Annotated in this window: 50 protein-coding genes, 2 rRNA genes and 1 riboswitch (2 of these 53 running past the window's edge); of the genes, 26 read left to right on the plus strand and 26 right to left on the minus strand. The window is 65.3% G+C overall.

From position 1 onward, the window contains the following. Window positions 1-1,635: ribosomal RNA gene (locus ASC78_RS25860) — 23S ribosomal RNA — on the plus strand (it extends 1,239 nt beyond the left edge of the window). 145 nt (window positions 1,636-1,780) lie between these two features. Further along, window positions 1,781-1,893 (plus strand): 5S ribosomal RNA (rrf, locus tag ASC78_RS25865). Window positions 1,894-1,995: 102 nt separating this feature from the next. Here rrf and ASC78_RS25870 read toward each other — a convergent pair. The 5 genes from ASC78_RS25870 to hppD all read right to left on the minus strand — a co-directional run bounded on the left by ASC78_RS25870 (window position 1,996) and on the right by hppD (window position 7,619). Next, window positions 1,996-2,925, minus strand: coding sequence for an MBL fold metallo-hydrolase (locus ASC78_RS25870; protein ID WP_055808171.1), 930 nt, complete (start codon window positions 2,923-2,925; stop codon window positions 1,996-1,998). Continuing rightward, window positions 2,926-4,617, minus strand: coding sequence for an AMP-binding protein (locus ASC78_RS25875; protein ID WP_055808173.1), 1,692 nt, complete (start codon window positions 4,615-4,617; stop codon window positions 2,926-2,928). Window positions 4,618-4,761: 144 nt separating this feature from the next. Further along, window positions 4,762-5,646: a phenylalanine 4-monooxygenase gene (phhA, locus tag ASC78_RS25880; protein WP_055808175.1), complete on the minus strand. Its 885-nt coding sequence runs from the start codon at window positions 5,644-5,646 to the stop codon at window positions 4,762-4,764. A gap of 19 nt (window positions 5,647-5,665) precedes the next feature. Then, window positions 5,666-6,463: a transporter substrate-binding domain-containing protein gene (locus ASC78_RS25885; protein WP_055808178.1), complete on the minus strand. Its 798-nt coding sequence runs from the start codon at window positions 6,461-6,463 to the stop codon at window positions 5,666-5,668. A gap of 28 nt (window positions 6,464-6,491) precedes the next feature. Next, a complete protein-coding gene (gene hppD, locus ASC78_RS25890; protein WP_055808179.1) occupies window positions 6,492-7,619 on the minus strand; it encodes a 4-hydroxyphenylpyruvate dioxygenase in 1,128 nt (375 codons plus the stop codon). A gap of 157 nt (window positions 7,620-7,776) precedes the next feature. On the opposite strand from hppD, the gene ASC78_RS25895 reads away from it, so the two are divergent. The 4 genes from ASC78_RS25895 to lnt all read left to right on the plus strand — a co-directional run bounded on the left by ASC78_RS25895 (window position 7,777) and on the right by lnt (window position 11,645). Continuing rightward, on the plus strand, window positions 7,777-8,250 hold the full coding sequence (locus ASC78_RS25895; protein ID WP_028254383.1) for an Lrp/AsnC family transcriptional regulator: 474 nt from the start codon (window positions 7,777-7,779) through the stop codon (window positions 8,248-8,250). A gap of 109 nt (window positions 8,251-8,359) precedes the next feature. Beyond that, entirely contained in the window at window positions 8,360-9,088 is a 729-nt protein-coding gene (locus ASC78_RS25900; RefSeq protein WP_055808181.1) for a GNAT family N-acetyltransferase, read from the plus strand. Window positions 9,089-9,177: 89 nt separating this feature from the next. Continuing rightward, window positions 9,178-10,056, plus strand: coding sequence for an HlyC/CorC family transporter (locus tag ASC78_RS25905; RefSeq protein ID WP_055808183.1), 879 nt, complete (start codon window positions 9,178-9,180; stop codon window positions 10,054-10,056). After that, a complete protein-coding gene (gene lnt, locus ASC78_RS25910; RefSeq protein WP_055808185.1) occupies window positions 10,056-11,645 on the plus strand; it encodes an apolipoprotein N-acyltransferase in 1,590 nt (529 codons plus the stop codon). The genes ASC78_RS25905 and lnt overlap by 1 nt, the downstream gene beginning before the upstream one ends. A gap of 15 nt (window positions 11,646-11,660) precedes the next feature. Here the strand turns inward: lnt and ASC78_RS25915 are convergent, their stop codons facing one another. The 7 genes from ASC78_RS25915 to ASC78_RS25945 form a co-directional block, all read right to left on the minus strand. Continuing rightward, window positions 11,661-13,034 carry an FAD-binding oxidoreductase gene (locus tag ASC78_RS25915; RefSeq protein ID WP_055808187.1) on the minus strand — a complete coding sequence of 458 codons (1,374 nt, stop codon included), beginning with the start codon at window positions 13,032-13,034 and terminating at the stop codon, window positions 11,661-11,663. 11 nt (window positions 13,035-13,045) lie between these two features. Continuing rightward, window positions 13,046-13,852: an ABC transporter permease gene (locus ASC78_RS25920; RefSeq protein ID WP_055808189.1), complete on the minus strand. Its 807-nt coding sequence runs from the start codon at window positions 13,850-13,852 to the stop codon at window positions 13,046-13,048. Then, entirely contained in the window at window positions 13,849-14,679 is an 831-nt protein-coding gene (locus ASC78_RS25925; RefSeq protein ID WP_055808191.1) for an ABC transporter ATP-binding protein, read from the minus strand. The genes ASC78_RS25920 and ASC78_RS25925 overlap by 4 nt, the downstream gene beginning before the upstream one ends. A gap of 10 nt (window positions 14,680-14,689) precedes the next feature. Then, window positions 14,690-15,676, minus strand: coding sequence for an ABC transporter substrate-binding protein (locus ASC78_RS25930; protein WP_055808192.1), 987 nt, complete (start codon window positions 15,674-15,676; stop codon window positions 14,690-14,692). A 70-nt stretch (window positions 15,677-15,746) separates the two neighbouring features. Further along, window positions 15,747-16,610 (minus strand): creatininase family protein, encoded by an 864-nt coding sequence (locus tag ASC78_RS25935; protein WP_055808194.1) that lies wholly within the window; start codon window positions 16,608-16,610, stop codon window positions 15,747-15,749. A gap of 16 nt (window positions 16,611-16,626) precedes the next feature. Beyond that, window positions 16,627-17,904, minus strand: a complete 1,278-nt coding sequence (locus tag ASC78_RS25940; RefSeq protein WP_055808196.1) for an amidohydrolase family protein — start codon at window positions 17,902-17,904, stop codon at window positions 16,627-16,629. Next, window positions 17,901-18,488, minus strand: coding sequence for an NAD(P)H-dependent oxidoreductase (locus ASC78_RS25945; protein ID WP_055808198.1), 588 nt, complete (start codon window positions 18,486-18,488; stop codon window positions 17,901-17,903). The genes ASC78_RS25940 and ASC78_RS25945 overlap by 4 nt, the downstream gene beginning before the upstream one ends. 233 nt (window positions 18,489-18,721) lie before the next feature. Between ASC78_RS25945 and ASC78_RS25950 the strand changes: the two genes are divergently transcribed. Continuing rightward, window positions 18,722-19,723 carry a TauD/TfdA dioxygenase family protein gene (locus ASC78_RS25950; protein ID WP_055808201.1) on the plus strand — a complete coding sequence of 334 codons (1,002 nt, stop codon included), beginning with the start codon at window positions 18,722-18,724 and terminating at the stop codon, window positions 19,721-19,723. Window positions 19,724-19,753: 30 nt separating this feature from the next. On the opposite strand, the gene ASC78_RS25955 is transcribed toward ASC78_RS25950, so the two are convergent. Beyond that, on the minus strand, window positions 19,754-20,434 hold the full coding sequence (locus tag ASC78_RS25955; protein ID WP_200934368.1) for a TetR family transcriptional regulator C-terminal domain-containing protein: 681 nt from the start codon (window positions 20,432-20,434) through the stop codon (window positions 19,754-19,756). Between the two features lie 151 nt (window positions 20,435-20,585). Between ASC78_RS25955 and ASC78_RS25960 the strand changes: the two genes are divergently transcribed. Continuing rightward, window positions 20,586-21,656 carry an asparaginase gene (locus ASC78_RS25960; protein ID WP_055808205.1) on the plus strand — a complete coding sequence of 357 codons (1,071 nt, stop codon included), beginning with the start codon at window positions 20,586-20,588 and terminating at the stop codon, window positions 21,654-21,656. Between the two features lie 118 nt (window positions 21,657-21,774). Here ASC78_RS25960 and ASC78_RS25965 read toward each other — a convergent pair whose 3' ends face one another. From ASC78_RS25965 to ASC78_RS25975, 3 genes are read right to left on the minus strand one after another with little or no spacing between them, the layout of a single operon-like run. Beyond that, on the minus strand, window positions 21,775-22,596 hold the full coding sequence (locus ASC78_RS25965) for a phosphatase PAP2 family protein (RefSeq protein ID WP_055808464.1): 822 nt from the start codon (window positions 22,594-22,596) through the stop codon (window positions 21,775-21,777). 10 nt (window positions 22,597-22,606) lie between these two features. Then, window positions 22,607-23,431, minus strand: a complete 825-nt coding sequence (locus ASC78_RS25970) for a metallophosphoesterase family protein (protein WP_055808207.1) — start codon at window positions 23,429-23,431, stop codon at window positions 22,607-22,609. Further along, window positions 23,428-24,393 (minus strand): diacylglycerol/lipid kinase family protein, encoded by a 966-nt coding sequence (locus tag ASC78_RS25975; RefSeq protein ID WP_055808209.1) that lies wholly within the window; start codon window positions 24,391-24,393, stop codon window positions 23,428-23,430. Before ASC78_RS25975 ends, ASC78_RS25970 begins: the two co-directional genes overlap by 4 nt. Before the next feature lie 257 nt (window positions 24,394-24,650). Between ASC78_RS25975 and glyQ the strand changes: the two genes are divergently transcribed. Genes glyQ through ASC78_RS26000 form a run of 5 tightly spaced genes read left to right on the plus strand, consistent with a single transcriptional unit; the run spans window position 24,651 to window position 30,077 of the window. Continuing rightward, a complete protein-coding gene (gene glyQ / locus ASC78_RS25980; RefSeq protein WP_055808465.1) occupies window positions 24,651-25,556 on the plus strand; it encodes a glycine--tRNA ligase subunit alpha in 906 nt (301 codons plus the stop codon). Window positions 25,557-25,559: 3 nt separating this feature from the next. Beyond that, window positions 25,560-27,698, plus strand: coding sequence for a glycine--tRNA ligase subunit beta (gene glyS, locus ASC78_RS25985; RefSeq protein ID WP_055808211.1), 2,139 nt, complete (start codon window positions 25,560-25,562; stop codon window positions 27,696-27,698). A gap of 29 nt (window positions 27,699-27,727) precedes the next feature. Next, window positions 27,728-28,306, plus strand: a complete 579-nt coding sequence (gene gmhB, locus ASC78_RS25990) for a D-glycero-beta-D-manno-heptose 1,7-bisphosphate 7-phosphatase (protein ID WP_055808213.1) — start codon at window positions 27,728-27,730, stop codon at window positions 28,304-28,306. Continuing rightward, window positions 28,306-29,076, plus strand: a complete 771-nt coding sequence (locus tag ASC78_RS25995; RefSeq protein WP_055808215.1) for a lysophospholipid acyltransferase family protein — start codon at window positions 28,306-28,308, stop codon at window positions 29,074-29,076. Before gmhB ends, ASC78_RS25995 begins: the two co-directional genes overlap by 1 nt. A 20-nt stretch (window positions 29,077-29,096) precedes the next feature. Next, window positions 29,097-30,077 (plus strand): M48 family metallopeptidase, encoded by a 981-nt coding sequence (locus ASC78_RS26000; protein WP_443082745.1) that lies wholly within the window; start codon window positions 29,097-29,099, stop codon window positions 30,075-30,077. An 890-nt stretch (window positions 30,078-30,967) separates the two neighbouring features. Here ASC78_RS26000 and thiC read toward each other — a convergent pair. Next, window positions 30,968-32,854: a phosphomethylpyrimidine synthase ThiC gene (thiC, locus tag ASC78_RS26005; protein ID WP_055808218.1), complete on the minus strand. Its 1,887-nt coding sequence runs from the start codon at window positions 32,852-32,854 to the stop codon at window positions 30,968-30,970. An 87-nt stretch (window positions 32,855-32,941) separates the two neighbouring features. After that, window positions 32,942-33,045, minus strand: a riboswitch (TPP riboswitch). A gap of 26 nt (window positions 33,046-33,071) precedes the next feature. After that, on the minus strand, window positions 33,072-33,500 hold the full coding sequence (locus tag ASC78_RS26010) for a YchJ family protein (protein ID WP_055808220.1): 429 nt from the start codon (window positions 33,498-33,500) through the stop codon (window positions 33,072-33,074). Between the two features lie 136 nt (window positions 33,501-33,636). On the opposite strand from ASC78_RS26010, the gene ASC78_RS26015 reads away from it, so the two are divergent. Beyond that, complete coding sequence (locus ASC78_RS26015; RefSeq protein ID WP_055808222.1) at window positions 33,637-34,371, plus strand: helix-turn-helix transcriptional regulator; 735 nt, start codon at window positions 33,637-33,639, stop codon at window positions 34,369-34,371. Between the two features lie 15 nt (window positions 34,372-34,386). Here ASC78_RS26015 and iaaH read toward each other — a convergent pair whose 3' ends face one another. The 7 genes from iaaH to ASC78_RS26050 form a co-directional block, all read right to left on the minus strand. Next, window positions 34,387-35,904, minus strand: coding sequence for an indoleacetamide hydrolase (iaaH, locus tag ASC78_RS26020; RefSeq protein ID WP_157634524.1), 1,518 nt, complete (start codon window positions 35,902-35,904; stop codon window positions 34,387-34,389). A 103-nt stretch (window positions 35,905-36,007) separates the two neighbouring features. Then, window positions 36,008-37,138 carry an acyl-CoA dehydrogenase family protein gene (locus tag ASC78_RS26025; RefSeq protein WP_055808224.1) on the minus strand — a complete coding sequence of 377 codons (1,131 nt, stop codon included), beginning with the start codon at window positions 37,136-37,138 and terminating at the stop codon, window positions 36,008-36,010. Between the two features lie 26 nt (window positions 37,139-37,164). Next, window positions 37,165-38,415: a glutamate carboxypeptidase gene (locus ASC78_RS26030; RefSeq protein WP_055808226.1), complete on the minus strand. Its 1,251-nt coding sequence runs from the start codon at window positions 38,413-38,415 to the stop codon at window positions 37,165-37,167. Between the two features lie 80 nt (window positions 38,416-38,495). Further along, entirely contained in the window at window positions 38,496-39,680 is a 1,185-nt protein-coding gene (locus ASC78_RS26035) for an acetyl-CoA C-acyltransferase (protein WP_055808228.1), read from the minus strand. Window positions 39,681-39,737: 57 nt separating this feature from the next. Then, the gene (aceK, locus tag ASC78_RS26040) at window positions 39,738-41,558 is read right to left on the minus strand and encodes a bifunctional isocitrate dehydrogenase kinase/phosphatase (protein WP_055808229.1); all 1,821 of its coding nucleotides are present in this window, start codon (window positions 41,556-41,558) and stop codon (window positions 39,738-39,740) included. A 5-nt stretch (window positions 41,559-41,563) separates the two neighbouring features. Beyond that, window positions 41,564-42,340 carry a carbonate dehydratase gene (can, locus tag ASC78_RS26045; protein WP_055808231.1) on the minus strand — a complete coding sequence of 259 codons (777 nt, stop codon included), beginning with the start codon at window positions 42,338-42,340 and terminating at the stop codon, window positions 41,564-41,566. A gap of 39 nt (window positions 42,341-42,379) precedes the next feature. Further along, entirely contained in the window at window positions 42,380-42,778 is a 399-nt protein-coding gene (locus ASC78_RS26050; RefSeq protein WP_055808233.1) for a MerR family transcriptional regulator, read from the minus strand. 120 nt (window positions 42,779-42,898) lie between these two features. Between ASC78_RS26050 and ASC78_RS26055 the strand changes: the two genes are divergently transcribed. The 6 genes from ASC78_RS26055 (at window position 42,899) to ASC78_RS26080 (ending at window position 48,303) form a co-directional block, all read left to right on the plus strand. Continuing rightward, window positions 42,899-43,978: an MBL fold metallo-hydrolase gene (locus ASC78_RS26055; protein WP_055808234.1), complete on the plus strand. Its 1,080-nt coding sequence runs from the start codon at window positions 42,899-42,901 to the stop codon at window positions 43,976-43,978. Between the two features lie 9 nt (window positions 43,979-43,987). Then, window positions 43,988-45,298, plus strand: coding sequence for a leucine-rich repeat-containing protein kinase family protein (locus ASC78_RS26060; protein WP_055808236.1), 1,311 nt, complete (start codon window positions 43,988-43,990; stop codon window positions 45,296-45,298). After that, on the plus strand, window positions 45,295-46,206 hold the full coding sequence (locus ASC78_RS26065) for a pseudouridine synthase (protein ID WP_055808238.1): 912 nt from the start codon (window positions 45,295-45,297) through the stop codon (window positions 46,204-46,206). Before ASC78_RS26060 ends, ASC78_RS26065 begins: the two co-directional genes overlap by 4 nt. Window positions 46,207-46,284: 78 nt before the next feature. Continuing rightward, window positions 46,285-47,055 carry an SDR family oxidoreductase gene (locus tag ASC78_RS26070; protein WP_055808239.1) on the plus strand — a complete coding sequence of 257 codons (771 nt, stop codon included), beginning with the start codon at window positions 46,285-46,287 and terminating at the stop codon, window positions 47,053-47,055. A gap of 128 nt (window positions 47,056-47,183) precedes the next feature. Next, complete coding sequence (locus tag ASC78_RS26075; RefSeq protein ID WP_055808241.1) at window positions 47,184-47,876, plus strand: HAD family hydrolase; 693 nt, start codon at window positions 47,184-47,186, stop codon at window positions 47,874-47,876. 97 nt (window positions 47,877-47,973) lie between these two features. Next, a complete protein-coding gene (locus ASC78_RS26080; protein WP_055808468.1) occupies window positions 47,974-48,303 on the plus strand; it encodes a thioredoxin family protein in 330 nt (109 codons plus the stop codon). 3 nt (window positions 48,304-48,306) lie between these two features. Here the strand turns inward: ASC78_RS26080 and ASC78_RS26085 are convergent, their stop codons facing one another. Continuing rightward, window positions 48,307-49,335 (minus strand): AraC family transcriptional regulator, encoded by a 1,029-nt coding sequence (locus tag ASC78_RS26085; RefSeq protein WP_055808243.1) that lies wholly within the window; start codon window positions 49,333-49,335, stop codon window positions 48,307-48,309. A gap of 141 nt (window positions 49,336-49,476) precedes the next feature. On the opposite strand from ASC78_RS26085, the gene ASC78_RS26090 reads away from it, so the two are divergent. The 6 genes from ASC78_RS26090 to ASC78_RS26115 form a co-directional block, all read left to right on the plus strand. Continuing rightward, window positions 49,477-50,649, plus strand: coding sequence for an isovaleryl-CoA dehydrogenase (locus ASC78_RS26090; RefSeq protein ID WP_055808246.1), 1,173 nt, complete (start codon window positions 49,477-49,479; stop codon window positions 50,647-50,649). 160 nt (window positions 50,650-50,809) lie between these two features. Next, window positions 50,810-52,480, plus strand: coding sequence for an AMP-binding protein (locus tag ASC78_RS26095; RefSeq protein WP_055808248.1), 1,671 nt, complete (start codon window positions 50,810-50,812; stop codon window positions 52,478-52,480). Next, on the plus strand, window positions 52,477-54,099 hold the full coding sequence (locus ASC78_RS26100) for a carboxyl transferase domain-containing protein (RefSeq protein ID WP_055808250.1): 1,623 nt from the start codon (window positions 52,477-52,479) through the stop codon (window positions 54,097-54,099). Before ASC78_RS26095 ends, ASC78_RS26100 begins: the two co-directional genes overlap by 4 nt. Window positions 54,100-54,112: 13 nt before the next feature. After that, window positions 54,113-54,904, plus strand: coding sequence for an enoyl-CoA hydratase/isomerase family protein (locus ASC78_RS26105; protein ID WP_055808251.1), 792 nt, complete (start codon window positions 54,113-54,115; stop codon window positions 54,902-54,904). 9 nt (window positions 54,905-54,913) lie between these two features. After that, entirely contained in the window at window positions 54,914-55,585 is a 672-nt protein-coding gene (locus ASC78_RS26110) for a DUF4126 domain-containing protein (RefSeq protein WP_055808470.1), read from the plus strand. Between the two features lie 110 nt (window positions 55,586-55,695). Further along, on the plus strand, window positions 55,696-56,531 hold the 5' portion of the coding sequence (locus ASC78_RS26115; RefSeq protein WP_055808253.1) for an acetyl-CoA carboxylase biotin carboxylase subunit. 1,165 nt of this gene lie beyond the right edge of the window; only the first 836 of its 2,001 coding nucleotides appear in the window; its start codon is at window positions 55,696-55,698; its stop codon lies beyond the right edge, outside the window.

Raw genomic sequence — 56,531 nt, forward strand, 5'->3', positions numbered from 1 at the left:
AATGCTGACATGAGTAGCGTTAAAGGGGGTGAAAAGCCCCCTCGCCGTAAGCGCAAGGTTTTCTACGCAACGTTCATCGGCGTAGAGTGAGTCGGCCCCTAAGGCGAGGCAGAGATGCGTAGCTGATGGGAAACAGGTCAATATTCCTGTACCGATATATAGTGCGATGTGGGGACGGATCTTAATAGGTCATCCAGTTATTGGATTATTCTGGTTTAGTTGGATGTAGGCGTGCATTAGGCAAATCCGGTGCACATATACCGAGGCCAACGATCGAGCGGACTTGTCCGTGAAGTGACTGAACGAGGTTCCAGGAAAAGCCACTAAGCTTCAGCTATATACGACCGTACCGCAAACCGACACTGGTGCGCGAGATGAGTATTCTAAGGCGCTTGAGAGAACTCAGGAGAAGGAACTCGGCAAATTGACACCGTAACTTCGGAAGAAGGTGTGCCCTATTAGTGTGTAGTGAACAACGAAGCATGAATGGGTTGCAAAAAATCGGTGGCTGCGACTGTTTATTAAAAACACAGCACTCTGCAAACACGAAAGTGGACGTATAGGGTGTGACGCCTGCCCGGTGCTGGAAGATTAAATGATGGGGTGCAAGCTCTTGATTGAAGTCCCAGTAAACGGCGGCCGTAACTATAACGGTCCTAAGGTAGCGAAATTCCTTGTCGGGTAAGTTCCGACCTGCACGAATGGCGTAACGATGGCCACACTGTCTCCTCCTGAGACTCAGCGAAGTTGAAATGTTTGTGATGATGCAATCTCCCCGCGGAAAGACGGAAAGACCCCATGAACCTTTACTGTAGCTTTGTATTGGACTTTGAACAGATCTGTGTAGGATAGGTGGGAGGCTTTGAAGCAGGGTCGCTAGATCTTGTGGAGCCAACGTTGAAATACCACCCTGGTGTGTTTGAGGTTCTAACCTAGGTCCATTATCTGGATCGGGGACAGTGCATGGTAGGCAGTTTGACTGGGGCGGTCTCCTCCCAAAGCGTAACGGAGGAGTTCGAAGGTACGCTAGTTACGGTCGGACATCGTGACGATAGTGCAATGGCATAAGCGTGCTTAACTGCGAGACTGACAAGTCGAGCAGATGCGAAAGCAGGACATAGTGATCCGGTGGTTCTGTATGGAAGGGCCATCGCTCAACGGATAAAAGGTACTCTGGGGATAACAGGCTGATACCGCCCAAGAGTTCATATCGACGGCGGTGTTTGGCACCTCGATGTCGGCTCATCTCATCCTGGGGCTGTAGCCGGTCCCAAGGGTATGGCTGTTCGCCATTTAAAGAGGTACGTGAGCTGGGTTTAAAACGTCGTGAGACAGTTTGGTCCCTATCTTCCGTGGGCGCTGCAGATTTGAGGAAGCCTGCTCCTAGTACGAGAGGACCGGAGTGGACACACCTCTGGTGTATCGGTTGTCACGCCAGTGGCATTGCCGAGTAGCTAAGTGTGGAAGAGATAACCGCTGAAAGCATCTAAGCGGGAAACTCGTTTCAAGATGAGATCTGCCGGGGCCTTGAGCCCCCTAAAGAGTCGTTCAAGACCAGGACGTTGATAGGTCAGGTGTGGAAGCGCAGTAATGCGTTAAGCTAACTGATACTAATTGCTCGTGCGGCTTGACCCTATAACTTTGATCAGTCTGATCAAGGTGTTATGCCAAGTTGACGCATTCAAAATACATTCAAGCAAGCGCAAGACAATTGCGCGCTGATTCCAAACTCTATGAATTCGTTTGATTGATCGTGTGATCAGTCAGACAACAAGTTATGCCTGATGACCATAGCGACGTGGTACCACTCCTTCCCATCCCGAACAGGACAGTGAAACGCGTCAGCGCCGATGATAGTGCGGGTTCCCGTGTGAAAGTAGGTCATCGTCAGGCTCTTACAGCCTGGAAAAGCCCAACACAGCGTGTTGGGCTTTGGTGCTTTGAAAAAGCGCGTCATCATTTGGTGACGCGCTTTTTTATTGCCGAAGAGCAGAGCTAGATATTGCGGATGCCCGACGCATCGACTGCAGCTGCACCAGCCATAACCAATTCAGCCAGGATGTCGTCGGCCAATTGACGCAATTCCTGATCTGAAAAGAAGCGCGAGCGAACCACCTCCAGGTACGATGCGCCCCGAAGCCATGCTTCCCAATCGTCCACCGCAATGGACTGCACTTCCAACAGCTTGAACTTCATCAAGACCTTGATCGCATGCCGCGCATGCTTCACAGGGTCGCGCTGAAGGCCGTCGAGCCGACGTCGCGCTGTGGCCAAGGCGTTGCCGACGTCATTGAAGACCCGGCCATGCCCCGGAATCACCTGCAGCGGTGCCAACGCCTCGATCCGATCCAGCGTGGCCGCCACGTCCTCGAACGATGGTTCGCCCGCAAGCTCCGGAAAGGCGATGCCAAACCCGTTCTCCCACAAGGCGTCTGCCGAGATCAGCGTCCGCGAAACGGGCTCGAACAGAATGATCGAATGAGGATCGTGGCCTGGCGCGCTGTGCACCTGCCATGACTTGTCTCCAAGCACGCATTCCGTCCCCGGCTGCAGCAGACCGGTGAATTGAAACTGTGGGCAGATTTGCCCCGTCGCTAGAAAGCTCAAGCCCCGTTCATCCCACCGTTCCACCAACGCCGCCTCGCCTGGTGGAATGTTCGTTTGGAGCGCCGGGTAGCGCTGTTGCAAGGCAGCGTTGCCGCCGCAGTGGTCGCTGTGCAGATGCGTGTTCAGTATCCGATCGAGCGGCCGTGCTCCCAGGGCCGATTTGACCAGCGCCAGAGTCTGCTCAGCATGCGTGGCATATCCCGTGTCGACCAGTGCGGTTTCGTCGGCGCCGACAAACAGGATGTTGTTCGAGGAGAGCCAGCCGCGTTCGAAGACGATGAGATTCGTCGGCAGCCCGGCCGCGGCTTGCTGGCTCATTCAGGCGCTCGTGCTCGTGCGCAATTCGCGTCGAAGGATTTTCCCGACATTTGTCTTCGGCAACGAATCGCGAAACTCGATGTGCTTCGGCCGCTTGTAGCCTGTGAGTTGCCCATTGCAGTACTGCAGCACGGCGTCTTCGGTGAGTGCTGCATCCCTGCGGACGACAAAAACCTTGATCGCTTCGCCCTGCTTTTCGTCCGGCACTCCGACGGCGGCGCACTCGACAACCCCGGGACACAGCGAGATCACATTCTCAAGTTCGTTCGGAAACACGTTGAAGCCGCTGACCAGAATCATGTCCTTCTTGCGGTCTACGATCCGGCTGTAGCCGTCCTCCTGCATCACTGCGATGTCTCCGGTGCGCATGAATCCATCGGCTGTGAAAGCGGCGGCCGTCTCGGCCGGCTGGTTGTAGTAGCCCGTCATTACGTTCGGGCCCTTGATGCACAGTTCGCCCGACGTTCCGACCGGCAATGAATTGCCTTCATCGTCCTTGATGGCAATCTCGATGCTCGGCAGCGGCAAGCCGATGGTGCCTGTGAACTCTGTGTTCGATACGGGGTTGTTGGTGCCGATCGCGCAGGTCTCGCTCATACCCCAGCCTTCGATCATCGGACAGCCCGTGGCTTCGAACCATCGGCGTGCCGTGCCCTCCGACGCGGCCATGCCGCCCGCCTGCGACACGAACAGCGTCGAGAAGTCGATCGACTTGAATTCGGGATGCATCAGCAGCGCATTGAACAAGGTGTTCACCGCAGGAAGCATGTGGAATGGCCGCTTCTTGAGCACCGCGATGAACTTGTCGAAGTCGCGCGGATTGGGAATCAGCGTCATGTGCGACCCCTGCCGGATCACGAGCAGGCAGAGCGTGAGCGCGAAGATGTGATACAGCGGCAGCGCCGCAATGCTGTTGACCTTCGACAGGTCCCCCGCCTTCGAGAGCGCCGGCGTGAACCATGCCTCCGCCTGCAAGGTGGCGGCGACGATATTGCGATGCGTCAGCACCGCGCCCTTCGACAGGCCCGTGGTGCCGCCCGTGTATTGCAGGAACGCGATCGAATCGAGCGTGCTTTGATCCGGTGCCAGCGTGCGGCCGCGCCCTTCTTCGATGACCTTGGAAAAAGGCGTCACGGTGCGGCCGTTGCCCAGCGGCAGCTTGAACGGCGGGACCATCTTCGCCAGATGGCGAACCGCGACAGTGATCCAGGCGCCGTAAAGACCGCCCAGCAGATCGCCCATCGACGTGACGACCACGTGCTTGACCGGCGTGCGCTCGATCACCTGTTCCAGCGTCGCAGCGAAGTTCTCCAGAATGACAATGGCCGTCACGCCCGAATCCTTGAGTTGATGCTCGAGTTCGCGCGCCGTGTAGAGCGGATTGACGTTGACGCAGGTATATCCTCCCCGCAGCACGCCGCACATGGTGACTGCGAACTGCGGCACGTTCGGCAGCATGATCGCCACCCGCGCGCCCGGCTCGAGGCCGAGCGACTGCAGCCATGCACCCAGCGCCTTGGAGAGCGTGTCGAGCTCGCCGTACGACATCCAACGCTCCATGCAGACCGAGAATGGCCGATCGGCATAGCGTCCGAAGGCCTCCTCGAACATGTGCGGCAGGGACCGGTACTGCTCCGGATGAATCTCGTGCGGCACGTCGGCCGGGTAGTTTTTTTGCGCGGATGTCTGCATGCAAGCTCCTTTTGCGCGGATTGTCGGAGCCAGATGCATCCCGCCGCCAGCGGGCTTGTCCTAGGAGCGGGGTGCGCGCTGTCGCGCGCGCGATAGCGGCGGGGCATGCGCGAACGCCGTGGCGCTCAGACGAGAGGCGCGTTCTCAGGCCCTGCCGGTCTCGCCCGGCAGCAGCACCCCGGCGGGGATGTCCGACTCGATCTCGAGTGCGCGGTAGAGCGGTGTGAAGTCGGGCGCCGTGAGTTCGAACAGCTGCGCGAAGCTGTCGATCACGAAATAGTTGGCCTGGTATGTGTCGATCTTGTAGAGCGTGCGCATGGCGCGCAGCAGGTCGAGCGGCAGCCGGTGCGGCTCGTTGCTGCGCACCGCGTGCTGCAGCTCGCCCACCGAGCTCAGGATGCCGGCGCCATATGCGCGCAACCCGTCCGGCTGGCGGATCAGCCCGAACTCCACCGTGTACCAATACAGACGCGCCAGCTTCTCGCCCGCGCCCAGTTCGTGCGCCTTGATGCCGCCCTGGCCATAGCGCTGCACGTAGTCGGCAAAGGTCGGGTCGAACAGCATCGGCACGTGGCCGAACAGGTCGTGGAACACGTCGGGCTCGACGATGTAGTTGAACTCTTCGGGCTTGCGGATCCAGTCGGTCACCGGAAACTTGCGATTCGCCAGCAACGTGAAGAAGGGCAACTCGGGAATCAGCCCGGGCACCGCGACGATTTCCCAGCCGGTGGCGCGGTGCAGCCGTTCGTTGATTTCCTCGAAGCGAGGAATGCGGTCCTTCACGCCCAGCAAGGGCAGCGCGTTGATGAACGCATCGCAGGCCAGGCTGGGCAGTTGCGCGGCCTGCCGCTCGTAGAGCCGCTTGTAGGTGTCGTGATCGGCCGCCGTGTAGCTGGCCCAGTCCTGCGGGCAGGTGTAGTCGGCCTGCACCACGCCGCCGCGCGAATAGTCGCCGCGCGGCGGGCGATCGGAAGCGCCATAAACGACGGGCGTGGCGGCGGAAGGGGCGGCGGCGGCGGGAGTGTCCATGGGTAAAAGTGCTTTTTGATTATTTGAGCCAGCGGTCCATCACGCGCTGGAAGTCGCCGCCGGCTTTCTGCAGGTGCAGCCACTGATCGACATAGGCCTTGAAAGCCACGTCGTCTCGAGGCAGCATCCACGCCATCTCGCCGTACTGAAGCGGCTTGTCGGGGTTGATGGCGCATAGGCCGGGCTTGAGCTTCTGCTGCGTGATGGCTTCGGCGGATTCGGTCACGAACACGTCGGCGCGGTTCGCCAGAAGCTCGTCGAAGATCGTCACGTTTTCGCCATGCATCGTGAGCTTGGCCTGCTTGAAGTTGGCGCGCGCAAAGCGCTCGTTGCTGCCGCCCGGGTTGAAGATGACCCGCGTCGAAGGCTTGTCGATGTCGGCCACGCTCTGGTACTTGGCAACGTCGGCGCAGCGCGCGATCGGCGCCTTGCCGTTCACCATGTAGGGCGCGCTGAAGAAGGCGCGCTTCTGCCGGTCGGTGGTCACGGACACACCGCCCACCGCCATGTCGCACTTGCCGGCGGTGAGGTCGGGCAGCAGATTGGCCCAGGTGGTCTTCACCCACTCCGGCTTGGCGCCGAGGCTGGTGCTGAAGCCCGCCATGAGGTCCACGTCGATGCCTTCGAACGAACCATCGGCCTTCTGGAAGCTGAACGGCTTGTAGTCGCCAGGCGTGCAGATGCGCAGCGCCGCGGCCTTCTGCACCACGTCCAGGCGGGACGAGCCGGCCGACGGCGTGGCCGGCGCCATCGCGCAACCAGAAAGAACGGCCGCGGCCGCGATGAGAGTCAAGCCGATCGAAAACGTGCTGCGCATGGAGGCTCCTGGCCAGTGAAAGAGATGGTTATTTTGCGGCCGACAACACGCCGCGGCGCATCTGGTCGAGCTCGATGCTTTCGAACAGCGCCTTGAAGTTGCCGTTGCCGAACCCGTCGTCGCCCTTGCGCTGGATGAACTCGAAGAAGATCGGCCCGAGCTGGTTCTCGCTGAAGATCTGCAGCAGCAGTGCGTCCTTCTTGCCGTCGATCAGGATCTTGCGCTTCTTCAGTTCGGCCACGTCTTCGCCGTGGCCGGGAATGCGCTTGTCGACCAGTTCGTAGTACGTATCGATGGTGTCGAGCAGCGTGACGCCGTTGGCGCGCAGCGCGTCGACGGTTTCATACAGGTTGTCCGAGCCCATCGCAATGTGCTGGATGCCTTCGCCGCGGTACATGTCCAGGTACTCCTGGATCTGGCCGGCTTGCTCCTTGCCTTCCTCGTTGATCGGGATGCGGATCTTGCCGCAGGGGCTGGTCATGGCCTTGCTCTTCACGCCCGTGACCTGGCCTTCGATGTCGAAGTACTTGATCTCGCGGAAGTTGAACAGCTTCTCGTAGAAGGCGGCCCAGACGTTCATGCGGCCGCGATACACGTTGTGCGTCAGGTGGTCGATGTAGGTCAGGCCGTTGCCCTTGGGCGCCAGCGCATCTTGCGAGGCCACGCCCGGCAGCGGCTCGAAGTCCACGTCGTAGAAGCCGATGTTGCCGATGTCTCCCGGCTTGGCGCCGTTCTTGCCGGGCCAGCGGTCGACCAGGTAGATCAGGCTGTCGCCGATGCCCTTGATGGCCGGGATGTTCAGCTCGCCGGGGCCTGCCTTGTCGGCAAAACCCCAGGCGCCCAGCGAGATGGCGCGCTCGTAGGCCTGCTTGGCGTCCTGCACCCGGAATGCGATGGCGCAGACGCTCGGGCCGTGTTCGCGCGCAAAGCGCTGGGCGAACGAGTCAGGCTCGGCATTCACGATGAAATTGATCGTGCCCTGGCGGTACAGCAGCACATTCTTGTGGCGGTGCTTGGCCACCGCTGTGAAGCCCATGCGCTCGAACACCTTGCCCATGGCCACCGGGTCCGGCGCCGCGTACTCGATGAATTCGAAGCCGTCGGTTCCCATCGGGTTCTCCCAGGGCGTGAAGGGGGGCGCGTCGGTGTGGCTCATGTGGTGTCTCCAGAAGTGCGGGTTCGAATGAATGAAATAGCGGGCGAATGGGCCGAGAACGACCAGTGATGCACTGTAGAGCGGATGCGGCTCACGTTTTCAGCGTTGTTGGGCGCCGAAAATGGCCTTCACGCAATAAACCTGCGAAAATACCAGCATGGAAGCACTCGACAAGATTGATAGATTGATTCTGCGCACGCTGCAAGCAGACGGCCGTGCCACCTACGACCAGATCGCGGAACAGGTGAGCCTCTCGCCCAGCGCCGTGCTCCGGCGCGTCAAGCGGCTTGAAGAAAGTGGCGTCATCGACCGCTATGTGGCGCTTGTGCGGCCCGAGGTCATTGGCCTCGGCCTCACCGCCTATCTCAATGTCCGGCTCGAAAAGCACACCGAAACCCACAAGCGCAACCCCATGGACTTGTTCCGGGCGAGCGTGCAGACTTGGCCCGAAGTCGTCGAGTGCGCGGCGCTCACCGGCGACATGGACTACCTTTTGCGCGTGGTGGTCGCCGACATGGGGCACTACAGCCGCTTCATCATGGACACCCTTCTCAAACACCCCAGCGTCGAAGACTGCAAGACCAGCTTCGTGCTCGACCGGGTCAAGGCCACCACGGCGGTGCCGGTCTAGACGCGAACTGGTTGCGAGAACGACACGCGCCCTGTTAACCGGCCCCCTATGAAGCACCAAAGTACCCACACAGGCTTGTTGATTAAGGGAAAACCCTTATATTTGAGCCATGCTTACCGCCAAGACCCTTCTGAAGGCGTCTCTCGGCCTCGGCTCTTTCCTGAGAGCGCCCATGGTTGAGGCGCAACCGCGCGCGAGCTTCGCGCCCCCGCCCGTGATGGTGCCGATCCGTTCGATCGGCCCGCGCGAACGCGGCCGCATCGCGCAGCACCTGCTGGCACTCAGCCCGCACGACCGCTATCTGCGCTTCGGCTATGCAGCGGCCGACGAGCAGGTGCAGCGCTACGTCGACGGGCTCGACTTCGACCGCGACGAGCTTTTCGGCATCTACAACCGCCGGCTCGACCTCATTGCCATGGCCCACCTGGCGTTTGCGCCGGACGACCAGCACAGCGACTGCGCCGAGTTCGGCGTGTCGGTGTCCGCCCATGCGCGCGGCCGCGGCTACGGCGCCCGCCTGTTCGAGCGTGCCGTGGTCGTGGCGCGCAATGAAGGCGTGGGCATGCTCTTCATTCATGCGCTGAGCGAAAACGCTGCCATGCTGAAGATCGCCCGCAATGCCGGCGCCACCGTGGTGCGCAGCGGTTCCGAGTCCGAGGCGCACCTGCAACTGCCGAGCGCCACCTTCGACAGCCACATGAGCGAAATCGCGCTCGAACACTACGCGGCGGTCGATTACCAGCTCAAGACCCGTGCCAAGCAGTTCTGGGCCTTTCTCGCCAGCCTGCAGGAAGTGCGCAGCGGCATGAGAGACGCGCGAAGCAAATCCGCTCCTTGAGTGCCCCGTAGCAAGGGCCATGGGACGGGGCGGTGGAGCCTGTCACGCGCATCCGGTATCCTTGCAGCTCTTCAACTACGCCTCCCGCAGTGGCCGAACCTCACTCTGAACGCGCTCCCGTCGAACGGGAAGACAAGCGCGGCTTTCTCCAGAAGCTGGCCGAATTCATCCACCCCGGTCCCGACTCGCGCGACGAGCTGATCGAAACCCTCGCCGATGCCGAGGACAACGAGGTGATCGGCGCCGAGTCGCGCGTGATGCTCGAGGGTGTGCTGCGCATGGCCGACATGACCGCCGGCGACGTCATGGTTGCCGCGCCGCGCATGGACCTGGTGAACATCGACGCGCCGTATGACGCGCTGCTGCACGTGGTCATCGACACCGCGCACTCGCGCTTTCCGGTGTACGAGGGCGAAAAAGAAAACATCATCGGCATCCTGCTCGCGAAGGACTTGCTCAAGCTGCAGCGCGCGCCGGGGCTCAACATCCGTGCACTGCTGCGCCCCGCCACCTTCGTTCCGGAGAGCAAGGGCTTGAACGACTTGCTGCGGGAGTTTCGCGGCAACCGCAACCACCTGGCCATCGTCATCGACGAATTCGGCCGCGTGGCCGGCCTCATCACCATCGAGGACGTGCTCGAGCAGATCGTCGGCGAGATCGAAGACGAGTTCGACATTGCCGAGGACGAAGGCGACATCTTCGGCCTGGCCGACCACACCTACCGCGTTTCGGGCGACACCCCCATCGACCGCGTGGCGGAGGCCTTCGGCATCACCTTCGACGAAGAACAGCTGACCGAAGATTTCGACACCATCGGCGGCCTCATCGCGCACGAGATGGGCCACGTGCCCAAGCGTGGCGAGCATCACGCCATCGGCGGCTTCGATTTCGTGGTGCTGCACACCAAGGGCGGGGCCGTGCGCTGGTTCAAGGTGTCCCCGGCCCGCGGCAGCGACGCGGCCGACTGATGCCGCTGCCCGCAGCGGCAACGCTCCGCACACAGTCGACCCTTTCCGCCGTGGGCCTGCTGCGAATACTCGGCTTCGCGCTGGCCGGCCTTGCGCAGGCCGCCGCCATCGCCTGGCCTTCGAACGGCCGTCCGCTGTGGTGGCTGCAGCTTATTTCACTGGTGGCACTGGTCGGCCTGCTCGACTGGCTGCGTGCCGAAGGGGCGGGCTGGCGCCGCGCAGGCCTGCATGGCTGGCTCTTTTCGACCGCTTGGCTCACCGGCAGCTTCTGGTGGCTCTTCATCTCGATGCACACCTACGGTGGGCTTCCAGCGCCCCTCGCGGCGATCGCGGTGCTCTCGCTCGCGGCGGCGCTCGGGCTTTATTACGCCGCTGCCTGTGCCTGGTTCGTCGCCCGAGGCCCACAGGGGCCGGTGAACGGCGCACTGGTCTTCGCCGCGCTGTGGACGCTGGCCGAACTCGTGCGCGGCAGCTGGTTCACCGGCTTCCCCTGGGGGGCCGGCGGCTATGCGCACGTCGAGGGGCCTCTGGCCGCCTGGGCACCGTGGATCGGCGTGTACGGCATCGGCGCGGTCGCCGCGCTCGCGGCCGGCCTCGTCGCGCTGACGCGACCCGCCCGCACCGTCGGTTTGGCGCAGGCCGTGGTCCTTGTCGCCGCCGTCTTTGCAGCGCCGCACCTGGTCAACCCGTTGCCCGCCAGCGCGCAGGGTGACAAGGGTTCGAGCGGCCACCTGCAGATGGCACTGCTGCAGGGCAATATCCCGCAAGACGAAAAATTCATTCCTGGCGGCGGCATCGACCTTGCGCTGCGCTGGTACGGCGAGCAATTGCGCGATGCCAAGGCCTCGTTGGTCGTTACGCCGGAAACCGCGCTGCCGCTGCTGCCGCAGCAACTGCCGGCCGGGTATCTGGAAGCCATCCAGTCGCGCTACAGCCAGGGCACACAGGCCGCCATCGTCGGCCTGCCGATGGGCGGCCAGGGGACCTACAGCAACGCGGTGCTCGGCTTCCAGCCCGGCGCCGCGCAACCCTACAGCTACAGCAAGCACCACCTCGTTCCGTTCGGCGAATTCATCCCTCCGGGCTTTCGCTGGTTTATCCGGATGATGAATATTCCGCTGGGCGACTTCGCCCGCGGTGGGCTGGCGCAGGCGCCTTTCGCCTGGCAGGGCCAGCGCATCGCGCCCAACATCTGCTACGAAGACTTGTTCGGCGACGAGATCGGCGCCAACTTCAAGAACGAGGCCACGGCCCCGACCATCCTGCTCAACGTCAGCAACATCGCCTGGTTCGGCAACTCCGTGGCCATCGACCAGCACCTCGCCATCTCGCGCATGCGCTCGCTCGAATTCGCGCGGCCGATGGTGCGGGCGACCAACACCGGCGCAACCGTGGTCATCGATGCCGCAGGCCGTGTCACGCATGAGCTGCCGCGGCTCACGCGCGGCGTGCTCGAGGCATCGGTCGAAGGCCGCACGGGGCTCACGCCCTTTGCGCGCTGGGTGGCGCCGTTCGGCCTGTGGCCGCTCTGGATCACGGCGTTCGCGATCGTGGCGGCCGCCTTCGTGCTGCGCCGTCGGCGGGCCTGAGCGCCCGCGCCCTGGTCAGCCGGCGGCCGGCGCCGTTTTCACCGGCCAGTCGCGCAGCTTGCCCGGATTCAGCAGGCCCATCGGATCGAAGCGCTTCTTCGTCTCGATGACCTCCGGCGGCAGCGGCCCGCCCGCCTTGCCGTCTTCCACGATGTTCACGTGCGGGTTGTTGATGTGCACGCCGTGAGCGCGGTGGATGTCGATGATCTCTGCGAGCCGCTCCTCGGTGCTGAAACGCACCAGCTGCAGACCGCTGCAGGTCATGAGCCCGGCCACGTTGCGCAGGAACTCGATATGCATCATCACTTCGCCACCGAGCAGTTGTTCCATCTCGATGATCTGCTCGACATGCCGGCCCGGCACGAAGCCGCTCTGCAAGTACGTGAGCGTCGGGTCCACCTTGAGCGCATGCAGCGTCGTGTGGTTCCAGGTGAACTCCATCAGCGTGCGGTTGCTCTTTTGCACTTCGGCCGCGGTCTTGCGATAGCTCACCGTGCCCCCGTGCGCTTCGGCCAGCTGCAACATAGCGGCTTCGCACGATTCGGCCACCAGCGACAGCACGGTGTGGCAGCCCTTGGGCAGGTGCGCGGCGAGCTGCGCGAGGTGGTCTGAGATGGGGGCACCGAAGAACGCGATTTCCCGCTTCACGATCCCCGGTGCATTCGCCAGCTTGTCTGCGAAATGCAGTGCACCTTCAAACTGGTCGAAGGTCACCAGCGTTTCGAGCCAGGGGTGCGCGGGCGCCAGCGCGACCTCCAGCTCAAGCACCAGTCCGTTGGTACCCCAGAGATGGTGCATGCGCATCGCTTCCGGTCCGCGCAATTCGACCACTTGCGGCTCCGCTTCGATGGTCATCGCTCGGATGCCGAGCACATTGCCGGGCGCACCGAGCGGCCCGTAATTGATGGAGCCCACACCGCCGAAACCGCCGCCGAACAGTCCGCCCAGCGTGGCGCTTCGGTAGGTGGAAGGCAGGCAACGCATCTCTTGGCCGGAGGGCTTGGTCTGTTTCTCGAGCTCACCGAGGCGAGTGCCGGCCTGCGCGCGCGCCACCCCTGGCTTCACCCACAGGAAGGCGTTGTAGCCTGTCATGTCGAGCACCACGCCGCCCGCCAGCGGCGTGGTCTGGCCATAGTTGCCAGTGCCGCTGCCACGGATGGTGATCGGCACGTTGCGCCGCGCGCAGGCGCCGACCACGGCGCGAATTTCCTCCTCGGTGCGTGGACGCACGACCACGTCGGCGCGCTTGTCCTTCAGTTGGCGGTTCAGCACCGGGCTGAACCACGAGAAGTCTTGCGACAGGCGCGTCACGCGGCTTTCGTCGGTGATCCAGTCGAGGTCGGGCAGCTCGAACAGCAGCTGTTCGATGACGGAAATGGAAGCGTTCATGGTCAAGGTTTTCAATCCTGGGAAAGTTCGCTCGCGTGCCACGAGCTCAGCGCCACTTTGGTGAGCCAGGCCATCAGCACGAACAGCGCGACGCCGGTCAGCGAAATGAGCAGCAGGGCCGCGAACATGCGCGGAATGTTCAGCTGAAAGCCTGCCTGGAGAATCTGATACGCCAGCCCCGCGCCCGAGCCACCGGTGCCGGCGACGAACTCGGCCACCACCGCGCCGATCAGAGCCAGGCCGCTCGAGATGCGCAGCCCTCCGAAAAAGTAGGGCAGCGCGCTGGGGATGCGCAGCCGCACCAGCTGTTGCCAGCGCGTGGCGCGGTTGAGCTTGAAGTAGCTCTGCAGGTCGGGGTCGATGCTGCGCAAGCCGAGCGTGGTGTTGCTGATGATCGGAAACAGCGCCACCAGCGCGGCGCACACCGTCATCGCCGCCACCGGGTTCTTCACCCAGATGATGATGAGCGGCGCCACCGCGACGATGGGCGTGACCTGCAGCAGCACCGCATATGGAAAGAGCGCCGTCTCGATGCGCTTGCTCTGCACGAACAGGAACGAGATCAGCACCCCCGCGACCGTGGCCAGCGCGAACGACAGCAGCGTGATCTTGAGCGTGACCAAGAGCGCATTGCCGAGCGGCACCCAGTCGGTGACGAGCGTCTGCACCATGAGGAAGGGCGACGGCACCAGGTAGGGCGGCAGCTCCATTGCGACCACCATCCACTGCCACAGCGCGACCAGCACCACGCCGATGAGCACGGGGTAGAGCACGCGCTGCACACGCGGTTGGCTCAGAAGGGGCAGGCTCTTCTTCATTGCGCGTGCTCCTCGTCGCCTTGGCTCGCGCGCAGCAGGCTGTCTTGCAAGCGCTTGGCATGGCGCGCGAATTCCGGCGTCACCATGAAGTCGGGTGTGCGCGGATAGGGCTCGTCGATGTGGAACTGCTCCACCACCCGACCCGGCCGCGCGGCCATCATCACCACGCGCGTCGAGAGGAACACCGCCTCATGGATCGAATGCGTCACGAAGATCACCGTGAGCTTCTTCTTGCGCCACAGGTCGAGCAGATCGGCGTCGAGCTTGTGGCGCGTGATCTCGTCGAGCGCGCCGAAGGGCTCGTCCATCAGCAGCAGATCGGGCTGGGTCACCAGTCCGCGCGCAATCGACACGCGCATCTGCATGCCGCCCGAAAGCGCGCGCGGCAGGGCCTCGGCAAACTTCTCCAGTCCCACCAGCGCAAGCGATTCCATCACCCGTGCGTCGGCCTCCTTGCGCGGCACACCGGCGAGGTCGAGCGGCAGCCGCACGTTGGTGCGTACGCTCGCCCACGGCATCAACGTGGCCGACTGGAACACGAAGGAGAGCTTGTGCGGGCAGCTGTGGATCTCGGCGACCGGCTTGCGCCACACAAGCAGGCGCCCGTCGCTCGGCTCGAGCATGCCCGCCACCATCTTGAGCAGCGTGCTCTTGCCACAGCCCGAGGGCCCGAGCAGTGTGACGAACTCGCCTTCGGCAATCGAAAGATCCACCGGCAACAGCGCCTGCGTGCCATTGGGATAGGTCTTCTCGGCCGAGAGCACTTCTACCGCGGGCACGGCAGGCGCCATGGGCGGGGCGAGGGTGTGGGGCTCGATGCGATTCATGGCGCGAGACTCAGGGCAGGACCTTGGCGTCCTTGACGAACTCCGTGGTGTAGGTCTTCGCGAGCTCCACCTTGGCCGGGTCGAGCAGCTTGGCGCTCACCAGAAAGTCGTAGCTCGCCTTCGAACGTGCGTCGGTGATCACGCCGATGCCGAGCTTGGCCGCGTCGCCGCCGGTGACCATGCCCATTTCCTTCAGCTTGGCCACGCTGTAGGCCAGCTGGTCGTCGGTCATGTTCGGGTTGTCCTTCTTGATCAGCGCGTTGGCGGGCGCCGGGTCGGCGAGGTAGCTCTTCCAGCCCTCGGCCGAAGCTTTCACGAAGGCTTCCACCTGCTTGCTGCGCTCCTTCACGGTCTTCTCCATGCACGACACCGTGGTGGCGTACGCCGGAAAGCCGTGGTCGCTGAACATCAGCACGGTGCTCTTCACGCCGGCCTTCTGGATGGCGTAGGGCTCCGAGGTCAGGTAGCCCTGCTGCGCGGTGTTCTTGTCGGCCACGAAGGGCTGGATGTTGAAGGTGTAGGGCCGCGTCTGCTCATCGGTAAGGCCGAACTTGGCCTTGAGCCATGGCCAGTAACCGCGGTTGGCTTGCGCGCCGATCAGCAGCGTCTTGCCCTTCAGGTCTTCGAATTTCTTGACGTCGTCGTGCGCGATCAAAACCTGCGGGTCTTTCTGGAAGAAGGCCGCCACGTTGACCACCGGCACGCCGCCTTCGCGCACCTGCATCATCTGGATGTCGCTCGAACCCATGATGCAGTCGGCTTGGCCCGCGGCCATCATCTGCGTGATGTTGACTTGCGGGCCGCCCATCTTGATGGTCACGTCGAGCCCGTACTTCTTGTAGATGCCCTGCGCCACCGCCTGGTAGAAGCCGCCGTGCTCGGCCTGCGCATACCAGTTGGTCATGTAGGTGAACTTGTCTTGAGCCTGCGCCGGAGCAGCGGCGGCGAACAGTGCGAGCGCGGCGGCGCCGGCCATGGAAAGAGCGAAAGAACGCATGGTGGGAACCTCTCGAGGCTGGTGGAAGAACAGTTGAAAAAAGCGGATGGACCGATGCAAGTAGCGCGCCTCAGGCGGGCTCGAACGACTGCTGGATGAAGCCTTGCTGGTGGCCGCGCTCCCAGGTGGCTTCCTCGCGCACCACCCAGCGCAGCGCGTGCAGTTCGGTCAGCGCCTGCACCCAGCTGTCGGAAAGCGTGTCCAGGATCTCTTCGCCCTGCTCGCGCGTGGCGCTGGTCGGGTCGCCGATCACGCCGCTCGGGCCGAAGTCGCGCGCGGTCCATGCGCAGGCTGGGCGGCCGTCGGCCGACAGCAGCTTGATCGGGAACGGCGGCGGAAAGTTGGCGGCCGCGCGCTCCATGTGCACGGTGTCAGGCGCCAGCGCGAGCATCAGCGCGGTTTCGGAATGGCCGGCGTGCATCGACAGGCGCTTTTCCTGCTCGCTGATCTGCTTGCTCGATGCATTCGGCAGGCGCGACACGCCGTGCGGCACCACCACGAAGTCGCCGTGCCGGAGGCGCAGTTCGCGCGCCGCCATCTCCAGCACCTGCGGCTGGCCGCCGTGGCCATTGGCAAAGAGCAGCTTGCGAAAGCCCGCGCGGTAGACCGATTCGCCGATTTCGGTCACGGTCGACAAGAGGGTGGTGCCGGTCAGCGTCATGGTGCCCGGAAAGTGCAGGTGCTCTTCCGACTTGCCATAGGTGATGGTCGGCAGTGCGAAGGCGCGCACGTCGGCCGGCAGCTTTTCGAGTGCCTTGCCCATCACACCCGAGGCGATCACGCTGTCGACCGAGCAGGGCAGGTGCGGGCCGTGCTGCTCGATGGCGCCGCAGGGCAGCACGATGACCGTGTTCTCGCGGTCGGGCAGCGCGGCGATTTCGGTCCAGCTCAGGTAGGGCAGGAAGCGGTGGGGCGGAATGTAGCCGTGGAGCATGGGGTGTCCTTGTGCGTTAGCGGGGAAGAAAGGGCGTCGCATCGCCGTGTGTCACGCGGCCTTCGCGCAGCACCACGCGGGTGGCGGAGCGCGAGGGCCAGCCATGGCGATCGGCCTGCGTGAACAGCACCAGGTCGGCCTTGGCACCGACCAGCGTGGGCGCCGCCGTGGCGGGAGCGCGCTGCAGCCAGTCGCCGCGGCACAGCGCCTGCGACCAGTCGTCGAAAGGCTCGTCGAGCTGCGCCACCAGCGCGGCAGTGCCCAACGCCTCGACGGGGTCGAAGCTGCCGAGCCGGCAGAACGGGTCCTGCACGTTGTCGCTCGCGAACAGCAGCGGAATGCCGCGATCGCGCGCTTCCTTCACCAGCGTGATTCCGCGCAGACGGGGGGTGCGGCCCGTCACCGCGTCCTGCAGCAGCAGGTTGGTGGCGGGCAGCGACACCACGGTGATCGGCGCGCGCGCCACCGCGTCGAGCGTGGCAAAGGCCTGGGCTTCGGGCTGTGCAGCCAGCGCGCAGATGTGGCCACAGACCACGCGGCCTTCGAAGCCGATCTCGTGCAGGATGCGGGCGGTGGTCTGCAAGCCGACCGCCGCCGGGTTCAGTTCTTCATCGACGTGCAGGTCGACATCCAGGTCGCAGGCCTGCGCCGACACCAGCAGGTTGCGCAGCGCGTTCTCGCTCCAGTTGGTGGAGTGCACGAAGCCGCCCAGCACTGCTTGTGGCCCCGTGGCCTTTACCTGCTGCGCGAGCCGCATGGCCTGCGCTGCGTCTTCGAACAGCGGCAGCTTGATCAGGCTGACCTGCTCCAGCCGCACCTTGCCGACCCATTCCTGCGCCAGTTCGGCCATCACCGGCCAGGCCAGCGGCACCGTATCGGGCTCCCACCAGTCGACATGGGTGCGCACATGCGTGGTGCCGCATTCCCAGGCCCACTGCAGGCCGCGCGAGGCGCGCTCGTGCACGTCGCCGGCGCTCCAGTGCACGCGGTCGTTCAGCATCGCGTCGATGGCGCCGAGCAGGCCGGGCTGCACCTGTTTCATGCGCGGCAGCGTGAACGCCTTGTCGAGGTGCGTGTGCGCGTCGACGAAGCCGGGCAGTACGAGCGTGCCGGCCAAGTCCCAGCCGTCGGCCGGAAGCGCGGCATCGTCGGTGGACGCGGGCCGCACCGATTGCACGCGGCCGCCTTCGAGTGCGATGTGCGCGAGTACCGGCGCGCCATCGCGCTGCGGCCAGTCCAAAGGCAGCAGCCAACGCGGCAGGCGGGCGTTGCCGAGCAGTGAAGGCGCCATCATGCGAAGCGCGCCATTGCGGTGCCCACCCGCGCCATGAAGCGCTTGAGTTGGGGCTCGGTCGCCACGTTCATGTGATAGTGGGCGTGGTAGTCCACGCGGGCGCGCCGGCCTGTGAGCCGCAGCATGTAGCGTGTGACGATCTTGCGCGGCGGATCTCCCATGTACCAGGCCATCCAGCGCGGCCGGCCATAGGTGACCACGGCGCTGATGCGCTTGATGTGCGTGAGCATCGGCTTCACGTTGGCGGGGTCGCTGATGTCGAAGGCCACACCCGGCATGAAGAGCCGATCGAAGTAGCCCTTCAGCATCGCGGGCAGGCCGAAGCACCAGGTCGGAAAGCAGAAAACGATGCCCTCGGCCCACTGCAGCCGCTCCACATAAGGCTTGAGCGCCAATTGGTTGTCCGGCACGTCGTGGTAGCCGAGCCGCTCCTCGCGGGAGAGCACCGGATTGAAGCCTTCCGCGTACAGGTCGCAGTCGTCCACCTCGTGCCCGGCCCCGCGCAGGTTCTTCAGAACTTCCTGGTGCAGTGCCGCATGGAAGCTGGTTTCGACCGGATGGCAGTAGACGACGAGCACGCGCATGGTATTTGACCGATTAATCAGAGCAAGTGGTCAGGTTATGCAAGCGACGTGCCAGTCCGGATGCACCGGAGTGGGGATCGGCTGGAGTCGGGCGGTTCCACGCGTCGGCCTCCATAGAAGATTCGCGCATGTCGAAACACGGACTCGTTCGTTGGGCGCAGCCACACGCACCCAGAGAATCGGCGGCCTCCGGCCTTGCCGGTTCCAGCGACACGAACAGGAGATTCCCACCGATGAGCGACAACGCCCTCACGACGCCCTTCGATACGAGCTTTGGCGACCTGCGCATCCGCCGCGTCTCGGGCCACATCGGCGGCGAGGTGCAGAACCTGAAGCTGTCCGCCGACCTGCCGCGGGAAGTGATCGAGCAGTTCAACGCAGCGCTGGTGAAGCACAAGGTGCTGTTCTTCCGCGGGCAGGACCATCTCGACGACGCCGCGCACCAGGCGTTCGGCGCGCGCTTCGGCCGCACGGTGGCGCACCCCACGGTGCCGTCGCCCACGGGCACCAGGCTGTTCGAGCTCGACGCCTCCAAGGGAGGCGGGCGCGCCGATTCGTGGCATACCGACGTGACCTTCGTCGATGCGTTTCCCAAGATATCCATCTTGCGCGGCGTGAAGATTCCCGCCTATGGCGGCGACACCGTCTGGGCCAACACCGCTCTGGCCTACGAGCGCCTTCCCGTGCAACTGAAGCAACTGGCCGACCAGCTCTGGGCCGTGCACAGCAATGACTACGACTACGGCGCCGACCGCGTGCAGGTGGAGGAAGAACGCCTGCGCCACCACCGCAATGTGTTCGTCTCGGCGGTGTACGAGGCCGAGCATCCGGTGGTGCACGTGCACCCGGTCTCCGGCGAGCGCGCGCTGCTGCTCGGGCATTTCGTGAAGAAGCTGGTGGGGCTGTCGAGCAGCGAGTCGGCGCGCATCTTCGAGCTGCTGCAGAACCGCGTGACCCGCCTGGAGAACACGGTGCGCTGGAGCTGGCAGCAGGACGACGTGGCGATCTGGGACAACCGCGCCACGCAGCACTTCGCGATCAACGACTACGGCAACCAGCCGCGCCTGGTGCGGCGCGTGACGGTGCATGGCGAAGCCGCCGTTGCCATCGACGGGCAACGCAGCAGGACGCGCAGCCGGCCCGAAGCCACGAACGATGCGCGCATCGACGAAGTCATTGCCGCGACCCGGCCCGGGTCGTCGGCGGCATCTACGACTTGGCAACCGGCCGCGTGAACCTCGTCTGACCTGCCCCGGGGCGGTCGGCTACGGCCTGTTGATCCCGCAGCCGCCCAGCACGAACGCCACCAGTTCGCGCGCAATCGGCTCGCGGTCGATGGGTGCGTCGGGCGGCAGGCCGAGCATCACGCGGGTCTGTATCGCATAGTCGGCGTAGCTCTGGGTCATGGCCCAGATGTGCATCAGGAGCAGGCGCGCGTCCAGCGGGCGCATCTGCCCGCGCGCGATCCAGCCGTTGATGACGTCGACCTTCTTCTGCGTCCAGGCCCGCGCATTGGGCCAATAGCGGTCGAGGTTGCGGCCGCCGTCGAGCACCTCGCGGGTGAAGATGCGCGAGATCTCGGGGTTGTCGAAGGCGTGGTCGAGCTTTTTTCGGATGTAGTCGCCCAGCACCGTGGCCGGGTCGCTGGCGTCCTCGAACGAGAACACCACCTTCCAGGCATGCAGCACCTGCATCAGCAGCTCCTCGTAGAGCTCTTCCTTGCCGGCGATGTAGTAGTGCAGTTGGGGCTTGGTCAGGCCGGCGCGCGCGGCAATGGCCTGGGTGGAGGTGCCCTTCAGGCCATGCAGGCTGAACTCGGTGACCGCCGCCGATCGGATGGCGGCCATGATGCGCTCGCGGCCCGGCCGGGCGCGCGACAGCGGGCCGTCGGGGGCGGGCATTTCCTGGGCGGTTGTCGGGGGAAGGGCGGTGGGGTTGGCGTTCATTGCATGGGGATTTGCGGCGGTGCGCGAACCGATGGTAATCCTTGGCGCATCACCGCATGCCATGCCGGCATGGAAGACCAAGGCATGCGGGCATGGTTCATGTATCTTCTCGCCGCTTCCAGAAATTCGTTCAAGACAAAGGAGTTCCTTCATGTACCTTTCTCCCCGTTTCAGGGCCTTCGCGGCCGGTGCCGCACTGCTCGCGGCCAGCGCCCTCGCGCAAGCCCAGCAGGCATTGCCCAATGTGGTGATCCTGGCCACCGGCGGCACCATTGCGGGGGCAGGCGCCTCGGCCGTCAACAGTGCCACCTATGCGGCCGCCAAGGTCGGCGTGGACAAGCTGATTGCCGGCCTGCCTGAGCTTTCGAAGATCGCCAACGTGCGCGGCGAGCAGGTGTTCCAGGTGGCTTCCGAAAGCCTCACCAACGACAACCTGCTGACGCTTGCCAAGCGCGTGTCCGCGCTGTCGAAGCAAGCCGACGTGGACGGCATCGTCATCACGCACGGCACCGATACGCTGGAAGAAACCGCGTACTTCCTGACGCTCACCGTGCGCACCAACAAGCCGATCGTCGTGGTCGGCTCCATGCGCCCGGGCACGGCCCTCTCGGCCGACGGCGCGCTCAACCTGTATGACGCGGTCAGCGTGGCAGGCAGCAAGGATGCCGCCGGCAAGGGCGTGCTCGTGACGATGAACGACAACATCGACAGCGGCCGCGACGTGAGCAAGAACGTCAACGTCAAGACCAGCGCCTTCTCGAGCCAGTGGGGCCCGCTCGGCATGGTGGTCGAAGGCAAGAACTACTGGTTCCGCGCACCGGTCAAGCGCCACACCATGGCTTCGGAATTCGACATCGACGCGATCAATGCGCTGCCGCCGGTCGAGATCGCGATGGGCTACGAGGGCGTTTCGTCCATCGCCATCGACGCGTTCGCCAAGAGCGGCATCAAGGCGATCATCCACGGCGGCACCGGCAATGGCTCGGTGGCCAACCGCATCGTGCCGAACCTGCAAAAGGCGCGCACCGACGGCGCGATCATCATTCGCAGCTCGCGCGTGGCCGACGGCTTCGTGATCCGCAATGCCGAGCAGCCCGACGACAAGTACGACTGGGTGGTTGCGCACGACCTGCGTCCGCAGAAGGCGCGCATCCTGGCGATGGTGGCCCTGACGAAGACCAGCGACACGAAAGAACTCCAGCGCATCTTCTGGGAGTATTGACCCACCCCCGAAGCGGCTCACTTCGTGTAGCCGCCTCCCCCTCAAGGGGGCAACACCAGCGGCCCGGCAAAGCCGGTTCCGCGGTGTTCCTGGCGAAGACCTCCCCGATCGATACCGCTCAGGGACGGCTGCGCCGCCGCTTGCGGTGCCGCGCGTATTCGAGGCTGCTCACGCACACGAGCAGCCAGGCGAGCCCGGTCAGCAGGCCGGCCGCCACGTCGCTTGCGAAATGCACCTGCAAGAAGACGCGGCTGCACGCGATGGTGACGATGGCGGCCGCAGCCGCCATGGCCGCCGGCACATGCCAGCGCGCGGGCAACAGGCGCAGCGCCAAGTACATCAGCATGCCGTAGCTCACGATCGCGCCCGCGCTGTGGCCGCTCGGAAAGCTGAAGCTCGTTTCAAGCGCCAGGCCATGGTCGTGCAGCGGCCGCGCCCGCGCAAAGATGCGCTTGAGGGCGGGGTTCAGCAGCACGATGCCTCCGAGCGCCATCATCCAGCCCAGCGCCAGGCCATGATGTGCCTTGCGCCACAGCAGCAAGGCCACGATCAGGCATACCGGCGCAAGCAGTTCGGCGTCGCCCAGATGCGTGAGCCAGCTGAAAACCACGAGGGCCGCCCAGGGCACATGGTCGCCGATGGCGTCGGCCAGCGCCTGGTCGGCCAGGCCGAGCAAGCGTCCGTCGCCGAGCTTCGATGCGATGTACGCCACGAGGCTCGCCGCCCCGAGGATCGCCAAAAAACCCATGGCCAGCGCGGCCGCGAGCCGCGGTTCTTCCGGTTCGCCGGTCGGCAAGGTCCGGGTGCGGCGCTGCTGCCACGCGCGGCAGACCGAACCGGCGCCGAGCACCGAGAGTGCAAGAACGCCCGTAAACCAGGCAAGGGAGTGCTCGCCGAGCTGGCGTGCAAGAAGTACGAGGGCAGGGGCTTCCGTGAACATGCGGCGCACCCTAAGCGGGTGCCGCGGCGCTGGCAAGCGGGAGTTGCAATACTTTGGCGCACACGAAGGCCTTGTCCGCGGCTGAATGGTCCCAGCGCTCCGCCTGGCAGGCGCGGCCGTCGTCGGCTTCACCCAGCCGCAGCACGTTCACCGAATTGGGATGCCCCGCGCGCAGGCGCGACGACACCGCCGTGCCGGCCTGCACCGCCCACGTCGTGCGCGGGCAGCCGGCGTAGGCGTCGTGCAGCGAGCGTACGAACGGCAGGTGGATGTGCCCGCCGAGGATCAGGTCGGCGCCGGCCGCGCACCAGCTCGCGACGGCGGCTTCGCGCCCGTGCAGCCGGTTCTGCATGTCTTCCTGCCGCGTCACCATCACCGGCTGGTGCGTGACCACCACGCGCAATTGGTCGGGCGAAGCGGCCGCCAGCCTGTGCGCCACCCGCTCGATCTGCGCAGCAGAGACCTCGCCGTCCGCATGCCGGTACCAGCGCGTGGTGTTGACCGCGACCACCAGCCATTCGGCGGATTCGAACACCGGCTCCAGGTCGGCCCCGAAAGCGCCGGCGTATCTTTCATACGGCGCGAACAGCCGCGCCCCCAGCTGAAAAAGCGGGATGTCGTGGTTGCCCGGTATGGCAATCACCGCCGGTGCGTCCAGCCGGTCGACGAAGGCGCGCGCCGCCGCAAATTGCGCGCGCGTGCCGCGCTGGGTGATGTCGCCGGAGAGCACGACCACCTGCGGCGACAAGGAGCGTGCGAGCCGCTCGAGCGCATCCATCACCTCGGGCTGTTCGGTGCCGAAATGCGTGTCGGAGATCTGAAGCAGGCAGCTCATTCCTTGGCGGCCTCCAGTTCGGGCGCGGCGTCGGGCCGCACCAGCCATAGTGGCTCGGGCGAGACGCGGAACAGCAGCGGCATCTCGGCCCATGCGATCTCGCCGTCGGTGGCCACCTTGACGCGGCGCGGGCCGTGCGAGCGGCTGGCTTTCACTGTCATCGATTCGAACGGAAAGCTCAATACCTCGTCGGCGCTGCCGAGCCGGCCCAAGGCACCGCGCACCAGCAGGCCCGGCATCGCAAGCACTCCCACGGGTTTCAGCGCCACGGCCGCCAGCTGCCCGTTTTCAGGCGCATCGGCGTGTTCGATGCCGACTTGCAGCAACTGCAACGGGTTGTTGCCGACGAACAGCGTCGGCGTGCGCAGGTCGCGCTCCTGGCCGCGCCAGGCCATGCGCAGGTTCCAGTGCCGGTGGCCGCGCATCACGGTGAGAAGACCGGCGGAGAACGCGATCCAGCGGCTGCGCCCATAGCGCGCCTTGTAGCTTTCGCGGTCTTCCAGCAGCTCGGCGTACAGGCCCATGCTGGCGTTCACCAGAAAGATGCGGTCATTGACCAGCCCCACCTGCGCCGAACGGGGTTGCTCTGTCAGCAGTACCTCCAGCGCCTCGGCCGTGTCGCGCGGGATGCCGTGGGTGCGGGCAAAGTAATTGAACGTGCCTTGCGGTAGCACGCCAAAGGCCAGCCCGCTGCCGAGCGTGGCCTGCGCCACCGCGTTGACGGTGCCGTCGCCGCCCGCGGCCACCACCACCCCGCCCACGGCGCGGGCGCGCTCGACCGCCTCGCGCGCGAGCGCCTGTACCGTCGCGCGTTCGTCGACCACGAAGATGCGGTGCCGCCGGCCGGCCGCGGCGCAGCCCTCTTCGACGATCCGTCGGGTTGCGGCGGCGTCCGCGCTGCCGGAGCCGCCATTGAGGACGATGAATATCGGGGAACTCGGGCCGATGAGGGGGGCTGGCATGTGCAAGTGAAGCGGAAAGAGGCGGGTCCCGCGGCTCGTGCAAGCCGAGGGGTGGGTAGGCGAATGAAGCTCGGGGAAAGGCAGCTGCGAGGCGATCGCGCGCAACCGGTAGCCCGTTATCTCACGCCCCTCGCCGCCGCGCCGGCGGCCGGCATCCCGGCCGGCTGTGGGAGAGTTGCCCTCCGACCGTAAAATCGTCTGCTTTCGCGGTGCTTCGCCGCGCTACCGTCCAACGCCCGGTCACGCCGGCCAGCTTCATGTTGACCTTCCAGCAAATCATTCTCAAACTGCAGTCGTACTGGGCCGACAAGGGCTGTGCGCTGCTGCAACCGTACGACATGGAAGTGGGCGCAGGCACCTCGCACACCGCCACCTTCCTGCGCGCGCTCGGCCCCGAGCCGTGGAAGGCCGCCTACGTGCAGCCCAGCCGCCGCCCCAAGGACGGCCGCTACGGCGAGAACCCGAACCGGCTGCAGCACTACTACCAATACCAGGTGGTGCTCAAGCCGGCGCCCAGCAACATCCTGGAGCTGTACCTCGGCAGCCTGGAGGCGCTGGGCTTCGACCTGAAGAAGAACGACATCCGCTTCGTCGAGGACGATTGGGAAAATCCGACGCTCGGCGCCTGGGGCCTGGGCTGGGAGGTCTGGCTCAACGGCATGGAGGTGACGCAGTTCACCTATTTCCAGCAGGTGGGCGGCATCGACTGCAAGCCCATCACCGGCGAGATCACCTACGGCCTGGAACGCCTGGCCATGTACTTGCAGGGCGTGGACAACGTCTACAACCTCACGTGGACCGAAGGCCTGAGCTACGGCGATGTGTACAAGCAGAACGAGGTCGAGCAGTCGACTTACAACTTCGAACACAGCGACGCCGAATTCCTCTTCACCGCCTTCAATGCGCACGAAAAGCAGGCCAAGCACCTCATGACCGAACAGCTGGCGCTGCCGGCCTACGAGCAGGTGCTCAAGGCCGCGCACAGTTTCAACCTGCTCGACGCCCGCGGCGCCATCAGCGTGACCGAGCGCGCGGCCTATATCGGCCGCATCCGCAACCTCGCGCGCAGCGTGGCGCAGAGCTACTACGAGAGCCGCGAGCGGCTCGGTTTCCCGATGGCACCGCGCGAGTGGGTCGCACAAATCACGAAGAAGGCAGCCTGAGCGATGACGAGCGTGCAAAAGAACCTGTTGGTCGAACTCTTCGTGGAAGAGCTGCCGCCCAAGGCCCTGAAGAAACTCGGTGAAGCCTTTGCCAACGGCCTGCGCGACCAGCTCGTGGCCCAGGGGCTCGCCGAGCCTGCGTCCGTGCTGACCGCGTACGCATCGCCGCGCCGCCTGGCCGCGCACCTCACGCATGTGGCCGAGCGCGCTGCCGACAAGGCCGTGTCGCAAAAGCTCATGCCTGTCACCGTGGGGCTCGACGCTTCGGGCCAGCCCACGCCCGCGCTGCTCAAGCGGCTGGCCGCGCTGGGCGCCGACGCCTCGGTCGTGCCCGGCCTCAAACGCGCGCTGGACGGCAAGGCCGAAGCCCTGTTCTATGAAAGCACTGCCAAGGGCGCCACCCTGGCTGAAGGCCTGCAGAAGGCGCTGGCCGAAGCGATCGCCAAACTGCCGATTCCCAAGGTGATGAGCTACCAGCTCGAAAGCGGCTGCGAGCTGCCGGGCTGGAGCAGCGTGAGCTTCGTGCGCCCCGCGCACGGGCTGGTGGCGCTGCACGGCGACGGGGTGGTGCCGGTCGAGGCGCTGGGCCTTCATGCGGGCCGCGAGACCCACGGCCACCGTTTCGAAGCCGCCATCGACCCCGTGGTGCTGCGCGACGCCAACAGCTATGCGCTGCAGATGCAGGACGAGGGCGCCGTCCTCGCGAGTTTCGAGGCCCGCCGCACCGAGATTGCGCGCCAGCTTGCGGCCGCGGCCGTGCGCGCCGGCGGCGGCACCGTGCCCATCCACGACGACGCGCTGCTCGACGAAGTGACGGCGCTGGTCGAACGGCCCAACGTGCTGGTCTGCAGCTTCGAGCGCGAGTTTCTCGAAGTGCCGCAGGAGTGCCTCATCCTCACGATGAAGGCCAACCAGAAGTACTTTCCGCTGCTCGATTCATCGAGCAAGCTCACCAACAAGTTCCTGGTCGTCAGCAATATCAGCCCCGAGGATGCGAGCGCGGTGGTCGGCGGCAACGAGCGCGTGGTGCGCCCGCGCCTGGCCGACGCCAAGTTCTTCTTCGACCAGGACCGCAAGAAATCGCTGGCTTCGCGCGTCGAATCGCTGGGCAAGGTGGTCTATCACAACAAGCTCGGCACCCAAGGCGAGCGCGTGGAACGCGTGATGCGCATTGCGCGTGCCATTGCGGCGCCGTTGGGGGATGCCACGCTCACCGCGCACGCCGTGCAGGCGGCACAGCTGGCCAAGGCCGATTTGGTGACCGACATGGTGGGCGAGTTCCCCGAGCTGCAGGGCACCATGGGCCGCTACTACGCGCTGCACGACGGCCTGTCCGCCGAAGTGGCCGACGCCATCGAGGACCACTACAAGCCGCGCTTTGCCGGCGACGACCTGCCGCGCCACAAGGTCGGCATCGTGGTCGCGCTGGCCGACAAACTCGAAACACTGGTCGGCATGTTCGGCATCGGCAACCTGCCCACCGGCGACCGCGACCCGTTCGCGCTGCGCCGCCATGCGCTCGGCGTGATCCGCATGCTGATCGAGAAAGACCTGCCGCTGAAACTGGACGCGCTGCTGCAGGACGCTGCCGCGCAGTTCAAGGACATCGACGGCTTCGACACCGGCAAGGCCACCGCCGAGCTGCAGGACTTCATTCTCGACCGCCTCGCCGGCAGCCTGCGCGAGCAGGGCGCCAGCGCGCAAGAGGTTGACGCCGTGCTGGCGCCGCGACCGCAGCGCCTGGGCGAAGTGCCCAAGCTGCTGGCGGCCGTACGCGCCTTTGCCGCACTGCCCGCCGCGGCGGCGCTGGCCGCTGCCAACAAGCGCATCGGCAACATCCTCAAGAAGGCGCCCGAAGCCGATGCTCACGTAAGCGAACTGCTGCTGCACGAGCCGGCCGAGAAGGCGCTGCACGCCGCCATGGCCGAAGTCGTGCCCGCCGCCAATGCGCAGTTCGATGCCGGCGACTACACCGCTTCGCTGCAGACGTTGGCCGCGCTGCGCGAGCCGGTCGATGCCTTCTTCGACGGCGTGATGGTCAATGCCGAACAGGCCGACCTTCGCCTCAACCGGCTGGGCTTGCTGATGTCGTTGCACGTCGCGATGAACCGCGTGGCGCAACTCGAACGGTTGGCAGCCTGAAGCGAAGCACGGGCTTTTTTGCCAACGCCATGAAACTCGTCATCCTCGACCGCAACGGCACGATCAACGTGCACCGCGAAGATTTCGTCAAGAGCGACATCGAGTGGACGCCGCTGCCCGGCGCGCTCGAGGCCGTGGCCAAGCTCAACCATGCCGGGTGGCACGTGGTGGTCGCCTCCAACCAGTCGGGCCTGGGACGCGGCCTGTTCGACATGGCGTCGCTCAATGCCATGCACGCCAAGATGCACAAGATGCTCGCGGCTGTGGGCGGGCGGGTCGATGCGGTCTTCTATTGCCCGCACAGCCCCGACGAAGGCTGCGATTGCCGCAAGCCCGCACCAGGCCTGTTCCGCCAGATCGGCGACCGCTACGGCATCGATTTGAAAGACGTGCCCACCGCGGGCGACAGCCTGCGCGACCTGCAGGCCGGCGCGGCCGCCGGCTGCGAGCCGCACCTGCTGCTCACCGGCATGGGCGCGGCGTGCCGCGGCATCGATCCGCTGCCGCCCGAATATCCGGCGAACACCATGGTTCACGAGAGCCTGGCCGCCTTTGTTGAATTCTTGCTTGCGCGCGAAGCGCAGGCCGCACTGCAGGTGGCTGTCTGATGGCGTTTATCCGTTCCGTGCTCCATGCCCTTTGGATGCTCGTCACCGTGGTGCCCTGGGGCATCATCATGTGCGTCAGTTCGCTCTGGAAGCGCGGCATTCCGCTCTACTGGATGGCGGTGCAATGGCTCAGCTGGGCCATCGGCGGCGCGCGCGTGCTGCTGGGTATCCGCACCCGCGTGACGGGCATGGAAAACCTGCCCTCCGACAAGCTCGCAGGCGCGGTGCTGCTGGTCAAGCACCAGTCGACCTTCGAGACTTTTCTGATGCCCACGCTGATGCCGCATCCGCTGGCTTTCGTGTTCAAGAAAGAGCTGATCTACGTGCCTTTCTTCGGCTGGGCAATGGCCCGGCTCGACATGATCCACATCGACCGCAGCCAGCGCGCGCAGGCGTTCAACAAGGTCGTGAACCAGGGCCGCAAGCTGCTTGCCCAGGGCATCTGGATCATCATGTTTCCCGAAGGCACCCGCATTCCGCGCGGCCAGAAGGGCACCTACAAGAGCGGCGGCACGCGGCTCGCCTGCGAAACCGGCGTGCCGGTGATCCCGGTCGCCGTAACCTCGGCCAAGGTCTGGCCGCGCAAGGCTTTCATCAAGCGCCCCGGCGTGGTCGACGTGTCGATCGGCCCGGCCATTCCCAGCATTGGCCGCAAGCCCGATGAGCTGATGCGCGAAGTCGAAGCCTGGATCGAATCCGAGATGCGCCGGCTCGACCCCGAGGCCTACCGCGACAGCCCGCCGCTGCAGCTGCCGCAAGAAGCCCGCTGACGAACGACGAAAGACCCGACATGCGGGGGCTGCTTCAGTTCACGATGGACCTGTTCGAAGGTCTGGGCAACGAGTTTGCGCCGGCCAAGGCGCCTTCGCCGCGGTCCAAAAAGGTCAAGAAGAAGGCCGCACCACCCGTGCCTTCGCCCGCGGCGGCCAAGGAGTCGCAACAGCATGGGGCCCATGAAGATGCCGGTCCCACGCTTCCCGCCATTCCGCTGCGCGACACGCTGTCGCTTGCGAGCTTCGTGCACCCGCAGGCCACACGCGAAACGGTGCTGGGCTCGGCACGCGTGGCCTACGAGTTCAAGCGCGGCAAGCGCAAGACCATCGGATTCGTCGTCGGCGCCGAAGGCCTGTCGGTGCGCGCGCCCCGCTGGGTCACGCTGCGCGACGTGGATGCCGCCATCAAGGAAAAGTCCGACTGGATCCTGCGCAAGCTGCTCGAAACCCGGCAGCGCCACGCGCGCGTCGAGGCCACGCGCATCGAGTGGAAGGATGGCGCGCAATTTCCGTTCATGGGCGAACCGGTCGTGATCCGCCTCGATCCGAAGCATGGCTTTGCAAGCGTTGGCGGCACGCTCGATGCAAGCGACGCCGTTGGCGGGCCGCGCATCTTGCGTTTGGCCGTGGCGCAGAACGCCGAAGCTTCGCAGATCCGCGACGCCGCCCAGGCCTGGCTCATGCGACACGCGCGGCGGCTCTTTATAGAACGGCTCGACCACTTCGCGCCGCGGCTGGGCGTGCGCTGGCAGAAGCTGTCGCTGTCGAACGCCGCCACGCGATGGGGCAGTGCGAGCGTCGATGGATCGATACGGCTGAACTGGCGCCTGATCCACTTTCGCCTGCCGGTGATCGACTACGTGGTCGCGCACGAGCTCGCGCATCTGCGGGTAATGGACCACTCGCACCGGTTCTGGGAGACGGTGGAGAGCGTGGTGCCGGACTACGACCTGCTCCGGCAGCAGCTCAAGGATGAGGCTGTGCCTCGGTGGTCTTGAGGCTGCTGCTGCTGCTGCTGCTTGTTTAAGTTCCGAGGCCGGGACTCGCCCCGGCGGGCGACCTACTTTTCTTTGCTTCGCCAAAGAAACGTAGGCAAAAGAAAGGCGACCCCACTGTCTGCGACCCTTCGCTACGGGCAACCTGCGGTGCTCGGGTTTCGCGGGGTCTCGCAGAACTCGCTTCGCTCAAACAGCTGCGAGCCCTGATCCGCGAAACCCTGCGCTCCTCGGCGCATACAGAGGGGCGGGGGAATCACACGGGCCTTTGCTTCGCTCGGCCACCAGGCCATCGCAGGCGCGCAGCGCCTGCGATGGTTGGTACTGGGCTTCGGTATTGAGTTTGGCTGTTGGGGTTGGGGCCGAGCGGGAGCGAAGGCTGCCCGCTCCCACCCCTTCTGTATGCGCCGAGGAGCGCAGATGCAGGCGGGATCAGGGCCGCAGCTGTTTGAGCGAAGCGAGTTCTGCNCAGCTGCGAGCCCTGATCCGCGAAACCCTGCGCTCCTCGGCGCATACAGAGGGGCGGGGAATCCACACGGGCCTTTGCTTCGCTCGGCCACCAGGCCACCGCGGCGCTGCGCGCCGCGGTGGTTGGGATGGTTATTGGCGTGGGCTTCGGTATTGGCTGTTGGTCTTGGGGCCGAGCGAGAGCGAAGGCTGCCCGCTCCCACCCCTTCTGTATGCGCCGAGGAGCGCAGATGCAGGCGGGATCAGGGCCGCAGCTGTTTGAGCGAAGCGAGTTCTGCGGACCCCCGCCGGAATCGAGCACCGCAGGCTGCCCGTAGCGCAGCGAAGGGACGCAGACAGTAGGGGTCGCCTTTCTTTGCTTACTTTCTTTGGCGAAGCAAAGAAAGTGAGTCGCCCGCCGGGGCGAGACCCGGCCCCGGGAAAAACTAAGACACCGCCCGAATCGGGATATACATCTCCCCGCCGGCCGCAGCAAACTCCTGCGACTTCTCGGCCATGCCAGCCGCCATGGCCTCCGCCTCCGCCACGCCCTTCTTCGCCGCGTACTCGCGCACCTCCTGCGTGATCTTCATCGAGCAGAACTTTGGGCCGCACATCGAACAGAAGTGCGCCACCTTGCTCGAATCCTTCGGCAGCGTCTCGTCATGGAATTCGCGCGCGGTGTCGGGGTCGAGGCCGAGATTGAACTGATCCTGCCAGCGGAATTCGAAGCGTGCCTTGCTCAATGCATCGTCGCGCGATCGGGCTCCAGGGTGTCCCTTGGCCACGTCCGCCGCATGCGCGGCGATCTTGTAGGCAATGATCCCCTGCTTCACGTCGTCGCGGTCGGGCAGGCCCAGGTGCTCCTTGGGCGTCACGTAGCAGAGCATGGCGGTGCCCGCCCAGCCGATCATCGCGGCGCCGATGGCGCTGGAGATGTGGTCGTAGCCCGGCGCGATGTCGATGGTCAGCGGCCCGAGCGTGTAGAACGGCGCTTCGTGGCAGTGCTTGAGCTGCTCGTCCATGTTGGCCTGGATCATGTGCATCGGCACGTGGCCCGGGCCTTCGATCATGGTCTGCACGTCGTGCTTCCACGCGATCTGCGTGAGCTCGCCCAGCGTGCGCAGTTCGGCAAACTGGGCTTCGTCGTTGGCATCGGCGCCCGAGCCCGGACGCAGGCCGTCGCCGAGCGAAAAGCTCACGTCGTACGCCTTCATGATGTCGCAGATGTCCTCGAAGCGCTCGTAGAGAAAGCTCTCCTTGTGGTGCGCGATGCACCACTTGGCCATGATCGAGCCGCCGCGCGAGACGATGCCCGTCATGCGGTCCGCGGTCAGGTGGATGAACGGCAGGCGCACGCCCGCGTGAATGGTGAAGTAGTCGATGCCCTGCTCGGCCTGCTCGATCAGCGTGTCGCGGAAGATCTCCCAGGTGAGATCCTCGGCCACGCCGCCCACCTTCTCCAGCGCCTGATAGATCGGCACGGTGCCGATGGGCACTGGCGAGTTGCGTACGATCCAGTCGCGCGTGGTGTGAATGTTCTTGCCGGTCGACAGGTCCATCACGTTGTCGGCGCCCCAGCGGATCGCCCACACCAGCTTTTCAACCTCTTCCTCGATGCTCGAGGTGACGGCCGAGTTGCCGATGTTGGCGTTGATCTTCACCTTGAAGTTGCGGCCGATGGCCATCGGCTCGACTTCGGGGTGGTTGATGTTGGCGGGAATGATCGCGCGGCCGCGCGCCACCTCGTCGCGCACGAACTCGGGCGTGATGATGCGCGGAATGCTCGCGCCCATCGGATTGCCGGCCACGCGCTTCGCACGCTCTTCGTTGGCGAGGTATTCGGCCATCCATTCGCGCTTGCCGTTCTCGCGCAGCGCCACGTATTCCATCTCGGGCGTGACGATGCCGCGGCGTGCGTAGTGCATCTGCGTGACGTTGGCGCCCGACTTCGCGCGGCGCGGCGTGCGCTGCAGTGCCGATGCGCCGGCGCGCAACTCGGCCAGGCGCTGCGCGTCATGGTCGTGCGCGTGCTTGAGGCCTTCGTCGAGCGCTTGGTGCGAGCGGCCCTCGTAGCTTTCGGTGTCGTTGCGCTCGGCGATCCATGCATCGCGCACGCCAGGCAGGCCGCGGCGCACGTCGATGTCGACCTTGGCATCGGTGTAGGGACCCGAGGTGTCGTAGAGCGAGACGGTCTCGCCGTTGGTCAGCAGCACGTCGCGCACCGGCACGTTCAGGTCGGGGCGGCTGCCTGGAATCAGGCACTTGTGCGAAGCGGGAAACGGCTCGCGCGTCAGCGAAAGCAGGGAGGTGAACTTGTCGGGGGCATTCATGCGGGGCACTCCTTGTTGAGGGAAAGGGTGCTCCGCAATCGCTCGGTGGACTTTGGGCCGCCACGGTGGGTGGGTGGCGGGACCGGAGTCAGGGAGTGCAGCTCTTCTTACGCCGGTATGACCCGGATCAAGTTCGCGGGTCGGCACTTGCCATCTCAGCACGCCACATGCGTGCACCCCGGAGCGGGGCCTATTGTGCGGGCCGAGGCCCGGTGCGTCAACCGGGGGTCTGCACGTCGCCCTCGAGGTAGAACCAGCGGTCCCCCTCGCGCACGAAGCGGCTGCGCTCGTGCAGGCGCGTCGCGGTGCCGGTGCTGCTGCGCTGGCGGGCGACGAACTCGACCTCGGCGTGGTCGGCATCGAGCACCGAACGCGAGCGGATGTCGAGCCCGAGCCATTTCACGCCGGGTTCGAACTCGATCGAGGCCGGGCGCGTCGACGGATGCCAGGTGGCGAGCAGGTAGGGGCCGCGCTCCAGGACGAAGGCCGAATAGCGCGAACGCATCAGCGATTCGGCGTCGGGCGCGGGCGTGCCCTCGAAATCGTCGAGGTAGCGGCCGCAGCACAGGGCGTAGCCGATGGGTTTGTCCCGGCGGTCGGTGCGGCCGCAGGGGCAAGGTCCGGTGGTGGGATCGGTGGCACTCATGAAGCCCCTATTGGAACACCTCGGAGGCCCTTCCTCCGATGGGGCAAGCCCTGCGGCCGCATCCGGAGATACTCGCTTGGCGCAGCGCTTGCTAGACGCTAGCCTTCTTTGGCATACCCACAGAGCAAAGGCGGCGATGTACCTGACGGGCTCCGAACAGCAGGCGTTGCGCGGCGTTTTCACGCTGCTGGCGCAAGACCGCGGCGAAAGCGACATCCGCGAGCGCCTGGGCTGGGCGCTGCTCGACCTGCTGCGTGCGGACCAGTTCGCCTCCTTCGTGTGGAACGCCGAAAGCGGCCGCTTCGATGGGCGGGTGGCGCTGAACATGGACCCTGCCAACCTCGACCGCTATGGCGAATGGCACCAGCACCACGACCCGATCACCTTTGTGCTGCAGTCGCACCGTCGCGCCACGCGGGTGACCGACGTGATGCCGCAGCGCGAACTGATGCGCACCGAGTTCTTCACCGACTTTCTTTCGCGCGACGGGCTGCATTGGGGCATGAACCTGCATGCCTTCGAGGGCAGCCGTGCGTTGGGCGATCTGCGCATCTGGCGGCGCAAGGGGCGCGGAGATTTTGGCGACCACGAGAAGGCGCTGCTCGACCTGATCGAGCCGGCGTTCATCGGCGCGTTGCAGCGCGCGCAGCGCACGGCGGCCGCCGTGCCTATGCCCGCTGAAGCGGCGTGGGCGGCATTGAGCACGCGAGAAAAGGATGTGGCGCGGGCCGTGTGCGAAGGCCTCACCGACAAGGAGATCGCGCGTCGCATGGCCGTGAGCGTGCCGACGGTGCGCACCTACCTGCGTCGCACCTTCGACAAGCTCGGCATCGAGCGACGGTCGGCACTGGCCGGCCTGGTCAAGCGCTGACCGTCCAAAAAAGGTCTATTTCGTCTTGGGCGCAGGCAGGCGCCCCAGAACGCCTTCCACCGCGATCCCGACGGCGAGCAGCTTGCGGTCGCTGCCGGCCGGTCCGTCGAGTTCCAGCCCCACCGGCAGCCCGCTTTCCGCACCCAAGCCCGATGGCAACTGCACGCCCGGAATTCCGGCGTTGCTGCCGGGGTCTGTGTTCTGGATCAGCGCGCCGAAGTTCTCGGGACTGCTGGCCTCGGCCCCGGCCGGCAATGCCACGCGCGGCACCGTCGGGAATACGAGCGCATCGAGCCTGTTCTTTGCGAAGGTGTCGCGATAGAGTTTCTGCAATGCGGGCCGTGCCACGCGCATGGCATTGTCGTAGGCCGGCCTGGCATCGACCACTCCGTTTGGCGCGGGCAGCTTGCGCGGAATCACGAAGGTTTCGAACGTGCCCTTGACGTCGGGGCTTGCGATGCCGGCCGCGAGCTGCGCAATGTCAATGCCGGTGCGGTACTTCGCAAGGTAGGCCACCATGTCGTCGTGCGCCTCGTAGAGTGCCAGCGGAAAGCCGATGGCGCCGTTGAGTTCCATGAGCTTCGGCATCTCGACGTCCACCAGCGTGACGCCGGCCGCGCGCAGCTTGGCCAGTGCTGCATCGGTGGCGCCGCGCGTGTCCGCGTCGAGGTTTGCGTAGAAGGCCGGCACCACGCCGAGCCGCACCCGCTTGAGGTCGGCGGGCTTGAGCGGCGAGCCGCCTGCGATCACGCGATCGAGCAGCGCGACGTCAGCCATCGACTGCGCCATCGGTCCAGCCGTGTCGCGCGTGTGCGAGATCGGCGCGATGCCCTGCTGCGAATAGCGCCCCATGGTCGGCCGCAGCGATGCGCAGCCATTGAACGCACACGGAATGCGCACCGATCCGCCCGTGTCGGTGCCCAGCGCGGCCGGCGCCATGCGCGCGCCTAGCGCCGCGCCATTGCCGGAAGAAGACCCGCCCGCGATGCGGCTCGCGTCGTAGGCGTTGCGCACGCCGACTTCGGGGCCGCTCTGGAACGCGGGGTTGTAGCCACTGATCCCGAAGGCCAGCTCGTGCATGTTCGTCTTGCCGAGGATGACCGCGCCCGCCGCCCGAAGCTTGGCAACTACGGGGGCGTCCGTCCTCGGCACGAAGCCCTTGAGTGCAGGTGAGCCGGCCGTGGCAGGCAGGTCTTGCACCTGGATGTTGTCCTTGATGACCACCGGCAGACCGGCCAGCGGCTTGCAGGCGCCGCCGCGTTTGCGCTGTACGTCGGCGGCGCGCGCGGCCTTCAGCGCGCCGGCTTCGTCGATCCTGATGAAGGCATTGAGGTTCTTGCCTGCATGGGCCTGTGCGATGTAGGCCGACACCAGTTGCTCGCTGCTTACGGTGCCCTCGCAGAGTTGCCGCACCGCATCGCTCGCAGTCAGCGTGGCGAGGTCCGGGGCGGCAGGTTGAGCTTGCGCGGACGAGCCCATGGCACCGAGGGACAGCAGGGCCAGGGCGAGGGGAACGGGTTTGAAATTGGACATGGCAAAGACCTCCGACCAAGAGGCTGCCATGCTGCGCCGCCGGCCCTTTGCTGTCTGTCATCCAAACCGATGACACCGAGGCGCCCGCGGCGCCCGCGCCCGCTCACGCCAACGCGCGCTGGATCAGCAGTTTCTGGATGTCCGAGGTGCCTTCGTAGATCTGGCACACGCGCACGTCGCGGTAGATGCGTTCCAGAGGAAAGTCGTTCACGTAACCGTAGCCGCCCAGCGTCTGGATGGCCGCGCTGCAGACGCGCTCGGCCATTTCGCTTGCGAACAGCTTGGCCATGGCGGCCTCCTTGAGGCAGGGCCGGCCGGCGTCGCGCAAGCTCGCTGCATGCCAGATCAGCTGGCGCGCGGCTTCGAGTTGCGTGGCGCATTCGGCCAGCCTGAAACCGACCGCCTGCTGCTCGAAGATCGAACCGCCAAAGGCCTGCCGCTCCTTGGCATAGGCCAGCGCCACGTCGAAGGCACTGCGCGCCATGCCCACGCTCTGCGCCGCAATGCCGATGCGCCCGCCCTCGAGCGCGCCCAACGCGATCTTGTAGCCCTCGCCTTCGGCACCGATGAGGTTTTCCGCCGGGATGCGGCAGCCGTCGAAGTTGATCTGCGCGGTGTCGCTGCTGTGCTGGCCCAGCTTGTCCTCGAGCCGCGCCACGCTGTAGCCGGGCGCATTGGTGGGCACGATGAACGCGCTCATGCCTCGCTTGCCCGCGCCCTTGTCGGTCACCGCGATGACGATGGCGACCTGGCCGTTCTTGCCGCTGGTGATGAACTGCTTCACGCCATCGATCACATAGCCGTCACCGTCCTTGCGCGCCGTGGTGCGCAGGCTCGATGCATCGCTGCCGGCCTGCGGCTCGGTGAGGCAGAAGGCGCCGAGCATCTGCCCCTGCGCGAGCGGTTCGAGCCACTGCTTCTTCTGCTGCGCGTTGCCGTAGCGCATGAGGATCGCGTTGACTGGGCAGTTGGTCACACTGATGGCCGTGCTAGTGCCGCCGTCGCCGGCGGCGATTTCTTCCAGCACCAGCGCGAGCGTGAGGTAGTCCAGGCCCGCGCCGCCATGCTCCTCGGGCACGCAGATGCCGTAGGCGCCGAGCGCCGCCAGGCCCTGGTGCGCTTCCTTGGGAAAGCTGTGCTCGCGGTCCCATGTCGGGGCGTTGGGCCAGAGTTCGGCTTGAGAGAAATCGCGCACCGCGTCGCGGATGGCTTCTTGATCGGCACTGAGCAGCATGGCGTGTCTCCTGTCTTTCTTGCTTGTTACTTGCCTGCGCCCAGATCCATGATCATGCGTGCGGCCATGTACAGGCGCCTTGGAATGGCGCTGATGTCGACATACTCGGCCTTGTCGCTGTGATAGCCGAAGCCCGGCAGGCCCAGGCTCTCGATCACCGGCTTGCCCGAAAGCGCCGCATAGGCCGCGTCGGTGCCGCCGCCGGTGCGCTCTTCCACACCCAGCGTGCCGCCGGCTTCCTTGTAGAAGGCCACGGCCTTTTCGACGAGCTTCTTGCCGCCTTCGCCGGCATTGAAGGCCGGGCGGCCGCGCGTGACCACCACCTTCACGTCCGCTTCGGGCAGCTTCTTCTGCTGCGCCTTTTCTTCGAGCGTCTTCATTGCGGCGTCGAAGTCCTCGTTGCGCGCATAGCGCACGTCGGCGTTCAAGGTCGCGCTCGCGGGGATGATGTTGGAGACGTTGCCCGCCTTGGCAATGGTCCAGTTGAAGCGCAGGTGCTTCGCCTTGTCGTCGATGCTCATGGTGCGCAGCACGAGGTCCGACGCCTCGACCAGGGCGTTGACGCCCAGCTCGGGCGCGGCGCCCGCATGCGAAGCCTTGCCGGTGATGTTGACCTGCACATAGGCGATGCCCGAAGTGCCGAGCGACAGCTTCTCGTCGCCTGCGCTCGTGGGTTCGAACGACAGCACGTAGTCGGCCTGCTTGGCTTCTTCCTGGATCAGGTCGCGCGAGCCGAAGGAGCCTTTTTCCTCGTCGGTGTTGAAGAGCACGGTGATGGTGCCGTAGTCGCGCACGCCGTAGTCCTTGAGCAGCTTCAGCGTGTGCAGGATGACGGCATTGCCGCCCTTGTCGTCTGCAATGCCCGGGCCATAGGCCTTGGTGCCTTCGATGCGGAACGGCGCCTTCGCGAGCGTGCCCTTGGGGTACACGGTGTCCATGTGCGACATCAGCAGCAGGTTCTTGCCGCCGCGGCCCTTGAGCTTGCCCACGATGTTGTCGCCCGCCACGAGACTGGTGGACTTGCTGCGCGTGACGGTGAAGCCCAGGTTCTTGAGCTCGCCTTCCAGGAAGTTGCCGGCGGCTGCAATGCCTTCGGCGTCCTCCGTGCCGGTTTCAATGTTGACCAGCTGCTCCAACGTCTTTAGCACCGCGGGCTGTGCATCGGTGGCCGCTTGGAAAAGCACGTTGTCGCGCTTCTGCGCCCAGCCGGCGGCGGGCGCCAGCAAAGCGCCAGCGAGCAGGGCCGCCATGACGGTACGTTGGTTGAATGGGCGCATGAACAATCTCCCGCGGGTGCAATAGTCGTTAAAAAAAACACGAAGCGCCCGGACTGGGGCGCTTGTGGCGGTTGTTTTAATCAGATCAGCTCGAGTGCGACAGCCGTACCTTCGCCGCCACCGATGCACAGCGTGGCCACGCCGCGCTTCTTGCCGCGCGCCTTCAGCGCATGAATCAGCGTGACCATGATGCGCGCGCCGCTGGCGCCGATCGGGTGGCCCAGCGCACAGGCGCCGCCGTTCACGTTGACGATGCCGTGCGACACGTCGAGCTCGTGCATCAGCGCCATCGGCACCACCGCGAACGCTTCGTTCACTTCCCACAGGTCCACGTCCCTGACGGTCCAGCCGGTCTTCTTGAACAGCTTGGCGACCGCGCCCACGGGTGCGGTGGAGAACCACTCGGGCTGCTGCGCATGCGTGGCATGGCCGACGATGCGAGCGATGGGCTTGGCGCCGATCTTCTTCGCGTGCGACTCGGTCATCATCACCAGCGCCGCGGCACCGTCGTTGATCGACGAGCTCGATGCGGCGGTGATAGTGCCGTTCTCTTTCTTGAACGCGGGCTTGAGCGTGGCGATCTTGTCGAGCTTGACCTTGCCCGGGCCTTCGTCGATGGAGATGACGGTATCGCCGCCGCGGCCCTTCACGGTGACGGGCGTGATCTCGTCCTTGAATGCCCCGGATTCGGTTGCGGCCTTGGCGCGCTCGACGCTCGCAATGGCGAACGCATCTTGCTGCTCGCGCGTGAACTTGTACTTGGCGGCACAGTCCTCGCCGAAGGTACCCATCGAGCGGCCCGGCTGGTAGGCGTCTTCGAGGCCGTCGAGCATCATGTGGTCGAAGATGCGGTCATGGCCCATGCGGTAGCCGCCACGGCCCTTGAGCATGAGGTAGGGCGCATTGGTCATGCTTTCCATGCCGCCAGCCACCATCACGTCGTGCGTGCCAGCCAAGAGCAGGTCGTGCGAGAGCATGGCGGCCTTCATGGCCGAGCCGCACATCTTGCTGAGCGTGACCGCGCCCGCGCTGTCGGGCAGGCCGCCCTTGTAGGCTGCTTGGCGCGCAGGGGCCTGGCCCTGGCCGGCCATGAGGCAGTTGCCGAACAGCACTTCGCCCACGCTGTCAGGTGCAATGCCGGCGCGCTCCACTGCGGCCTTGATGGCGGCGCCGCCGAGGTCGTGCGCCGAGAGGGAAGAAAAGTCGCCCTGGAAGCTCCCCATGGGAGTGCGGGCGGCGCCGACGATGACGATGGATTCAGGCATGGAGATCTCCTTCGGAAGTGGAAAGTAGAAAGTGGTCTTCGTGGACCGGGGACTCAATCAGAAATGGGTCGCATGGCCTTCGTGCTTGAAGCGCTGCGATTCCTCGTACGGGAATACGTCGAGCATCTGGCCCGCCTCGATGCGTTCCTTGTGGTGCTGCCAGAAGGCGGCGTCGAGCAAGTCGGCATGGTGCGCCATGAAGGCCTCGCGCACCGCGTCGTTGCCGAGCAGGAAAGGGCCGAAGGTTTCGGGAAACACGTCTTTCGGGCCGACCGAATACCAGACTTCGCCGCTCATCTCGTCTTCCTCGTTGCGCGCCGCGGGCACCTTGCGGAACCTGCAGTCGGTGATGTATTCGATCTCGTCATAGTCGTAGAACACGACCTTGCCGCCGCGCGTGACGCCGAAGTTCTTCCACAGCATGTCGCCCGGAAAGATGTTGGCCGCCACCATGTCCTTGATGGCATTGCCGTACTCGACCACCGCGTGCTCCAGCTGCTCCTGTGCGCGCTTGGCATGCGCCGGGCTTTCGGGGTTGGCCAGCGTGTCGAAAGCCTCCTGCAGGAAGATGTTGAGCGGGATCATGCGGCGCTCGATGTAGACGTGCTTGAGCACCAGTTCCATCTCCCCGTTGCCGTCGCGGTCGCCAATCTCGAGTTGGCTGGGCGCGAACTTCTGGATCTCCTCGATCAGCTCGGGCTCGAAGCGGTCGAGCGGAAAGCCCACGTCGCTGTACTCCAGCGTGTCGGCCATGCGGCCCACGCGGTCGTGCTGCTTTACCAGCAGGTACTTGCCCTTGATCTGCTCGCGCGTGGTGTCCTTCTGAGGCGGATAGAAGTCCTTGATGACCTTGAACACGAAGGGGAACGACGGCAGGTCGAACACCAGCATGACCATGCCTTTGATGCCGGGCGCGATTCGGAAGCGGTCGCTCGAATAATTCAGGTGCGAAAGAAAGTCGCGGTAGAACAGCGTCTTGCCCTGCTTGGCCAGGCCCAGTGCGTTGTAGATTTCCGCGCGCGGCTTGCGCGGCATGAGCGAGCGCAGGAACTGCACGCAGGCCGACGGCACTTCCATGTCCACCATGAAGTAGGCGCGCGCAAAGCTGAACAGCATCTGCAGGTCGTCTTCGCCGAAAAGCGCCGCATCCACGTAGAACTTGCCGTGGCCGTCGTGCAGGATCGGCAGCGAAAACGGGAGTTCGACAAAGCCGTTCATGATCTTGCCGACCACATAGGCGCCCTTGTTGCGATAGAACAGCCCCGAGAGCACCTGGATCTGGAAATTGGCACGCAGCTTCACCTGGTGGAAGCGCCCCATGATCGCGTGCGCCACGCGCTCGGCATCGCGCCGCTTGTTGGCAAAGCCGCCCTGTAGCGCAAAGTCGTCGAGCATCTGTTCGATGGTGTCAGCGAGCGTTTCGTGCGAAGGGTAGTAGGGCCGGTACGTGGGCGCGCCCCGAGGCTCGATGTACTCGGTGCTGATGGCCGGGCGAACGAAGATGAAGTCGTTCTGGAAGTAGGCGCGGTGCAGGATCTTCGTGGTCACCGAGTTGAAGAAGCTCTCGGCGAGTTCGGGTTGGTGGTGGTCCACCAGGAGGCCGATGAAGTGCAGCTTGACCTGGTGCCACACCTCCATCGGCTGGTCGCCCGCCTTGAACTCTTTCTCGAGCCGCGCCACGGCCTCGTTCACGCGCAGGTCATAGAACTCGATGCGCTCGCGTTGCGCGCGCTGCTGGCCATGCCAATCGGCCGTTTCGAAGCGGTGCTTGGCGCGCGCCGATTCGGCACGGAACAGGCTGTAGTGGCGATTGAATCCATCGATCATCGCCTTGGCGATGTCGTAAGCCAGCGGTGAATCGAGGCGCTGCGGGAACATGGCTTTCAGCCGATCTTCGCTTCGTTGCCTTCGCCGAGGGCGCCGTTGGCTTCGCCGGCCGGAATGACCTCGACGACCTCGGTGCCATCGGATCCGGCTTGCGCGGAGGGCGAGATGCCCAGGGGCTTGCTCCACTTGTAGCGGATGCGCTGCACCGCTGCCTTGTACACCGCGTCCAGCGGCTTGTTGCCGTCGACGTTCAGCCCCAGGTCCTGGAGCAGGCCGTCGTGCACGCCGTAGGTCCAGCCGTGGATCTTGACCTTCTGGCCGCGGCCCCACGCGTCGACCATGACGGTACTGACAGCGACATTGACCACCTGCTCGGCCACGTTGAGTTCGCACAGTGCATCGACGCGCACGTCCTCGGGCAGGGTTTCGAGCATCACGGCGTGGCGGTCGCGCACGTCCTGGATATGGCGGATCCAGTTGTCCGCCAGGCCGATGCGCTTGCCGCTGAGGGCCGCCTTGACGCCAGCGCAGCCGTAGTGGCCCACCACCATGATGTGCTCGACCTTCAGGTGCTCAACGGCGAATTGAATGGCCGAGAGCGCGTTGAGGTCGGAGTGCACCACGATGTTGGCGACGTTGCGGTGCACGAACACCTCGCCAGGCTCCAGCCCCGTGATCTGGTTGGCGGGCACGCGGCTGTCGGAGCAGCCGATCCACATGTAGCGCGGCGTCTGCTGCTTCACCAGGCTGGTGAAGAAACCAGGCCGGTCGCGTTCCATCTGTGCGGACCAGGCACGGTTGTGGGCAAACAGGTCATCAAGAGTGTCGGACATGGGCGTGATTGTCGATGAGTCGTGATTGGGTGCGGTATATCAGGCCGTCCTGGCGGCTTTCTGCGCCTTGGCCAGCGTCGCGCGGCCTTTCTTCTCATGTTCGCGCACTTCCGCCAGGTTGGCCTGCAGCTCGGCCAGCTGGGCCTCGAGCTGGGCGCGGTGCGTGCCGAGCACGCCTAGAAACTTCTCGAGCTGCGGTACGGTGTCGCGCGGGCTGTCGTACATGTCCAGGATTTCCCTGGCCTCGGTCAGGCTCAGGCCCAGGCGCTTGGCACGCAGCGTGAGCGTGAGCCGCGCCCGGTCGCGCGCGCTGTAGATGCGCTGCATGCCGGAGCGCTCCGGCGTCAGCAGCCCCATGTCTTCATAGAAGCGGATGGCGCGCGTCGTGAGGTCGAACTCCTTCGCGAGCTGGCTGATGGTGAAGGTCTGCGCGGACATGTGATTGCGGGTTGCCTGGAAGCCGTCAGTGGGGGCGTTGCGGGCGCGACAGCAGGTTTGCCCCGCGCTCCCTACAATGGTGCCCTCAATCCATGACGTTTACGTAAACGTCAATCTTACATGAACCTCCTCGAACGCGAACTTCACTACCCCCTGGGCGACACCCTGCCCGCCCCCGGCGAGGCACTGGAAGTCGCGCCGGGCGTGCGATGGATCCGCATGCGGCTGCCGTTTGCGCTCGACCACATCAACCTCTGGCTGCTGCGCGACAGCATCGACGGCGTGGAGGGTTGGACGGTGGTGGACTGCTGCATTGCCCACGACGAAGCCCGCGCGCAATGGGAGACGATATTCGAGACCCAGCTGCAGGGCCTGCCGATCCTGCGCGTGATCGTCACCCACATGCACCCCGACCACATCGGCCTGGCCGAATGGCTGTGCACGCGCTGGAATGCCCCGCTGTGGATCAGCTCGACCGACTACCACGTGGCGCGCGTGCTGAGCACCAACGGCGATACGCTGGCGGGCGGAGATGCCGCGGCGAGCTTCTTTGCCTCGCATGGCCTGACCGATCCCGCGGCCGTCGCCAAGATCCGTGCGCGCACCAACTACTACGCCAACATGGTGCCGTCGGTGCCCGACCGCTTTACGCGCATGCTGGACGGCGACACAGTGGCCATCAATGGCCACGCCTGGCGCTGCATCAGCGGCTACGGCCACGCGCCCGAGCACATCGCGTTGTACTGCGACGAGCTGAAGCTGCTGCTGGGCGGCGACATGATGCTGCCGCGCATCTCGACCAACGTGAGCGTGCACGCGGGCGAGCCCGAAGCCAACTCGCTGCGGCTCTTCCTGGACAGCATCGACAAGTTCAAGACTCTGCCAGCCGATACGCTGGGCCTTCCATCGCACGGCAAGCCATTCACGGGCATTCACCGCCGCGTCGACCAGCTGCAGGAGCACCACCGCGACCGCCTGGCCGAACTGCTCGAAGCGTGCACCGCACGTCCGCTGACTGCGGCCGAAGGCCTGCCCATCCTCTTCAAGCGCGAACTCGACCTGCACCAGATGACCTTCGCGATGGGCGAGACGGTGGCGCACCTGCACCTGCTGTGGTTCGCGGGCCAGGTCAGGCGCGAGCTGGGCGCGGACGGCATCTACCGTTTCGGCGCCGGAGCCGCCGCCACCAAGGCACTTTAGACTCCGTGGATGGACACGCTTGCTGAGCTGCGCGCGGGCCGGCTGGCAGGCGCAAAACGAATCGATCTCTCGTGCGGACTCACCGAGTTTCCGCGCGAGATCTTCGACCTGGCCGATTCGCTCGAGATCCTGAACCTCTCGGGCAATGCGCTCGATTCGCTGCCCGATGATCTGCACCGCCTGCATCGATTGCGCGTGCTGTTCTGCTCCGACAACCGCTTCACGCAACTGCCCGAAGCGATCGGGCAGTGCCGCGGCTTGGAAATGGTCGGGTTCAAGGCCAACCGCATCCGCTCCGTGCCCGCCGCCGCGCTGCGGCTGCCATTGCTGCGCTGGCTGATCTTGACGGACAACAACATCGAGACCTTGCCGGAGGCGCTCGGCCAATGCACCGCGATGCAGAAGCTCATGCTCGCCGGAAACCGGCTGCGTGAGCTGCCGGAATCGCTGGCGGGTTGTGGCCAACTCGAACTGCTGCGCATCTCCGCCAACCGCTTCGAGGCGCTGCCTGCGTGGCTGCTCTCGCTGCCGCGCCTCTCGTGGCTTGCGGGTGCGGGCAATCCTTTCGATGCACAAGCCGAAGACGCAGCCATTGCCGCGCAGTCGGTGCCGCACGTCGATTGGTGCGAATTGGCGCTCGGCCCGAAACTCGGCGAAGGGGCGTCGGGAGTGATCCACCAGGCAACGCTGGGCTCGGCGATGCGGCCGGTGGCCGTCAAGCTCTTCAAGGGCGCAGTGACGAGCGATGGCTGGCCGCACAGTGAAATGGCCGCCAGCATCGCGGCCGGCGCGCACCCGACCCTCATTGCCGCTCAAAGCAGGATCGACGGGCACCCCGACGGCGCCGAAGGCCTGGTCATGGCGCTGGTGGATCCATCGTTTCGCACGCTTGCGGGGCCGCCGAGCCTTGCCTCCTGCACGCGCGACGTCTATCCGGCGGACGCACAATGGACCTCCGGCGTGGCGCTGCGCATCGCCCGTGACATCGCTTCGGCCATGCGGCACCTGCATGCGCGCGGCATCCTGCACGGCGACCTCTACGCGCACAACATCCTCTGGAACGCCCAGGGCGGTGGGTTGCTCGGCGACTTCGGCGCGGCCTGGATGACGGGCGCGCTCGAAGCGGCGCAGGCCGGTGCGCTGCAGCGGCTCGAGATGCGCGCCTTCGGCTGCCTGCTCGGAGAACTCCTCGCGCATTGCAGCGATGCACCGCCAGAAGCCATGGCGATGCTGAAGGACCGCTGCATGCAAGCCGACGTGGCTGCACGGCCCCTTTTCGCCGAGGCGCTGTCGCTGCTGCAGAACGAGCTCTCGCAATGACGAGCCCGCGCTTGCCGCTGCCCACGCGCGACGGCGTCGGCCCGAGCTGCGTCGGCTTGCCGCAGGGCCCATGGCCCACCATCGCCGAGTTCTTGATGGCGCGCTTTCCCGCGATCACGCGCGAAGCCTGGATGGCCCGCATCGAGGCCAACGACGTGATCGACGAACACGGCGTGCCCGTGACCGCGCAGCGCCGCTACCAGGCGCCGCTACGCGTGTACTACTACCGCACGATCGATGCCGAGGTGCGCATTCCCTTCGACGAGCAGGTGCTGTTCCAGGACGATCAACTCGTGGTGGTCGACAAGCCGCCGTTCCTGCCCGTGACGCCGACCGGCAAGTACCTGCAAGAAAGCCTGCTGGTGCGGCTCAAGCGCAAGCTGAAGCTCGACGACCTGGTGCCGCTGCACCGCATCGACCGCAGCACGGCGGGGCTGGTGCTGTTCTCGGTGCGCCCTGAAACGCGCGGCGCCTACCAGGCCATGTTCCCGGAGCGCCGCATCGTCAAGCACTACGAAGCCGTGGTGCCATGGCAGCCGGGCGTGTCGTCGGTGCCTGGCACCTACCGCAGCCGACTGGTGGACGACGAACATTTCATGCGCGTGAAGGAAGAGGCCGGCGAGCCCAACTCCGAAACACGCATCGTGGTGAAAGAGGCGGCCGGTGGACACGCCCTGCTCGATCTTTCGCCCGTCACCGGCCGCAAGCACCAGCTGCGGGTGCACTGCATGGCGCTGGGCATGCCGATCGTGAACGACCCCATCTATCCGACGCTACTGCCGCAGGGCAGCGACGACTTCGACAAGCCGCTACAGCTGTTGGCCAAGTCGGTGGCGTTCCAGGACCCGGTGAGCGGCGAGCTGCGCAGCTTCACGAGTCCGCGAAGCCTGTCGCTGCCGCCAAGGTGACGCGCCGCCGGCGCGCGGCGCACTAAGCTCGTTTCCCTGGATCTTTCGTCAGTCATTCATTCAGGAGACACCTTCGCCATGGACACCACCCAACTCTTCTCGCTGAAGGGCCGCAGCGCCCTGATCACCGGCGGCTCGCGCGGCATCGGCCGCATGATCGCCGAAGGCTTCCTGGCGCAGGGCGCGCGCGTGTACATCTCGGCCCGCAAGGCCGCGGCCTGCGACCAGACCGCCAAGGAGCTTTCGGCCTTCGGCCACTGCGTCTCGCTGCCGGCCGACGTGTCCACGCTGGAAGGCGCACAGGCGCTGGTCGATGCCTATGCGAAGCATGAAGACTCGCTCGACATCCTGGTCAACAACGCCGGGGCGGCGTGGGGTGCGCCCTACGACGAGTTTCCCGAGAGCGGCTGGGACAAGGTGGTGGACCTGAACCTCAAGACGCCGTTCTTCTTGACCAAGGCATTGACGCCGATGCTCAAGAAGGCTGCGACCGATCATCTGTCGAAGGTGATCAACATTGCCTCTATCGATGGCATTTCGGTGAATCCGCAGGAGACGTATTCGTACGCCGCGAGCAAGGCTGGGTTGATCCAGCTGACGCGGCGCATGGCGCTTCGGCTTGCGCAAGACCGGATCGTGGTGAGCGCCATTGCGCCGGGGGCGTTTGCTTCGGACATGAACAAGCTGGCGCGCGATCATGGCGATGAGGTGAAGGAGCGGATTCCTGCGGGGCGCATCGGGACGCCTGAGGATATGGCTGGGGCGGCCATCTACCTGGCTTCGCGGGCGGGGGACTATGTGATGGGGTCTACGTTGGTGGTGGATGGGGGGGTTACGCACGCGCGTTGAATTGCTTTGGTTTTTGGTTGTTTGGTTTTCTTGAGTTCCGAGGCCGGGGCGACACCCGGCCTCGGAAACCAAACAAGCCCAATTGCTACCATCGTCCCCAAAGCCGATCAAAAGCCGAACAAAGCCAAATGCCCTCATACCCCTTCGACGCCATCCTCTTCGACTGCGACGGCGTCCTAGTAGATTCCGAACCCATCACCAATCGCGTCCTCGCCGAAATGCTAGGCGAACTTGGCTGGCACCTCACCACCGAAGAGTCGATGAACACCTTCACCGGCAAGGCCGTGAAGGACGAAACCGCGCTGATCGAATCCAAGACCGGCGTCCGGATCACCGAAGAGTGGCTCAAGGCATTCAGGGCCCGCCGCAACGACGCACTCGAACGCGACCTGATGGCGATTCCCCATGCTCCCGCGGCTATCCGCGAAATACGCGCGAAGCTTGAGGGTCGCATTGCCTGCGCCTCGGGTGCCGATCGCCACAAGGTTGAACTGCAACTGGCGAAGGTCGGCCTGCTCGACTGCTTCGAGGGCCGCATCTTTAGCGGGCACGAAATGCCGCGCTCCAAACCTCACCCCGATGTGTACCTGGCCGCGGCCGCAGCGCTCGGCGTCGATCCGAAGCGCTGCGCGGTGGTCGAAGACACGGTCACCGGCGCGATGGCTGGCGTTGCCGCGGGCGCCACGGTGTTCGGCTACAGCACCGGCGAATCGGGCCACAGCGGCCCCGAGGCGCTGCGCAGCGTCGGCGCGCTGCAGGTGTTCAGCGACATGAAGCAACTGCCCGCACTGTTGGCCGCGCACGGCTTGCAGGCGGCCTGAAAAAACAGCCGAAGAAAAACCAAGCCCCTGTCGCGGGAAAGCCCGCCGGGTTTCTGCTGCAATGGCGGCAAAGCAAGTCCACAAGGAGCCAGATCGCATGACTTCCGAGTACAAGACCGAGCAGCCCGACCGCGCCGAGATCGATGCGCTCGCGGGCCCCGCCGTGGTCGAGTTCGGCACCAACTGGTGCGGCATCTGCAAGGCCGCGCAGCCGAACATCGCCGAGGCCTTTGCCAAGTACCCCCACATCAAGCGCATCAAGGTCGAAGACGGCAGCGGACGTCCGCTGGGCCGTTCGTTCAATGTGCGGCTGTGGCCCACGCTGGTGTTCATGCGCGACGGAAAGCAGGTGGCCAAGCTGGTGCGGCCGGAAGACAGCCAATCCATCGCCGACGCACTCGCGCTCATCGACGCGCCGGCTGCCTGAGCGCTACTTTCCCTGCTGCCGGAAGTCGCGCGGTGCGTGCCCGGTCCATTGCAGGAAGGCGCGCGAAAAACTCTTTTCGTTCCTGAAGCCGACCGACAGCGCCACCTGCTTGATGGGGCGCGTGGTTCGGCGCAACAGGTCCACCGCCATCTCGTGGCGCACCTCGTTCTTCAGCGCCTGCATCGACGTGCCCTCTTCATGCAGCTGACGGTGGAGCGTGCGGCTCGACACGTTGAGCAGCGTGGCCAAGGCCTCCGCAGTGGTGGCCTCGCTGGCGCGTGAGCGCAGCAGCTCGCGCACGCGCTGGCCCAGCAAGCGGTCGCGCCGGTACTGCAGCACGGTGAGCGGCAGCGCGCGCTTGAGCATGGTGCGCAGCGCGCGTTCGTCGCGTTGCAGCGGCAGGGCGAGGTACCGCTCGTCGAAGCTGAAGCTGGCCTCGGGTGCATCGAAGCGCACGTCGGCCGTGAACATCAGCGGGTAGGCGTCGCGGTGCGGCGGCGCCGCGAACGGAAACGCGGCGTCGCGCAGCGGAATGCGTGAGTCGATGGCCCAGCAGACGTACCCGTGCAGGAAGCGCAGGGTGGTCACCAGGCAGACCTCGCGAAACGCCTCGTCCAGCGGGCGGTTCTCGGTAATGCGCAGCGTGGCCACGCCGCCGGACACTTCCAGCGCCAGCGTGATGTCGTCGGTCAGCAGGTGGTGGTGGCGGCACCAGCGCTTGATGGCCACGCCAAGGTCGGGCGAGGTCAGCGAGGCGCGGCACAGCATGCCGTAGCTGCCCCATGGCAGCCGCCGGGAGAACCAGCCCAGGGCCTCGTCGTCGAGTTCCTGCATCGCGTGGCCCGACAGGGCCTCGAACTGCCCGGCGGTCACCCGCGCGTCCGGACGGCTCAGTTCACGCGGCGTGATCTGTGCCGCCTGCAGGGCCCCCGCCGGATCGGCACCGTAGCGCTCGTAGCCCCGCACGATGGCTCTCACGAAGGCCATCGGCGTGGCAGCGCGGGCAGGTCGGAGGAGGGCGGGCGAAGTCATGGATGGGCGGATAAGACGTGGCGCAATTTGCAACCATTGTGGCGCCAATTGCGGCGCCGCGAAGCGTAAGCTGCGTTTCTACCAAGCGCCATTCCGCGTGGGACAGCCTGCGCGCCGACCCCCTCAGAGGAGACAAGACACATGCACGATCCCGGCCTGAACTTCGACCTGGGCGAGACCATCGACTCGCTGCGCAGCGCCATCCAGGACTTTGCCGCGAACGAAATCGCTCCGCGCGCCGCGGACATCGACCGCGACAACCTGTTTCCGCACGACCTCTGGCAGAAACTCGGCGAGCTCGGCCTGCACGGCATGACGGTGAAGGAAGAGTTTGGCGGCACCGAGCTCGGCTACCTGGCGCACATCGTGGCCATGGAAGAAGTCTCGCGCGCCTCGGCCTCGGTGGGCCTCTCGTACGGCGCGCACTCCAACCTGTGCGTGAACCAGATCCATCGCAACGGCAGCGACCCGCAGAAGAAAAAATACCTGCCCAAGCTGGTGAGCGGCGAACACGTTGGCGCGCTGGCCATGAGCGAGCCCAACGCCGGTTCCGACGTGGTGAGCATGAAGCTCAAGGCCGAGAAGAAGAACGGCTATTACGTGCTCAACGGCGGCAAGATGTGGATCACCAACGGGGGCGACGCCGACACGCTGGTGATCTATGCCAAGACCGAACCTGAAATGGGTGCACGCGGCATGACGGCCTTCATCGTCGAGAAGGGCTTCAAGGGCTTCTCGGCTGGCACCAAGCTTGACAAGCTGGGCATGCGCGGCTCCAACACCTACCCGTTGTTCTTCGACAACTGCGAAGTGCCGGAAGAGAACGTGCTGGGCGGCGAGGGCATGGGCGCCAAGGTGCTGATGAGCGGGCTCGACTACGAGCGCGCTGTGCTGTCGGGCGGCCCGCTGGGCATCATGGCCGCCTGCATGGACGCAGTGCTGCCTTTCATTCACGAGCGCAAGCAGTTCGGCCAGAGCATTGGCGAATTCCAGCTGATGCAGGGCAAGCTGGCGGACATGTATTCGACTTGGCAGGCGACGCGCGCCTATGTGTATGCCGTGGGCAAGGCCTGCGACCGCAACGACCATGCGCGCACCTTCCGCAAGGACGCGGCGGGCGCGATTCTCTATTCGGCCGAGAAGGCGACGTGGATGGCCGGCGAGGCGATCCAGGCGCTAGGCGGCGTGGGCTACACCAAGGACTTTCCGGTGGAGCGGCTGTGGCGTGATGCCAAGCTGTATGAGATTGGTGCGGGGACGAGCGAAATTCGCCGCATGTTGATCGGGCGCGAGTTGTTCAGCGAGACGGCCTAAGCATGAGTTGCGCTGCCCCCTCTTTCTCCCTCTCCCCTTGGGGAGAGGGCTGGGGTGAGGGCAGCAGCGATCGAGCCGAGCGCCGCGCTCCAACAAGGGCCCGCACCCTCACCCCAACCCTCTCCCAAAGGGAGAGGGAGCAAGACAAGGAGACAAGACGATGCCATTGATGCAGAGCCTGGCCCAAGGCGCCACCAACGTCCCCCTCATCGAGCAAACCATCGGCGACTTCTTCGACCACATGGTCGAAAGGCACCCCGATCGCGAGGCCCTCGTCAGCCGCCATGAAGGCAAGCGCTTCACCTACCGCGAGCTGCAGGCCGAGGCCAGCAAGCTCGCCAGTGCATTGCTGAACCTGGGCCTTGAACCCGGCGACCGCGTGGGCATCTGGTCGCACAACAACGCACCCTGGGTGCTGATGCAGATCGCGACCGCCAAGGCCGGCCTCGTCCTCGTCAACATCAACCCGGCCTACCGCACCTCCGAGCTCGAATACGCGCTCAACAAGGTCGGCTGCAAGGTGCTGGTGACCATGGCGCAGTTCAAGACCAGCAACTACCTAGGCATGCTGCGCGAACTGGGTCCGAAGCGCTTGGCGCAGCTGCAGCACACCTTCTGGATCGACGGCAAGGCCGCGGCAGATGTCGAAGAAGCCGGCATGCAGCGCTTCAGCCAATTGCTCGCGAGCGGTGACGCGGCCGACCCGCGCGTGGCGCAGGTGCAGAAGACGCTCAAGGCCACCGATCCGATCAACATCCAGTTCACCAGCGGAACCACGGGTTTTCCGAAAGGCGCGACGCTCACGCATCGCAACATCCTGAACAACGGCTTCTTCATCGGCGAATGCATGAAGCTCACGCCGGCCGACAGGCTGTGCATTCCGGTGCCGCTGTACCACTGCTTTGGCATGGTGCTCGGCAACCTGGCCTGCCTCACGCACGGCTCGGCCATCGTGTACCCGAACGATGGGTTCGACCCGCTCACCGTGCTGGAGACCGTGCAGGCCGAAAAGTGCACCGGCCTGCATGGCGTGCCCACCATGTTCATTGCCGAGCTCGACCATCCGCGCTTCAAGGAGTTCGACCTCTCCACGCTTCGCACCGGCATCATGGCCGGCTCACCGTGCCCCATCGAGGTGATGAAGCGCGTGGTGAACGAGATGCACCTGAGCGAGATCACCATCGCCTATGGCATGACTGAGACAAGCCCGGTCAGCTGCCAGAGCAGCACCGACACGCCGCTGGACAAGCGCGTGTCCACAGTGGGTACGGTGCAGCCGCATCTGGAGATCAAGATCGTCGATCCCGAGACCGGCGCCATCGTGCCGCGCGGCACTTCGGGCGAGTTCTGCACGCGCGGCTACTCGGTGATGCACGGCTACTGGCAAGACGAAGAGAAAACCCGCGAAGCCATCGACGCCGAGCACTGGATGCACACCGGCGACCTTGCCACCATGGACGCCGAGGGCTACGTCAACATCGTCGGCCGCATCAAGGACCTGGTGATCCGCGGTGGCGAGAACATCTACCCGCGCGAGATCGAAGAGTTCCTGTATCGCCATCCCAAGGTTCAGGACGTGCAGGTGGTCGGGTTGCCCGACAAGAAGTACGGCGAAGAGCTCTGCGCCTGGATCATCGTCAAGCCCGGCCAGACCGCGACCGAAGACGAGATCCGCGATTTCTGCAAGGGCCAGATCGCGCACTACAAGGTGCCGAAGTACATCCAGTTCGTCGCCGCGTTCCCGATGACGGTGACCGGCAAGATCCAGAAATTCAAGATCCGCGAAGCGATGGCGGAACAACTCGGCCTCGAACAAGAAAAGACAGCATGAGCAAACTCGAAACCAAACTCAACGCGCGGTCGGCGGACTTTCAAGCCAACGCCGCCGCAATGCGCGCGCTGGTCGATGACCTGTACAAGCAGTTCGCGAAAGTGGAGCAGGGCGGCGGCGAAGCTGCGCGCGCCAAGCACACGGCGCGCGGCAAGCTGCTGCCGCGTGACCGCGTGGCCGAGCTGCTTGACCCCGGTACCCCGTTCCTCGAGATCGCGCCGCTGGCCGCGCATGCGATGTACCTTGACAAGAGCGGCGCCGAATCGGCACCGGGTGCGGGCCTCATCGCCGGCATCGGCCGCGTGAACGGCGTTGACTGCATGATCGTCTGCAACGACGCGACGGTGAAGGGCGGCACCTACTACCCGATGACGGTAAAGAAGCACCTGCGGGCGCAGGAGATCGCCGAGCAGAACCACCTGCCCTGCATCTACCTGGTCGACTCGGGCGGCGCCAACCTGCCGAACCAGGACGAGGTGTTCCCCGACCGCGACCACTTCGGCCGCATCTTCTACAACCAGGCCAACATGAGCGCCCAGGGCATCCCGCAGATCGCGGTGGTCATGGGTTCGTGCACGGCGGGCGGCGCGTACGTGCCGGCGATGAGCGACGAGTCGATCATCGTGAAGAACCAGGGCACCATCTTCCTGGGCGGCCCGCCGCTCGTGAAGGCGGCCACCGGCGAGGTCGTCACGGCCGAAGACCTGGGTGGCGGCGATGTGCATACGCGGCTCTCGGGCGTGGTGGACCACCTGGCGCAGAACGACCTGCACGCGCTGGCGCTGGCACGTTCGGCGGTGGCCAATCTCAACGCCAACGCAGCCGAAGCTCCGGCGAAGGCCGAGGTGCACCCGCCCGCATTCCCCCGCGAAGAACTCTACGGCGTGATCCCCACCGACACCCGCAAGCCCTTCGATGTGCGCGAGATCATCGCGCGCATCGTCGATGGCAGCGAGTTCCACGAGTTCAAGGCCCGCTTCGGCGCCACGCTGGTCTGCGGCTTTTCCGAGATCGAGGGCATGCCCGTCGGCATCATCGCGAACAACGGCATCCTGTTCAGCGAATCGGCTCAGAAGGGCGCGCACTTCATCGAGCTGTGCTGCCATCGCAAGATCCCACTGGTGTTCTTGCAGAACATCACCGGCTTCATGGTGGGCCGCAAGTACGAGAACGAAGGCATTGCGCGCCACGGCGCCAAGATGGTGACAGCGGTGGCCACGGCCAACGTGCCCAAGTTCACCATCATCATCGGCGGCAGCTTTGGCGCCGGCAACTACGGCATGTGCGGCCGCGCATACAGCCCGCGCTTTCTCTGGATGTGGCCGAATGCGCGCATCAGCGTCATGGGCGGCGAGCAGGCCGCGAGCGTGCTGGCGACGGTGAAGCGCGACGGCATCGAGCTCAAGGGCGGCAGCTGGAGCAAGGACGAGGAAGAGGCCTTCAAGGCGCCGATTCGCCAGCAGTACGAAGACCAGGGTCATCCCTACTACGCAACGGCGCGGCTGTGGGACGACGGCATCATCGATCCGGCGGACACGCGGCGTGTTCTGGCGCTGGGCTTGGCGGCCGCGCGCAACGCACCCATTCCAGAGCCGAAGTTCGGCATCTTCCGCATGTGACGAGGGACGCGGCATGAGCACTTTCACCAAGCTGAACCTCACGATCGAAGGCGCCATCGCACGCATCTGGCTCGATCAGCCCGATGCGAGGAATGCTTTCGACGATGTCGTGATCGCCGAGCTGACGCAGGCCTTCACCGAAGCCGGCGTCGCGCCGCAGGTGAAAGCCATCGTGCTCGGCGCCAACGGACCGGCCTTCTGCGCGGGCGCGAACCTCAACTGGATGCGCCGCATGGCCGACTACACGCGCGACGAGAACATCGCCGATGCGGGCAAGCTGGCCGAGATGTTGCGCACCATTGCCGAGTGCCCCAAACCCACCGTCGCGCGCGTGCAAGGCGATGTGTATGCCGGCGGCATGGGACTGGTCGCGGCCTGCGACATGGCGGTGAGCGTGGCCACCGCGTGGTATTGCCTCAGCGAAGTCAAGATCGGCCTCGTGCCCGCGACCATCAGCCCGTATGTGCTGCGCGCCATGGGCACCCGCGCTTCGCAGCGCTACTTTCTCACGGCCGAGCGCTTCACCGCCGCCGAGGCGCACCGCATCGGATTCGTGCATGAAGTCGTCGCTGCCGACGCGCTCGACGCCAAGGTCGACGAGCTCGTGAAAGCACTCACTGGCGCCAGCCCGGCCGCGGTACGCGCGTGCAAGCAGCTGATTGCCGACGTGAATGGCCGCGAGATCGACGACGCGCTGATCGCGAAGACCGTGGAAGGCATCGCGGACATACGTGCCAGCGATGAAGGCCGCGAAGGCGTGCAGGCTTTCCTGCAGAAGCGCAAGCCGTCCTGGCTGGGCCACTGAGTGCATGCCATGAACGCGCTCGACATGCCCCAACTGCTCGCCCTGGCTGCGGCCATCGGCTGGGCCAGCGGCGTGCGGCTGTACCTCGTCGTGCTCCTGACGGGGCTCGCCGGTTACTTTGGATGGGTGCCGTTGCCGAGCGGCTTGCAGCTGCTCGCGCATCCGGTGGTCATCGCGGCCAGCGGGTTCATGGTGTTCATCGAGTTTTTCGCCGACAAGATTCCCGGCCTCGATTCGCTGTGGGATGTGGTGCACACCGCCATCCGCATTCCCGCCGGTGCGGCGCTCGCGGCCAGCGTGTTCGGCGCCGACCATGGCGTGATGGCCGTCGTGGCCGCACTCCTGGGCGGCGGCTTTGCGGCCACCGCGCATGCGGCCAAGGCCACGACGCGTGCGGCCATCAACACCTCGCCCGAGCCGTTTTCCAACGTGGGCGCATCGCTGGTCGAAGACAGCATGGTGCCCGCCGGGCTGTGGCTCGCGGTGGCGCATCCGCTGGTCTTTCTCGCGCTGTTCATCCTCGTGCTGGTGCTCAGCGTGTGGCTCATCCGCAAGAGCTGGCGCTTTCTCAAGGCGCTGTTCACCCGCGTGGCCCGCATCTTCAGCGGCCGCCCCGATCCGGGCGTCACGCCTGCGTTTCAACTGAAAAAGAATCCTCCGGGAGACACTCCGAATGTTTAAAAAGATCCTGATTGCGAATCGCGGTGACCAGCCGCAAAGCGGCGCAGCGGCGAAGCCAAATCGCATGGCACGCGCAGCGTGCTCTGGCAATTTCACCGCGAAAGTCCACCATGTTTAAGAAGATCCTGATTGCGAATCGCGGTGAAATCGCTTGCCGTGTTGCCGCAACCGCGAGACGCATGGCGATCCGCACCGTGGCCGTCTACTCTGATGCCGACGCGCATGCCAACCACGTGCGCGCCTGCGACGAGTCGGTGCACCTGGGCGGCAGCGCGCCGAAGGACAGCTACCTGCGCTGGGAAAAGATCCTTGAAGCTGCCAAGGCCACGGGCGCCGAGGCCGTGCATCCGGGCTACGGCTTCCTGAGCGAGAACGAAGAGTTCGCGCAGGCCTGCGCCGACGCGGGGCTGGTCTTCATCGGCCCGCCGCCTTCGGCCATCAAGGCGATGGGCCTCAAGGCCGAATCGAAGCAGCTGATGGAAAAGGCCGGCGTGCCGCTGGTGCCCGGCTACCACGGCCACGACCAGAACCCCGCGCTGCTGCAGCGCGAAGCCGACCGCATCGGCTACCCCGTGCTCATCAAGGCCAGCGCGGGCGGCGGCGGCAAGGGCATGCGCGCGGTCGACCGGGCGGAAGACTTTGCGGCCGCGCTGGCCTCATGCCAGCGCGAGGCGATCAACAGCTTCGGCGATGACGCGGTGCTGATCGAGAAATACGTGCAGCGCCCGCGCCACATCGAGATCCAGGTGTTCGGCGACACGCACGGCAACTATGTCTACCTGTTCGAACGCGATTGCTCGGTGCAGCGCCGGCACCAGAAGGTGCTGGAAGAAGCGCCGGCACCCGGCATGACCGAGGCAATGCGCAAGCAGATGGGCGACGCCGCAGTGGCTGCGGCGCGGGCCGTGAACTACGTGGGTGCGGGCACGGTCGAGTTCATCGTCGA

This window comes from Variovorax sp. Root318D1, assembly GCF_001424835.1.
GTDB lineage: Bacteria > Pseudomonadota > Gammaproteobacteria > Burkholderiales > Burkholderiaceae_C > Variovorax.

Coding starts and splice junctions, on each gene's coding strand:
- ASC78_RS25870 (WP_055808171.1), bottom strand. CDS start 2,925: ATGAGCCAGCAAGCCGCGGCCGGGCTGCCGACGAATCTCATCGTCTTC.
- ASC78_RS25875 (WP_055808173.1), bottom strand. CDS start 4,617: ATGCAGACATCCGCGCAAAAAAACTACCCGGCCGACGTGCCGCACGAG.
- phhA (WP_055808175.1), bottom strand. CDS start 5,646: ATGGACACTCCCGCCGCCGCCGCCCCTTCCGCCGCCACGCCCGTCGTT.
- ASC78_RS25885 (WP_055808178.1), bottom strand. CDS start 6,463: ATGCGCAGCACGTTTTCGATCGGCTTGACTCTCATCGCGGCCGCGGCC.
- hppD (WP_055808179.1), bottom strand. CDS start 7,619: ATGAGCCACACCGACGCGCCCCCCTTCACGCCCTGGGAGAACCCGATG.
- ASC78_RS25895 (WP_028254383.1), top strand. CDS start 7,777: ATGGAAGCACTCGACAAGATTGATAGATTGATTCTGCGCACGCTGCAA.
- ASC78_RS25900 (WP_055808181.1), top strand. CDS start 8,360: ATGCTTACCGCCAAGACCCTTCTGAAGGCGTCTCTCGGCCTCGGCTCT.
- lnt (WP_055808185.1), top strand. CDS start 10,056: ATGCCGCTGCCCGCAGCGGCAACGCTCCGCACACAGTCGACCCTTTCC.
- ASC78_RS25915 (WP_055808187.1), bottom strand. CDS start 13,034: ATGAACGCTTCCATTTCCGTCATCGAACAGCTGCTGTTCGAGCTGCCC.
- ASC78_RS25920 (WP_055808189.1), bottom strand. CDS start 13,852: ATGAAGAAGAGCCTGCCCCTTCTGAGCCAACCGCGTGTGCAGCGCGTG.
- ASC78_RS25925 (WP_055808191.1), bottom strand. CDS start 14,679: ATGAATCGCATCGAGCCCCACACCCTCGCCCCGCCCATGGCGCCTGCC.
- ASC78_RS25930 (WP_055808192.1), bottom strand. CDS start 15,676: ATGCGTTCTTTCGCTCTTTCCATGGCCGGCGCCGCCGCGCTCGCACTG.
- ASC78_RS25935 (WP_055808194.1), bottom strand. CDS start 16,610: ATGCTCCACGGCTACATTCCGCCCCACCGCTTCCTGCCCTACCTGAGC.
- ASC78_RS25940 (WP_055808196.1), bottom strand. CDS start 17,904: ATGATGGCGCCTTCACTGCTCGGCAACGCCCGCCTGCCGCGTTGGCTG.
- ASC78_RS25945 (WP_055808198.1), bottom strand. CDS start 18,488: ATGCGCGTGCTCGTCGTCTACTGCCATCCGGTCGAAACCAGCTTCCAT.
- ASC78_RS25950 (WP_055808201.1), top strand. CDS start 18,722: ATGAGCGACAACGCCCTCACGACGCCCTTCGATACGAGCTTTGGCGAC.
- ASC78_RS25955 (WP_200934368.1), bottom strand. CDS start 20,434: ATGAACGCCAACCCCACCGCCCTTCCCCCGACAACCGCCCAGGAAATG.
- ASC78_RS25960 (WP_055808205.1), top strand. CDS start 20,586: ATGTACCTTTCTCCCCGTTTCAGGGCCTTCGCGGCCGGTGCCGCACTG.
- ASC78_RS25965 (WP_055808464.1), bottom strand. CDS start 22,596: ATGTTCACGGAAGCCCCTGCCCTCGTACTTCTTGCACGCCAGCTCGGC.
- ASC78_RS25970 (WP_055808207.1), bottom strand. CDS start 23,431: ATGAGCTGCCTGCTTCAGATCTCCGACACGCATTTCGGCACCGAACAG.
- ASC78_RS25975 (WP_055808209.1), bottom strand. CDS start 24,393: ATGCCAGCCCCCCTCATCGGCCCGAGTTCCCCGATATTCATCGTCCTC.
- glyQ (WP_055808465.1), top strand. CDS start 24,651: ATGTTGACCTTCCAGCAAATCATTCTCAAACTGCAGTCGTACTGGGCC.
- glyS (WP_055808211.1), top strand. CDS start 25,560: ATGACGAGCGTGCAAAAGAACCTGTTGGTCGAACTCTTCGTGGAAGAG.
- gmhB (WP_055808213.1), top strand. CDS start 27,728: ATGAAACTCGTCATCCTCGACCGCAACGGCACGATCAACGTGCACCGC.
- ASC78_RS25995 (WP_055808215.1), top strand. CDS start 28,306: ATGGCGTTTATCCGTTCCGTGCTCCATGCCCTTTGGATGCTCGTCACC.
- ASC78_RS26000 (WP_443082745.1), top strand. CDS start 29,097: ATGCGGGGGCTGCTTCAGTTCACGATGGACCTGTTCGAAGGTCTGGGC.
- thiC (WP_055808218.1), bottom strand. CDS start 32,854: ATGAATGCCCCCGACAAGTTCACCTCCCTGCTTTCGCTGACGCGCGAG.
- ASC78_RS26010 (WP_055808220.1), bottom strand. CDS start 33,500: ATGAGTGCCACCGATCCCACCACCGGACCTTGCCCCTGCGGCCGCACC.
- ASC78_RS26015 (WP_055808222.1), top strand. CDS start 33,637: ATGTACCTGACGGGCTCCGAACAGCAGGCGTTGCGCGGCGTTTTCACG.
- iaaH (WP_157634524.1), bottom strand. CDS start 35,904: ATGTCCAATTTCAAACCCGTTCCCCTCGCCCTGGCCCTGCTGTCCCTC.
- ASC78_RS26025 (WP_055808224.1), bottom strand. CDS start 37,138: ATGCTGCTCAGTGCCGATCAAGAAGCCATCCGCGACGCGGTGCGCGAT.
- ASC78_RS26030 (WP_055808226.1), bottom strand. CDS start 38,415: ATGCGCCCATTCAACCAACGTACCGTCATGGCGGCCCTGCTCGCTGGC.
- ASC78_RS26035 (WP_055808228.1), bottom strand. CDS start 39,680: ATGCCTGAATCCATCGTCATCGTCGGCGCCGCCCGCACTCCCATGGGG.
- aceK (WP_055808229.1), bottom strand. CDS start 41,558: ATGTTCCCGCAGCGCCTCGATTCACCGCTGGCTTACGACATCGCCAAG.
- can (WP_055808231.1), bottom strand. CDS start 42,340: ATGTCCGACACTCTTGATGACCTGTTTGCCCACAACCGTGCCTGGTCC.
- ASC78_RS26050 (WP_055808233.1), bottom strand. CDS start 42,778: ATGTCCGCGCAGACCTTCACCATCAGCCAGCTCGCGAAGGAGTTCGAC.
- ASC78_RS26055 (WP_055808234.1), top strand. CDS start 42,899: ATGAACCTCCTCGAACGCGAACTTCACTACCCCCTGGGCGACACCCTG.
- ASC78_RS26060 (WP_055808236.1), top strand. CDS start 43,988: ATGGACACGCTTGCTGAGCTGCGCGCGGGCCGGCTGGCAGGCGCAAAA.
- ASC78_RS26065 (WP_055808238.1), top strand. CDS start 45,295: ATGACGAGCCCGCGCTTGCCGCTGCCCACGCGCGACGGCGTCGGCCCG.
- ASC78_RS26070 (WP_055808239.1), top strand. CDS start 46,285: ATGGACACCACCCAACTCTTCTCGCTGAAGGGCCGCAGCGCCCTGATC.
- ASC78_RS26075 (WP_055808241.1), top strand. CDS start 47,184: ATGCCCTCATACCCCTTCGACGCCATCCTCTTCGACTGCGACGGCGTC.
- ASC78_RS26080 (WP_055808468.1), top strand. CDS start 47,974: ATGACTTCCGAGTACAAGACCGAGCAGCCCGACCGCGCCGAGATCGAT.
- ASC78_RS26085 (WP_055808243.1), bottom strand. CDS start 49,335: ATGACTTCGCCCGCCCTCCTCCGACCTGCCCGCGCTGCCACGCCGATG.
- ASC78_RS26090 (WP_055808246.1), top strand. CDS start 49,477: ATGCACGATCCCGGCCTGAACTTCGACCTGGGCGAGACCATCGACTCG.
- ASC78_RS26095 (WP_055808248.1), top strand. CDS start 50,810: ATGCCATTGATGCAGAGCCTGGCCCAAGGCGCCACCAACGTCCCCCTC.
- ASC78_RS26100 (WP_055808250.1), top strand. CDS start 52,477: ATGAGCAAACTCGAAACCAAACTCAACGCGCGGTCGGCGGACTTTCAA.
- ASC78_RS26105 (WP_055808251.1), top strand. CDS start 54,113: ATGAGCACTTTCACCAAGCTGAACCTCACGATCGAAGGCGCCATCGCA.
- ASC78_RS26110 (WP_055808470.1), top strand. CDS start 54,914: ATGAACGCGCTCGACATGCCCCAACTGCTCGCCCTGGCTGCGGCCATC.